The following is a 53,352-nucleotide window of genomic DNA, read 5'->3' as shown; positions in this document are numbered from 1 at the left end:
GGGTGGGGACGGAAACCATTTGACCCGTGATTTTTACTCACGGTAAGACGATTATTTATCGATGGTGTCAGTTTATCTATCCAAATAAGCTTCGACCCATGAACACAGCCACCCTCACCGTCAACCAGCGCACCTACAACACCCCTGGCACACCGACCGTCATCGTCTGCATCGACGGTTGTGAGCAGGAGTACATCAACCAGGCCGTGCAGGCGGGGCATGCGCCCTTCTTCGCCCGGCTGTCACAAGGGGGCACCGTGCTGTCGGGCGACTGCGTGATGCCCTCCTTCACGAACCCGAACAACCTGTCGATCGTCACCGGCGCGCCGCCCAGCGTGCACGGCATCTGCGGCAACTACTTCTTCGATCCCGAGCAGAACGCCGAGGTGCTGATGAACGATGCGCGCTACCTTCGCGCGCCGACCATCCTGGCGCAGCTCGCGAAGGCCGGGGGGAAGGTGGCGGTCGTCACGGCCAAGGACAAGCTTCGCAGCCTGCTCGGCCACGGGCTCCAGGGCATCTGCTTCTCCGCGGAGAAGGCCGACCAGGCCACCCTCGTGGACAACGGCATCGAGGACGTGCTGGCCAAGGTCGGCCTGCCCCTGCCGTCGGTGTACAGCGCGGACCTCTCGGAGTTCGTGTTCGCGGCGGGGGTGATGCTGCTGCGCACCGAGCGGCCGGACCTCATGTACCTGTCGACCACCGACTACGTGCAGCACAAGTTCGCGCCGGGCACCGAAGGCGCGAACAGCTTCTACGCCATGATGGACCGCTACCTGCAGGAGCTGGACCGGCTCGGGGCGGTGATCGGCATCACCGCGGACCATGGCATGAACGCGAAGAGCGATGCGCTGGGCAAGCCCAACATCGTGTTCCTGCAGGACCTGCTGGACCGCACCGCCGGCCTGGGCAAGGCCCGCGTGCTGCTGCCGATCACCGACCCGTACGTGGTGCATCACGGCGCCCTGGGTTCGTATGCCACGGTCTATGTGTCGAACCCGGCGGACATCCCCGCGATCCAGCAACAGCTGCGGCGGATCCCCGAGGTGGAAGACGTGCTGGACCGGGCGAGCGCCGCCGCCCGCTTCGAGCTGCCGCCCGACCGCATCGGGGATCTGGTGGTGCTGAGCCACCGGCTGTCGGTGCTGGGCACCTCGAGCAGCCAGCACGACCTGTCGGGGCTCACGGTGCCGCTGCGCTCCCACGGCGGGCTGTCCGAGCAACGCGTTCCCCTTCTCTTCAACCGCGTGCTCACGGGCGTGCCGCAACGGCGGCTGCGGAATTTTGACGTCATTGACCTGGCGCTGAACCACACAGCCTAGGCCACTGGCCATCGGTGCGTTCGAAAACTTCAACAAAGGAGACATCCCCCATGATCAGCTGGCAGCAAAAAGGAATCCTGGTTTGCCTTGGACTCTGCGCGGCGGGATCCGCCACCGCCCAGGCCTTCCCGAACAAACCGGTCCGCATCGTGGTGGGGTTCGCCGCCGGAGGGTCCACCGACAAGCTCGCCCGTGTGCTGGCCCAGCGCATGACCGAACTGCTGGGCCAGTCGGTGATCGTGGACAACCGGCCCGGCGCGGCCGGCAACCTCGCGGCCGAGATGGTGGCCACGGCGCCGCCGGACGGCTACACCGTCTTCATGGCGACGCTCAGCAGCCAGGCGATCAACCCCCATCTCTACAAGCTCAAGTTCGATCCGATCAAATCGTTCGAGCCCATCGCGCTGGTGGCCAAGTACCCCTTGCTGCTCGTCGTGCCGCCCCAGCTGCGCGTGAACTCCGTGCCCGAACTCATCGCCCATGCGAAGGCCAACCCGGGCACGTTCTACGCCTCGTCGGGCAACGGCTCGCCGGCCCACCTCGCAGGGGAGATCTTCAAGAGCGCCACCGGCACCGACGTGCAGCACATCCCCTACAAGGGCGGCGGCCCTGCCATGGTCGCGCTGATGTCGAACGAGGCGCAGTTCGGCTTCGAGACCATGCCCAGCGCCATCGGCCACGCGCGCGGCGGCAAGCTCAAGGGCCTGGCCGTGACCTCCGACCGGCGCTCCACCGCCGCCCCCGAGCTGCCGACGATGCAGGAGGCGGGCGTGAAGGACTTCTCGGTGACCTCATGGGCCGGCCTGCTCGCGCCCGCCGGCACACCGAAGCCGGTGCTCGAGCGCCTGACCCAGGCGGCGCAGAACGCGATCGGCGGCCCCACCGTCAACGCGGCCCTGGCCAGCGATGGCGCCGAACCCGGCACGGGCGGCGGCGCCGAATTCAAGCGCTTCATGGACGACGAGCTCCAGGCCTGGGGCAAGGTGGTGCGGGCATCGGGGGCGAAGGTCGACTGAGCTTGCGATCGGCTGCCGACATGAAACACCTGTTGAATCTTCTGGCAGCGATCGCCCTGCTCGTCTGCTCCACCCAGCTTGTGCGCACCGGCATCCTGCGCGTGTTCGGTGCCAACCTGAGGCAGGTCCTGGCGCGCAGCATCGGCAACCGCTTCACCGCGGCCCTCTCGGGCCTGGGCGTCACGGCCCTGGTGCAGTCGAGCACGGCGACCGCGCTCATCGTGTCGTCCTTCGTCGGGCAGGGGCTGCTGAGCCTGCCGGTGGCCCTCGCGGTGATGCTGGGTGCCGACATCGGCACCAGCCTGATGACGGTGGTGTTCTCTTTCGACCTGTCCTGGCTGTCGCCGCTGCTCATTCTCGGTGGGGTGGTGATGTTCATCTCCCGCCAGCAAACGGCCGTCGGCCGCGTGGGCCGGGTGCTGATCGGCCTGGGGCTGATGCTGCTGGCGCTGCGCCTGGTGTCGCAGTCCACCGAGGTGCTGACCCAGTCGCCCGTGGTGAAGGCGCTGCTGGTCTCCGTCAACAGCGATCTGCTGCTGGAGATCACGGTGGGCGCCGCGCTGGCCCTCATGGCCTATTCCAGCCTGGCCATCGTGCTGCTGACCGCCACCCTCGCGGCGTCCGGTGTCGTGCCCACGGACATGGCCCTGGGCATGGTGCTGGGCGCCAACCTGGGCAGCGGTCTGCTGGCCGTGGTGACCACGGCGCGTTCAGCCATCGAGGTGCGCCAGGTGCCGCTGGGCAACCTGATGTTCAAGGCACTGGGCGTGCTGCTGGCGGCGCCGCTGGCGCCGGAATGGCTGCACGGCATGCAGCCCTATGTGGCGGACCCGGCGACGCTGGTGGTGCTGTTCCACCTGAGCTTCAACATCGCCGTCGCCCTCCTGTTCATCGGCGTCACCCAGATCGTGGCGCGCTGGGTCGAGCGCCTGCTGCCCAAGCCCGACAAGAACCGGGTGGCCGGGCGGCCGCACCACCTGGACCCGTCGGCGCTGGCCACGCCCTCGCTGGCGATCTCCTGCGCGGCGCGCGAGGCCATGCACCAGGCCGACGTGGTCGAGACCATGATGGTCGGCATGCTGGCCGTGATCAAGAACAACGACCTGCGCCTGGCCGAGGAGTTGCGCAAGCTCGATGACTCGGTCGACGAGCTGTACTCGGCCATCAAGTACTACCTGACCAAGATCTCCCGCGAGGCGCTGGCCGAAGAAGAAAGCCGGCGCTGGGCCGACATCATCAGCTTCACCATCAACATGGAGCAGATCGGCGACACCGTCGAGCGCGTGCTGCTGGACATCGAGGACAAGAAAATCAAGATGGGGCGCAATTTCTCGGACGCCGGCATGGCCGAGATCTGCGAGCTGCACGCCCGGCTCATCGACAACCTGCGCCTGGGCATGAGCGTGTTCCTCAACGGCAACGTGCGCGACGCGCAAAAGCTGCTGGAAGAAAAGGCGCGCTTCCGGGACCTGGAGCGCGCCTACGCCACCAGCCACCTCGTGCGCCTGACCGACAACACCGTGCAAAGCATCGAGACCAGCTCGCTGCACATCGACCTGATCAGCGATCTCAAGCGCATCAATTCGCACATCTGCTCGATCGCCTACCCCATCCTGGATTGCGCGGGCGCGCTCGCGCCGAACCGCCTGCGAGCCAGCCAGGGTCTGGCGGAACACGGCCTCCGAACCGAGGCGATACCCCTGCGGGTTCTATAATCGCCGGCCGGTTCGACCCTTCCATCGGGTCGAACCGCACGGTTCGAAGGTGCCCCGCCGCCAGCCATGGCGATGGGGTTAAACGGGAAACAGGTGACGGCGTCTTTCACGGCGCAACAAGCCTGTGCTGCCCCCGCAACGGTCAGCGGATTCGGGAACGCTCACGCGATGCCACGGCATCGGCAGCCACTGCGCCTCCAGGCGTGGGAAGGCGAGAAGTTCCTGTCGCGAGCATGCCCACAACGCCTGCACGACGACGCTCCGCGAGCCCGGATACCGGCCTTCGCATCGCCTTCGGACGCTGCGGGAGTGCGTGGTCCGGGCCAAGCCGAGCTGCGTCCGCCAGCGCCGGCGCCGCCCCACCATCACGTCCCCTCCCCACGCGTTTTTCTGTCGTTGGGCCTGCGGGGACGCGGGCCGTTGGAGGAGAGTTCTCATGCGTCATTCATTGCCCGCGCGTCAGCGCCAGGGCCGGGCCTTTCGCGGCCACCGTTCATCCGTTTGCACCGTGGCCCTGATGGGCGCGCTGTCCTCGGCCGCCCTGGCGGCGCAGGACGCGGGGACGCTGGCACCGGTCGAGGTGCGCACCGAAGGCCTGCGCGCCAGCGAGGCGGTCACGGCCACCAAGAGCGCCACCCCCATCGAGCGCCTGCCGCGCTCGGTGAGCGCCGTCACCGACACCGAGATGAAGGCGCGCGACGCGCAGTCCGTCATGGAAGCGCTGGAGCACGCGCCGGGTCTGTACGGCGGTGGTTATTCGAGCGGCGCGCTCACGCGCGAGTACCCCATGGTGCGCGGCTTCCTGGTCTACCAGTACCTCGATGGCCTCAAGCTGCACGACAGCAACTGGGCCGAGGAGCCTTACGGGCTCGAACGCGTCGAGCTGCTGCGCGGCCCCGCGTCGGCGCTCTACGGCCAGGGCAGCCCCGGCGGCCTGATCGACCTGCGCACCAAGCGCCCCACGGCCGAGACCGTGCGCGAGGTGGGCCTGCGCGTGGGCAGCCACGGGCTGCGCCAGGGCCAGTTCGACCTGGGCGGCGCGCTGAACGCCGACGCCACCTGGCAGTACCGCCTCACGGGCCTGGTGCGCAAGGGCGATGGCGAGATCGACCACACCCAGTCCGACCGCCGCTACTTCGCGGGCGCTCTCACCTGGAAGCCCGACGCCGCCACGCGGCTCACGCTGATGGCCAACCGCCAGGAAGACCCGAGCCTCACCGTGCACCAGCCGCTGCCGCGCGTGGGCACCATCGTGCCGGGCGCCAACGGGCGCTTCATCTCGCGCGGCCTGTTCCTCGGTGAACCGGCGCGCCACGACTCGGACAAGGACGCCTGGCGCGTGGGCTATGCGTTCTCGCACCGCTTCAACGAGGTCTGGTCCATCGAGCAGAACGCCGCCTACAAGAAGGTGGACATCCATGTGGACGAGATGCAGGCCACGGGTGTGGCGGCGGGCGCCACCGGCTGGACGCGGCGGCTGTTCGCGGCCGACTACACCATCGTGACCAAGCAGGTCGATACGCGCGTGGTGGCGCGGTTCGATGCCGCCGGCACGAAGCACCGCGTGATGCTGGGCCTGGACGCGGCGCGCGTGCCCAACTACCAGGGCACCGGCACCCGCGCGGCCCCGGCCTTCGCGCTGGACCTCTACAACCCGGTGTACGGCCAGGCCCTGCCGGCCAACCCCATCACGTCCAAGCGCGAGCAGCGCCTGCGCCAGACCGCGCTCTACGTGCAGGACCAGATCGACTGGGGGCGGCTGTCGGTGCTGGTCGGGCTGCGCCGCGACAAGGCCACGCTGGACCAGAAGACCGCCGTGCTCAACACCGTCACCGGGCGCTTCAGCGATCCTTCGTACACCCCCAAGCGCGACCTGGCCACCACCGGCCAGCTGGGCGCCAGCTACGACCTGGGCGGTGGCTGGTCGCCGTTCGTGAACTACGCGGAGTCGTTCTCGCCCGTCACCGGCACCAGCGCGGCAGGCCGCCCGTTCGAGCCGCACACCGGCAAGCAGATCGAGGCCGGGGTCAAGTGGGTGCCGCCGGGCCGCGCCCTCGTGGCCACGGCCTCGGTCTACGAACTCAAGCAGCGCAACGTGCTCACCAACGACCTGGCCAACCCGGGCTTCGCCACGCAGACGGGCGGGGTGCGCTCGCGCGGGGGCGAGATCGAGCTCAAGGCCGGGCTCGCGCGCGGCCTGGACGCCATGCTCTCGTACTCGGCGACCGACGCGGTCGTCACCGCGACCAACACCGTCAACGGGGTGGGCAAGCACCCGGTGGGCGTGCCCGAACAACAGGCCTCGGCCTGGCTGTCGTACCGCGTCGGCGCGGGCGCGCTCCAGGGCCTGAGGTTCTCGGTCGGCCTGCGCCACGTGGGCGAGTCGGCGGGCGACGCGCTCAACACCTTCGAGGTGCCGTCCGCCACGCTGTTCGACCTGGGCGTGCAGTGGAGCCTGGTGAACCTCTCGCCCTCGCTCAAGGGTTGGGAGACCTCGCTGGTGGTGAAGAACCTGGCCGACCGCCGCTACGTGGCGAACTGCGACAACGCCACGAACTGCTACTACGGCACGGGCCGCCGCGTGGCCCTGACCGCCTCGAAGTCGTTCTGAGCGGCCATGATGGCCTCGCCCTGGGACGGTGCCGAGCTCGACGCCGCGTTCGGCGGCCCCATGGCGCCGTTCCGGGGCCGGCTCGGCATCGGGCCACCGCCGGACGGACAGCACACCGTCGGCGTGCAGGCGCTGATGACGCCGGCGCACCTGGCCCAGGTGCGCCGGTTTTTCGATGCCGCGCACGGCGCGACCGACGCGCGCGTGGTGGCGTCGATCTGGTCGAAATGGCACTTCGCCATCGTGATGCCGGCCTGGTTCATCGGCCGCGTGCTGATGGGCCGGCGCCTGCCCACCGCGCTCGATGGCGTGAGCTTCGACCTGGACGCGCAAGGCCGCACGCTCTGCCTGCGCCTGCCCGCGCCGGGCGAACCCGACGGCGAGGCCGGCGACCCCGACACGTCCTGGCACGAATTCCTGCACCAGCACCTCGTGCCCTTTGTCGAACAGATGGCCGAGCGCACCGGCGTCACGCGCCGCGTGCTGTGGAGCAACGCGGGTAACCTGTTCGAGGCCTTCATCCGCCGACTGGATGAGACCCACCCCGGCTTGCGCGGCCTGGCGCCCGCGCGCGAGTGGCTGGAGATGCCCACCCCCCTGCACCGCCCGGTGATCTACCTGCCGCGCGCCGAGGGCGTGCACCGCATGCGGCGCATCTGCTGCATGCGTTACCTGGTGCCGGACCGCGTGTTCTGCACCACCTGTCCGAGTCCCCTGCTCAACGCGTCCAACAGCGCGTGCCGACCCCCATGACCACCCCATCGAAACGCAGCCTGTGGCGCTCCCTGAAGGACGGCATCCGCCTGGCGCGGCCGTACTTCGGTTCATCGGAGCGGGCCATGGCCCGCGCCCTGTTCATCGGCGTGATCGCGCTCCAGCTGGCCATGGTCGGCATCGACGTCGCCATCAACCACTGGCGCGGCGCCTTCTTCGAGGCGCTGCAGCAGCGCAACGGCGGCGAGTTCATGCGGCAGATGTGGATCTACTGCGGGATCGGCGTCGGCTTCGTGCTGGTGAACACCTTCCAGACCTACGTGACGCAATGGCTGTCGATCCGCTGGCGCCGCTGGATGAGCGACGGGCTGGCCGCGCGCTGGCTGGACGGGCCGGTGCACTACCGCCTGCAGGTCATGGGCGACGGGCCGGACAACCCGGACCAGCGCATCGCCGAGGACGTGCGCTCGTTCGTGCGCCTGGCGATCTCGCTCACCGTCGGCCTGATCGGCGCGCTGGTCTCGCTGGCGTCCTTCGTGTTCATCCTGTGGGAGCTGTCGGCGAAGGCGCCACTCACCTCGCTCGGTCTGTCGTGGGACCTGCCGGGCTACCTGGTGTGGGCCGCGCTCGCCTACGCGATCGTCGGCACGGTGATCACGCACCTCGTCGGCCGCCCGCTGATTCCGCTGGAGGTGGAGCAGGAGCGGCGCGAGGCGGACTACCGCTACGCGCTGGTGCACGTGCGTGACGACGGCGAGGCCATTGCCCTGGCCCGCGGCGAAGCGTGGGAACGCGCCGGGCTGGCGCGCCGGTTCGAGGCGCTGATGCGCAACACCTTTGCGCTGATGCGCCGGCAGCGCTCGCTCTCGTTCTTCACCATGAGCTACCGCCACGCCTCGCTGGTCTTCCCCTACATGATCATGAGCCCGCTGTACTTCGCCGGCAAGATGACGCTGGGCGTGCTGATGCAGGCGGGCTCGGCCTTCGCGCACGTGCGCACCGCGCTGTCGTACCTGATCACCTCGTACACCACGATCGCGGAAGCCGCCGCGGTGATCCAGCGGCTCACCAAGTTCGAGGCGGCGATCGAGCAGCGCCGCCAGGCGCGCACGGCCTTGCCGATCGCGCCCACCGCCGCGGAGGGTCTGTCAGTGCGGGGGTTGAGCGTGGGCGCGCCCGGCCACGGAGCGCCCATCGCCCAGGTCGATGCGCTGCAGGTGCGGGCCGGTGAACAGCTGCTGATCGTGGGCGCGCCGGGCGCGGGCAAGACCAGCGTGATGCGCGCCGTGATGGGCGCCTGGCCGCTGGCCTCGGGCGAGGCGGCCAGCGGCTTCCTACGGCCCTGGGTGGTGCAGCAGCAGAGCTACCTGCCCCTGGGCGGCAGCCTGCGCGAGGGCCTGCTGTACCCGATGGACGCGGCCGAGGTGCCGCTCGCGTCGGCGGCGGCCGCGCTGGAGGCGGTCGGGCTGCAGCGGCTCGTCGAGCCGCTGTCGACCGACGCGCCGTGGAACGAAGCGCTCTCCGCCGGCGAACGCCAGCGCCTGGGCATCGCGCGGGCCCTGCTCGTGCGCCCCGATGTGCTGTGGCTGGACGAGGCCTTCAGCTCGCTGCCGGCCGATGAAGGACGGCGGCTCTACGGGCTGCTGCGGCGCGAGCTGCCGGCCATGGCCATCGTGGCCCTGGCCCACGAGGCACCGGCGTGGCTGAGCCCGACCCGGGTCATTGCGCTCGCCGGCGCGCCAGTTCGATGAAGGCCTGCAGGTAGTCGGTCTGCAGATCGGCCTCGCGCGCGCCGAGAAAGATCTGCTTGGCGATGCCGCGCGGCCCCAGGCGCACGGGCACCACGTCGACCTTGGCCGCGTACTCCTCCACCAGCCAGCGCGGCAGGGCCGCGACGCCCCGGCCGCTGGCCACCATCTGCAGCATGATGTCCGTGGTCTCGATGGTCTTGTGGCGCCGCGGCGTGATGCCGGCGGGCTGCAGGAACTGGTTGTAGATGTCCAGGCGGTCGGTCTCCACCGGGTAGGTGATCAGCACCTCCTGCGTGAGCTGCCGGGGCTTCACGTAGGGCAGCCCGGCCAGCGCATGGCCCCGCGCGACCACCAGCACCTGTTCGTAATCGAACACCGGCTCGTAGCGCAGCCCGGGCTTGTAGAGCGGGTCGGGCGTGACCAGCAGGTCGATCTCGTGGCCGAACAGCGCGCCGATGCCGCCGAACTGGAATTTCTGCTTCACGTCCACGTCCACGTCGGGCCAGGCCGCGAGGTAGGGCGAGACGACTTTCAACAGCCACTGGTAACACGGGTGGCATTCCATGCCGATGCGCAGGCTGCCGCGTTCGCCTTTCGCGAACTGGCGCAGCTGGTCTTCCGCCTGGTCCAGCTGCGGCAGCACGCGCCCGGCCACGGCCAGCAGGTACTGCCCGGCCTGCGTGAGGCGCAGGCTGCGGCCTTCGCGCAGCCAGATGTCGGTGCCCAGCTGCTGCTCCAGCTTCTTCATGCTGTGACTCAGCGCCGATTGCGTGACGCACAGCACCTCGGCCGCCGCCGTCAGCGAGCCCTGTTTCTCGACTTCCTGTACCACGGCGAGATGGATGCGTTCCAGCATGATGAATGAGTGAAATTCATGAATACGTGAGATAAGACCATTTTACTTCATCGATCCATTTGCCTACCATCCGCCGCTCTTTCCTTTCAATTTCCACCTCAGAGCGGCCCATGACCACCCTCCACAACCTCGGCTTTCCCCGCATCGGCGCCCGGCGCGAACTCAAGTTCGCGCTCGAGTCCTACTGGAAGGGCGAGTCCTCGCGCGATGCCCTGAAGGCGCTCGGCGCGCAATTGCGCCAGCGCCACTGGGCCGACCAGGCCGGCCTGGACTTCGTGCCCGTGGGCGACTTCTCGTTCTACGACCAGGTGCTGGACATGAGCTTCACGCTGGGCAACCTGCCCCAGCGCGTGAGCGGTTTCCATGGTGATGCGCTGGACAACCTGTTCCGCGTGGCCCGGGGCCGCTCGGCCCAGGCCGTGGAAGAGCACGGTGCCTGCTGCGGCGGCGTGGCCGCGGGCGAGATGACCAAGTGGTTCGACACCAACTACCACTACATCGTCCCCGAGTTCACGGCCACCACCGACTTCCAGCTCGACGCCTCGCGCCTGCTCGCGCAGCTCGCCGAAGCCCAGGCCCAGGGCGTGAAGGCCAAGCCGGTCATCGTGGGCCCGGTGACCTACCTGGCGCTGGGCAAGGCCAAGGACGGCAGCGACAAACTCGCGCTGCTGCCGCGCCTGCTGCCGGTCTACACGCAGCTGCTGGACGCGCTGGCCGCGCAGGGCGTGGAGTGGGTGCAGATCGACGAACCGCTGCTCGTCACCGAACTCGACGCCGAGTGGCAGCACGCGTTCAACACCGCCTACCACCACCTGAAAATCTGCCGCACCAAGCTGCTGCTGGCCACCTACTTCGGCCCCCTGCTGGAGAACAAGTACCTGGCCGCGCACCTGCCGGTGGCCGGGCTGCACATCGACACCCTGGACGCGCGCGACGACGTGCTGCCCCTGATCCACCTGATGCCCGCGCACAAGGTGCTGTCGCTGGGCGTCGTCAGCGGGCGCAACATCTGGAAGACCGACCTCACGGAACTGCTGGACTGGCTGGAGCCGCTCGCGCAGCGCCTGGGTGAGCGGCTGTGGATCGCGCCCTCGTGCTCCCTGCTGCACGTGCCGGTGGACCTGGGCAGCGAACAGAAGCTGGACGCCGAGGTGAAGTCCTGGCTGGCCTTCGCGCTGCAGAAGCTCGATGAACTGAAATTGCTGGGGCGCGCGCTGAACGAAGGCCGCGACGCCGTGCGCGACGAACTCGCCGCCAACCGCGCCGCGCTGGCGGCGCGCCGGGCGTCGGCGCGCGTGCACAAGCCGGCGGTGCAGGCCGAGGTCGCGGCGATCGACGCGCGCCTCGGCCAGCGCCAGAGCCCCTATGCCGAGCGCGCACCGCGGCAGGCCGCGCTGCTGAAGCTGCCGGCCTACCCCACCACCACCATCGGCTCGTTCCCGCAGACGGCGGAGATCCGCCACGCGCGCAGCGAGTTCAAGGCCGGGCGCCTCGACGCGGCGGGCTACCGCGCGGCCATGCAGGCCGAGATCGCGCGCAGCGTGCGCGAGCAGGAAGCGCTGGGCCTGGACGTGCTGGTGCACGGCGAGGCCGAGCGCAACGACATGGTGGAGTACTTCGGTGAGCAGCTCGACGGCTATGCGTTCAGCCAGTTCGGCTGGGTGCAGTCCTACGGTTCGCGCTGCGTGAAACCGCCCATCCTGTTCGGCGACATCGCCCGGCCCCGCCCGATGACGGTGGAATGGATCACCTACGCGCAGTCGCTCACGGACAAACCCATGAAGGGCATGCTCACCGGGCCGGTCACGATCCTGAACTGGTCCTTCGTGCGCGACGACCAGCCGCGCTCGGTCTCCTGCCAGCAGCTCGCACTGGCGATCCGCCAGGAGGTGCTGGACCTGGAACAGGCCGGCGTGCGGGTGATCCAGATCGACGAGGCCGCGCTGCGCGAAGGCCTGCCGCTGCGCCGCTCGTCATGGCAGGACTACCTGGGCTGGGCGGTGGAATCGTTCCGCCTCACCGCCAACGGCGTGCGCGACGAGACGCAGATCCACACCCACATGTGTTATTCGGAGTTCAACGACATCCTCGCCTCGATCGCCGACATGGACGCCGACGTGATCACCATCGAGACCTCGCGCTCGGACATGGAGCTGCTCGACGCGTTCGACCACTTCAACTACCCGAATCAGATCGGCCCGGGCGTCTACGACATCCACTCGCCCAACATCCCCACGCAGGACCACATCGTGCAGCTGATGAAGAAGGCGGCGCGGCGCATCCCCGCCGAGCGCCTGTGGGTGAACCCGGACTGCGGGCTCAAGACCCGCCAGTGGCCCGAGGTCATCCCGGCGCTGGGCAACATGGTGGCCGCGGCGCGGGCCTTGCGCGCATCGGCCTGAGGCCAGCCACCCCGGCCGGGATCAGGCCAGGCCGCCGGCCGCGCCGGGCAGGTCGCGCCGGGGCCGGGGGTGGCGCTTGCCATTGAGCAGCTGGCTGATCCAGGTGTGGCGCACGAAGAGCTGGTAGCTGCCCAGGCAGACCAGCGTGGTGGCCGTGATGTTGATGGCGATCTTGAGCAGGGCGGGCAGTGGCAGCTGGTACAGCAGCGCGCCGAACAGGATGGTGAACGGGAAGTGCACCAGGTAGACCCAGTAGGCGCTCTCCGCGAGGTAACCCAGCACCCTGTGGCGCGACTGCAGGAAGCGCAAGGCCAGGCCGATCGACGCGAAGGCCCAGAGCCAGGCCGCGCAATGGAAGCTGTAGGCGCCCAGCAGCATGGGGCCGTGGCGCTGCGTCACCAGGCCGGACAGCAGGTAGAACCCCAGGCCGAGCGCCGCGAAGAGCCCCCAGCGGCGCTGGAACTGCGCGAACAGCACCGCCTGCTGCCCATGCAGCATCAGCCCGAAGCCGAAGTACACGCCGTAATGCACCCACTCGTTCCACGGCGGCAGGAAGGAGCCCGAGTTCACGATGAAGCCACGCGGGTAGCCGGCGGTGGCGGCCAGCAGCGGCAGCGCCAGCAGCGCGAAGCCCCAGGGCCGGCGCGCCACCCAGGCCAGCACCGCGCCAGCGGGCGCGAACCAGCGCCGGGGCAGGCGCATCAGCCCGGCGGTGATCACGCAGAACCACAGCAGCAGCCACAGGAACCACATGTGCATGGTGCTGATGCCGCGGTCGGGCACGTTCGCGGCCACGGCCAGGTCGAACCCCCATTGGTTGAGCGCCAGCCGGTTCAGGAACAGCAGCGCCGCCAGGCTGGTGAGCACCCACAGGATGGGCCAGAAGATCGCGAACGGCAGGGCCAGGCGCGCGAGCCGGTTGCGCAGCAGGCCGCCCGGGCCGCGCGATTCGGCCAGCAGCGCCGCGAAAAAACCCGCCAGGATGAAGAAGGCGGGCATGCGGAACACGTGGATGAAGCTCACCAGGGCATCGGCGAAGGCCGTGCGCTGCTCGTCGAGCCAGACGTTGGGCATGGGGTGCGTCGTGTAGACCGCCGCCACATGCAACACGATGCCCAGCCACATGAGGATGGCGCGCAGGTTGTCCAGCGCGTGGAGGCGGACCCCAACGGGCGCGGGCGCAGCGTGTTCACTCATGAGAGCGCGACATTAGCAGTTCGTGGGCGTTCGCGCCACCACCCGCGAGACCCCGCCAGCCGGCGGGGAGCGGCCGCTCAGCCCGGGCGGATGTGGTTGCGCTGGATGACCTCGGCCATGGCGGCCGTGTCGCTCTTGATGCGGCGCGCCAGGCCTTCGGGGCCAGTGCCGGCGACCTGCCAGCCCTGGCCGAAGATCTTCTGGCGGATGTCCTCGCGGCGCACGATCTCGGTCAGCAGGGTGGCCAGGCGGTTCACGTGCGCCTTGGGCAGGCTGTTGGGCGCGGCCACGGCGTTCCAGATCTCGAGCTGGAAGTCGCGCACGCCGGCCTCGCTCAGGCTGGGCACGCCGGGCACCAGGCTGCTGCGGCCGGTCGACGTGACGCCGATGGCCTTGAGCTTGCCCGCCGTCACCTGCGGCATGGCCAGGCCCGGGGGCAGCAGCGACATCTGCACCTGGCCCCCCAGCATGGCGGTGATGACCTGCGGGTTGCCCGGGTACGGCACGTGCACCGGCGCGATGCCGGCGCGGCTCTTGAGCAGCTCCATGCCCAGGTGGGCCACGGTGCCCACGCCGGGCGTGCCGTAGTTCCACTTGTCGCCGGAGGCGCGCGCGGCGGCGATGTAGGCCGCGCCGCTCTCGGCCACGCTGGCGGGCACGCTGAGCACCAGGGGCGCGACGGCGATCAGCGAGACGGGGGCCAGCTCGGTGATCGGGTCGTAGGTGGTGTCGGGGTTGAGGATCTTGGCGATCGTCATGTTGCCGTTGATCATCAGGCCGATGGTGTGGTCGTCGGTGGCGCGGGCCACCGCCGCGGCGGCGATGTTGCCGCCGGCACCGGGCCGGTTCTCGATCACCACCGGCTGGCCCAGGGCCTGCTGCAGCGGCTCGGCCAGGAGGCGCGCGGTGAGGTCGGGCGAGGAACCGCCGGGGAAGCCCACGATGATCTTCAGCGGCCGGCTGGGCCAGGCGGCCTGGGCGTGCGCGCTGGGCAGCACGGTGGAAGCGGCCACGGCGGCGGCGGTGGCCAGGGCATGGCGGCGGGTGACGGGGGTGTTCTGGAAGTTCATGTCTGCCTCTGGTTTCGGGATGGGTGCACAAGGATTCTCACTGCTCCGGAGCGCGGCCCGCAAAGAAAGAAGTGCACCCTCCAGAGGCATCAAGGGTCCGGCTGCGCCGGCCCGAGATGCCGTCCCCCCTCGAAGCGCCGAAGGCGCGCCACGGAGGGGGGAAGCCGCGCAGCGGCGCAGGGGGGTGTCTCATCATCTCATCGGCTCGGGCGGTCCGTCGTAGAGCCACGTATTGTCCAGCAATCGTTCGCCCAGCATGCTCATGGCGGAGTCCCGCGCCCAACGCAGCATGCCCTGGGCGTGGAAGACCACGCCGTTGCGCTGCGAGAGCTTCTGCACGCGCGCGTTGCGCTGCCAGCGGGTCCGGGCGTAGCGCGACAGCCGCAGCGCCCAGTCGCTGCCGGCCTCGCGGTCCTGCACCAGGCGCCCGAGCGTCCAGGCGTCCTCGATGGCCATGGCCGCGCCCTGCGCGAAATAGGGCCGCATGGGGTGGGCCGCGTCGCCCAGCAGGGCCACGCGGCCGCGCGCCTGTTCGTGCGGGCCGCGCAAGGCGGGCCGGTCGTTCAGCGGCCACAGCGTCCAGTCGGGCACGGCCGCGACCATGGCCATCAGCTCGCCGCAGGCCGGGCCCAGGGCGCGCCGCAGGTCGCTGGCGTGGGCCTCGTGTGTCCAGCCCTGGGGGTCGTCGCCGGGCGGCAGCTGGCCTTGCACCACCGCCACGAGGTTGAACCAGTCGCCCTGCTTCACCGGGTAGTGCACCACGTGCAGGCGCGGCGCCAGCCAGGCCGTGACCAGGTTGGCGCGCAGGGGCGTGGGCAGGTCCACCGAGCGCACCATGCCTCGGTAGGCCAGGTGGCCGGTGGCGCGCACGGGCGGCCCGCCGAGCAGGCCGGCGCGCACCCGGCTCCACAGGCCATCGCAGCCGATCAGCGCCTCGCCCGACAGCGTCTCGCCCTCCTCCAGCGCCACCTGCACGCCCTCGCCGTCTTCCGTCCAGCTCGCCAGCCGCGCGCCCAGGCGCAGCTGCACCTCGGGCCGGCGCTGCACCGCGCTCAGCAGCAGGCCGTGCAGGTCGGCGCGGTGCAGGGTGGCGTAGTGTTGCCCGTGGCGCGCCAGCGCCAGGGCGCCCAGGCGCAGGTGGCCGAGCTGGTTGGCCCGGTGGGCGTCGCGCACGCGCAGCGCCTCCGGGAACGCGGCGCAGGACTGCAGGGCGTCCATCAGGCCCCACTCGGCCAGCACGCGCACCGCGTTCGGCCCGAGCTGCAGGCCCGCCCCCACCTCGCCGAAGGCCTCGGCCTGCTCCAGCACCACCGAGCGCACGCCCGCGCGGGCCAGCGCCAGGGCGCAAGCCAGTCCACCAATGCCACCGCCCGCCACGATCACTTGTTGGTTCATGCGCGCGATTGTGCCGCCCCGGCCGGGCTGCGTGAGGTAGCGCACCAACAAGGCTGGGGGAACGCGATAGGCTGGCACTTCGATCACCCGGAAAGGACCTCCGATGACCGCCTCGCTCCAGCCCGCCACCGCCCTGGCCCGGGCGGCCAGCCAGCCCTACCCCAACGACAGCAGCGAGTACCGCGCCGCGCGCACGGCGCTGCTGGCCGAAGAGATCGAATTGCGGCGCCACATCGAGCGCGTGGCCGCGCAGCGGCGCGCGCTGCCGCCGGGCGGCGTGGCGGCCGATTACGAGTTCCGCGACGAGAACGGCAAGACGGTGGGCTGGAAGGCGCTGTTCGGCGCGCACGACACGCTGGTGACCTACTTCTGGATGTACGGGCCGCAACGCGAGCGGCCCTGCCCGATGTGCACCGCGTTCATCGGCTCGCTCGACATTCCCGCGCGCGACCTCTCGCAGCGCGTGGCGCTGGCGGTGATCGGCCGCTCGCCGGTGGAGCGGCAACTGGCCTTCGCGCGCGAGCGGGGCTGGAAGAACCTGAAGTTCTACGCGACGGTGGGCGACCGCTTCGCGCGCGACTACCGGGGCCTGGCACCCAATGGCGAGGAGTGGCCCGCGCTCGATGTCTGGGTGCGGCGCGACGGCCAGGTGCGGCACTTCTGGGGCTCCGAGCTCGGCGGCACGGCCGACCCGGGCCAGGACCCGCGCGGCGCGCCCGACCCCACGCCGCTGTGGAACATCCTGGACCTCACGCCGGGCGGGCGCGGCACGGACTGGTACCCCAGACTGGACTATGGCAACGGCGCCTGAACGCGCGCGTGCCGAGGGGCGAAGGGATCAGGCTTTCAGCCGGTCTTCGATGAACGCGACGACGCGCTCGAGGCGCTGCACGACCAACAGCTCGCCCGGCATGTCCGCGAACTGCGCCCGCGGCCCGAAGGCGATGACGGGTTTGTGGAACGCCAGGCACAGGCGCACCTCATCGCGGGTGCCGTGCGCACCCGGCAAGGCCACGACGACGTCGCTGCTCAGCACGTTCACGTGGTTGCGCGTGTGCAGCTCGGGTGGATCGGATGCGGCGCGGCGCGGGAGCGGCGTGACGATCCGGATGTCGACATGCGCGTTGGGGTAGCCCTCCAGCGGCCGAAAACCGTGCTCGGGGTCGGCCAGGGTGGGCAGCACCCCGATGGCGCAACCGCGCCGGCCGGGGTGTTCGTGAAACGCCTTGCCCACGCTCGCCATCACGCCCTGGCCACCGCCTGTGAGCAGGTGGTGGCCGGCCTCGGCGATCCACGCGCCCAGTGGTCTGGCGAGCCGGTTCCAGGGTCGGGAGCCCGAACCCATGACGCCGATGACGGCCATGGCACCCGGGGACGTTCAGAACGCCTGGACGTTCCACTCGTAGTCGAGCGCCACGGCGCTCACTGCGGCCAGGCGCTCCTCGGGCGACTGGGACAGCGACGCCAGCAAGCGCGCATTGAAGGCGTCGAGCGTCGCTTTGGCCTGGTCCGCCTGCGCGGGGTCCACCGCCTGGTCTTCGAACTTCTGCACATAGGAGTGGGCCGCGACGCCCACCACGAAATACAGCGCGGCGTTGTCCGGATCCGTCTTCATGAGGGCGAACGCGCCTTTGTAGAACGCCTTGAACTGGTCGGTTCCCGCCAGGCCCTGCGCAAACGTCTGCGCGATGTGTTGAAAAGTCATGCCGGAGGTTCTCCTTTAAGCGGGGACAGGGGACACGGGGGAGGATGCGATGCCACCATGGGCCTCGGACCACGCCCCCGGGGTTCGAAGAAATGCGGCCCATTCCGCGAGGGCCGATGGGTCGAACCCATCGCGCCCGCGCGCGGCATCCAGCACGTCCTGCCAGGTGCACAGGGCATGGACCCGCATCTGGTGCGCGTGCAGCATCGCGGTGGCATCGAAGGTGCCGTAGTCGAAGACCACGAAGACGTCGCGGACCACGGCACCCCGCGCGCGCAGTGCCTGGCAGAAGGTGAGCTTGGACAGGCCCGCGGCCATCAGGTCGTCCACCAGCAGCACCGCCGAGCCGGGCGCCACCACCCCTTCCACCTGCGCCTGGCCCACGGCCCGCTTGCGAACGTATTGCAGGGGCAGGTTCAAGGCATCCGCCATCCAGGCCGCGAAAGCGATGCCGCTGGACTCTCCTCCCGCCACGGCGGCCAGGCCCTCCAGGGCGCCGGCGGCGCGAAGCCGGGCCAGGGCCTGCTCCAGCAGCACCTGCCGCGTCCGCGGAAACGAAATCAGTCGCCGGCAATCCATGTACACCGGGCTGGCCCAGCCCGATGGCAAGCGGAAAGGCTCATCGGTTCGGCAGCTGACGCAGCCCGCCTCGATCAGCAGCTCGGCCACCGCGTGGGCGGAGGATGGGTTGGGCATCATGGCGACTCCGTCAATGGGTCCACCCGCTCCAGCAGGCGCCGCAAGCGCTGCGCGCCCGTGCGGCCCTTGTAGGCGCTCTTCCAGAGGCGGCCGATCATGTCCTCGTACAGGCGCACGGCTTCGGGTGAGGCGGTCACGGTGGCAATGCCGTTGCGCACGTTGGGCAACTCGCCCAGCCGGAAAGGGCTCACCGCCAGCACGGTGCGCTGGTTCCCGGAGAACAGCTGGAAGGTCGACGAGGGCATGGCATCGTCGATCAGGCCGATCTGCACATTCAGCGGCTCGCTCTCCATCAGATCGGCAATGCGCACCACTTCGTTGCGCGCGGCCCGCACGCGCTGCATCCGGACCTCGTGCGGGAGATCGACCCGCCCGACCAGCCCCGTCAGCACGAAGCGCTCCAGCTCGCGCATGCCGATCAGGCTCACGATGCTCATGCGGCGCTGCTCGAAGAACCGCCGACGCTCGGCCAGGATGGTCAGCATGTCCTCCACTTCGCCCTGGCGCGCTTTGCCCTGGGACTTCGGCGAGGCCTCGAGCAGCATTTCCCGCAGGTGCGTGAGGTACTCGTCGGAGGTCAGCAGCAAGGAAATGGGTTCGAAGTGGGCCAGGATGCGGTCGGATGTCTGCTCGAGCTGGCGCATGCGTTCGAACAGGCCCAGGGCGTTCGAGTAGTACTCGACCTCCACCCCCAGCAAGGAGGCCAGCGACGTGTTCAGCAGCTGGGCCAGCCTTTCCAGGGTCTCGATCTTGACGATCTCGCCCTTCTCCATGCGGTACACCACCGCGCGCGACACGCCGAGCTGCTCGGCCACATCCTCGGCCTGCAGCGACGCGCCGATGCGGTAGGCCTTGAGCCGGTTGCCCAGGTCCGCATAGTCAATCGAGGAAGCTGGCGGCAAGACGGGTGTGCTCATCTCTTTTTCACTCGGTCGAATCAAAAAAGAGAATATAGGGCACCTGCTGGAAAAGACATACCGGCATCGGGCGGGTGAGCCAGTCCCGCCGCGCACCGTTCGGCGGCGCACCCGCATGCCAGGGGGAAGAACGGACGAATTCATGGGCAGGCTCCGGGCCGTGGGTGCTCGATGGGAAAAGGGGATCGTGCTCATGGCGCCAGGCGCACCTGCCAGGGCACGGTGCTCCCGCCCAGGAAAGGGTGGATCGCCGCGCCGCCGGGCAGCGCCACGTTGTCGGGCACCGCTTGCGGCGCGCGCAGCAGGGTGAGGGTGTCCTCGTTGGGAGAGAGGCCGTAGAACCGGGGCCCGTTGAGGCTTGCAAAGGCCTCCAGGCGATCGAGCGCGCCGGCCTGATCGAAGACCGTGGCGTAGGCCGCCAGGGCGGTGGGCGCATTGAAGATCCCGGCGCAGCCGCAGGCGGATTCCTTGAACGCGCGCGCGTGGGGCGCCGAGTCGGTGCCCAGGAAAAAGCGCGCGTCGCCCGAGGTCGCCACCTGGATCAGGGCCAGCCGGTGGCGCTCCCGCTTCAGGATCGGCAGGCAGTAGAAGTGCGGCCGGATGCCCTGGGTGAAGATGGCATTGCGGTTGAACAGGAGGTGCTGCGGCGTGATGGTCGCGCCCAGGCGCCCGCTGTGATCGGACCGCACCACCTGCGCCGCCTCTTCGGTGGTGATGTGCTCCAGCACCACCTTCAGCGCGGGGAAGTCGCGCAGCAGCGGCTGCAGCGTGCGCTCGAGAAACACCGCCTCGCGATCGAACACGTCCACCGCCGGGTCCGTGCTCTCACCGTGCAGCAGCAGCGGCATGCCGATGGCCTGCATGCACTCCAGCGCCGGCGCCACCTTGGCCATGTCCGTCACGCCAAATTCCGAATGCGTGGTGGCGCCCGACGGGTACAGCTTGACGGCGCTGAACACGCCCTCTTCGTGGCCGCGGCGCAATTCGTCGGGCGGCGTGTGGTCGCAGAGGTAGGCGGTCATCAGGGGCGTGAAGCGATCGCCCGCAGGCACCGCGGCCAGGATGCGCGCCCGGTAGGCGCGGGCCGCCTCCACCGTGGTCACCGGCGGCTGAAGGTTGGGCATCACCATCGCCCGGCCGAACGACCCTGAGGTGTAGGGCAGCACGGTGGCCAGCACGTCGCCATCGCGAAGATGCAGGTGCCAGTCGTCGGGGCGTCGGATCGTGATCAGGTCGGTCATGGTCGGCCTCTTCAGGCGATGCGGCTGGCCGCGACGGAGAGCGCCTGCACGCCCAGCATGAAATCGTCGAGATCCATGGACTCGTGCGGGTTGTGCGAGCCGTTCTGGTTGCGGATGAACAGCATCGCGCTGGGAATGCCCGCGTTGGCGAACAGCGCGGCGTCGTGCCCGGCGCCGCTGGGCAGGACTTCGTAGGCCGCCCCCTGGTCCGCGCAAGCCTGCGACAACAGGGCGCACAGGCGCTCGTCCATGGTGGCGGGCTCGCTCAACAGGCGGCGGTCGAAGCGGAAGCTCACGCCCCGCTCACGGGCGATCGCGCTCACCTCGGCCTGCACCAGCTGGTAGAAGGCTTCGAGCGTGTCCGTGCTTTTGCTGCGCGCCTCCAGGCTGAAGCCCACCTGGCCGGGAATGCGCGAAATGGAGTGTTCCGCCGGGTCCGTCTGCAGGATGCCCACCGTCACCACCAGGTCGGTGCCGCGTTCCAGCAAGGCCCGCCAATGGGCGTCCAGCCGCATGACCAGGTCGGAGACGGCGAAGACGGCATCATGGCGGAGCCAGCGCGGCACCACGCCGGAGTGCTGGGCATCGCCCAGGCACTCGATGCGGTTGTGCCGGACGTTGCCACGGATGCCCGACACCACGGCCAGCGGCAGCTGGCGCGCCACCATCACCGGCCCCTGCTCGATGTGGAGTTCGATATAGGCCTTGACCGCCGCCTTGTCGATGAGCACGTCCTGCGCGCGGACCGCCTCGATGTCGGCGCCGCTGTGCTTCATGCAATCGGCCAGGCACTCGCCGGTGCTGCGCTGGCGCAGCGCCAGGTCCTCGGCGCCCAGCTTGCCGAACAGGGCGCCGGAGCCCATGTAGGCCTTGCCGAACCAGGCGCTTTCCTCGCCCCGGAAGGCGATGGTCTGGATGGGCACCGCGGGACTGACGCCCTGGCGCCGCAGGGCCACCTGGCACAGCAGGCCCGCCACGACCCCGGCCAGACCGTCGAAGTTGCCGCCTTGCGGCACCGAGTCGATGTGCGAACCGATCCAGACCGAAGGCCGGTCCACCGGCGCGTCCGGCAGCGAGAACACCACGTTGGCGGCCCGGTCCGAGGTGGCCACCAGCCCCTCCGAGCGCGCGAAGTCCCGCAGGTAGTCCGCCGTGGCGGTTTCGCCCGGGCCGTAGCTTTCCCGCGTCACGCCCACCCCGTCGAACGAGAGTTCACGGACATCGGCAAAGAGTTTTTCGGCCAGGGGCCGAAGTTCAACAAGGTTCATGGCAGTCGCCGGCGGTGGGCATCAACCCGATTGCTGGGCAAAGCGCAACCAGCGGTCGGAGAGCTGCCGATCCAGCCGGACCTGGCCGGTCAACTCGCGGACGTGGGTCACGCCGGTCTCGTCGCAGAAGGCGTGAAGCCCGTCGATGATCTTCTGCATCGCACCGGGATCGATGAACGACGCGGTGCCGACCTGGACGGCACTGGCACCGGCCAGCATGAACTCGACCGCGTCCTCGGCGTTGGAGATGCCGCCGCAACCGATGACCGGGATGCGCACGCTGCGGTAGCACTGGTGCACCATGCGCAAGGCAATCGGCTTGATGGCGGGCCCGGACAAGCCGCCCATCACATTGCCCAGCTTGGGCTTGCGGGTGCGGACGTCGATGGACATGCCCAGCACCGTGTTGCCCATCACCAGGGCGTCCGCCCCGGCCTCCTCGGCGGCTTTCGCCACGGCGGCAATGTGCGATGCGTTGGGCGTGAGCTTGACCCAGAACGGGTGCTGGGTTCGCCGCCGGATGGCGCTCACCACCTTGTAGGTGGTTTCGGGCGTCATCGCGAAGGCCATGCCATCGGCCTCCAGGTTGGGGCACGAGATGTTCGCCTCGATCACGGCGACCTCCGGCAGCGACATCTCCTCGATGGCCTGCGCGAACTCGTCCACCGTGTCGGCCGAGATGGACACGACGACCGGCGTGTCGAACCGCGTGTAGGGCGGCAGCACCTCGCGCCGGTAGTGTTCCAGGCCTTTGCTCGGGATGCCGATGGAGTTCATCATCCCGCCGTGGGTTTCGGTCACCCGTGGCGTGGGGTTGCCCGCGCGGGGTTTCGGCGAGACGCTCTTGATCACCAGCGCGCCCAGGCGGTTGAAGTCCAGCGCTTCGGCGTATTCGATCGCGAAGCAGCCGGAGGCGGGCATGACGGGGTTGCGCAGCGCGACGTCGCCCACTTTGACATTGAGATCAGCCAAACTCCACCTCCCCCACCACCTGATCGATCGAGAACACCGGGCCTTCGCGGCAGACGCGCAGGAACCGCTTGTCGCCGCCGTGATCGAACAGCCGCACACAGGAGAGGCAGACCCCCATGCCACAGGCCATCCGCTGTTCCATGGCGACTTCACCGCGCGTCTGCGGATAGTCCTTCAGCACCTGCTGCAGCAACATGAGCAGGCGGTGCGATCCACAGGTGTAGACCACGTCGTGGTGCTGCGCGTCCATCAGCCGGCGCACCAGGGCCTCGACCGCCTCGACCGACGAGCTGCCATCGCTGTCATGGACCACGTGCACATCGGCCTGCGCACCGCGCAGGAATTCGTCGCGCATCAGGTCCTGGGGTGCGCGTGCCGACATCACCGCCGTGATGGCGATGCCCGAGCGCGCCGCCAGTTGCAGCAAGGGCGCCATGGTGGCCAGGCCGACGCCCCGCGCCACCACCAGGATGCGCCGGACACTGGCGTCCAGCACGAAGGTGTTGCCCAGCGGGCCGACGATGTCCATCTGCCCCCCCACGGCCAGCGTCGCCAGGGCCTTCGTGCCCAGGCCGGTCACGTTGTAGAGGAATTCGATCGTGCCGGGTGCGGGGCCGACGCCATAGACGCTCATCGGCCGCAGCAGGAAGGGCTTCATGTCGTCGGTCGACGGGCACTTGAGCTGGTAGAACTGCCCGGGCCGGGTGATGGCGGCGAGATCCACCTCGGTGGTGAGCCGGAGGTACTTGTAGCGGTCGTTGACCCAGCGGTGCTCCACCACCTCGCAGCGGTGCGAGGCCACCGCCTCGGCATTGCGCTGGAAGCAGGCGCGCTCGGTCATGGTGGCGCAGGCCCGTGGTGCGGCCGGGAGACGCTGGAGCGCTTCGGTCATTCCAGCTCCTTGCCCTTGAGTTCGGGAATGAGGAACACCGTGGCCACCATGTCCAGCAGGTAGATGGCGGCCAGCAAGGCGATGGCGATCTGGAACGAATAGGCACTGACCAGCGCCCCCACGACCACGGGCCCGAACCCACCCACGCCGCGGCCGATGTTGAACAGCACGTTCTGCGCCGTGGCACGGGCCTCCGTCGGGTAGGCCTCCGACATCAGCGCACCGTAACCACCCAGCATGCCGTTGACGAACATGCCCAGCACGGCACCCGCCCACAACATCTGGATGGGGTCGGTCAGTTGCGAATAGAACAGCACCATGGCCACGGCGCCCGCCTGGAACAACAGGAAGCTGGGCTTGCGGCCGATGCGATCGGCCAGCTGGCCGAAGATGAAGATGCCAGCCATCATCCCGAGGATGGTCACCGAGGTCCACAGGGCCGATTTGGTGAGGTTGAATCCGAGCTGCTTGGCCAGAAAGCTGGGCATCCAGATCATGATTCCGTAGTAGCCGAAGTTCTGCACCGAGCACAGCACCACGATGCCCGCGCTGATCTTCGTGGTCGCCTTGTCCTTCACCAGCAGCCTGAAGGCCTGCCCCTTCGACGCCGGCCTGGCGGCCTGGCGCACGAACACCTCGGGTTCATGCAGCTTGTTGCGGATCACCCAGGCCACCAGGGCGGGCAGCACCCCCACCAGGAACATGCCACGCCAGCCGATGACGGGCAGGAGCAAGGGCGTCAGCAAGGCGGCGCCGAGCACGCCACATTGCCAGCCCAGCGCCACGTACGAGGACACCCGCGCGCGGTGTTTGGCGGGCCAGGCCTCGGCCGCCAGCGCCATGCCGATGCCGAACTCCCCGCCCAGGCCGATGCCCGCGATCGTGCGGTAGATCAGCAAGTCCCAGTAGCCCTGCGCGAACGCGCACAGGCCGGTGAAGACGGCGAACAGCACGATGGTCCAGGTGAGCACCCGGATGCGCCCGTACCGATCGCTCAGCGCCCCGAAGACGATGCCGCCAAAGACCGCGCCCACCAGGGTCCAGGTCACCAGGGACCCGGCCTGGCTGGGCGTCAGTTGCAGCTCGGCCGAGATCGCGCTGAGCATGAAGCCCAGGATCAGCAGGTCGAATCCATCCATCGCATAGCCCACCGCCGAGCCCGCCAGGGCTTTCCAGCTGTAGCCATCCACCGCATCTTTCTTGCTCATTTGAGTCTCCACCCCGCAGGGCTTTCGTTGCACGGGACATCGCCGCAAGGCTTCGGCGAGGTTCGACATCTCTTCTATGTTTTGATACTAGTATCTTTTTTGATACTTGTCTCGTTCATGAGATAAGTGTTTTCCCGGATGCGACGGCCGGTGATGCGGCGTCAAGGCGCGCGCAGAGGCCCGCGCCTCATGGCCGAGGGCGCGGTGCGATGGTGGGGAAATGGGAGGCGCTCAGCACCGGTTCTGCAGGCGCAGCCGGTGGGCCGGAACGGTTCGCCGTTCAGGCCTTTTTCGTGGCGCGCCGACGCACGGGCCGCTGCACGACGTGCCGGCGCGTGCCCTCGACGTTCAGAGGATGCGGTTGAACCAGAGCACCGACAGGCCTGCCGACAGCAGCGCGAGCAGCGAGGCGGCCAGGGCCAGCAGACCGGAGATTTCGGTTTCCTTCTTCTCCACCGTCAGCCGCGAGCTCAGGGTCTCGTAGACCTTCTTGAGGTTCTCGGCGGTGCCGGCGTAGTAGTACTCGGCCTGCGTGGCGCGCGCCACTTCCTTGAGGCTTTCCTCGTCGAGCCGCACGCGCATGGACCAGCCTTCGAAGCCGATGATCTCGCCGTCCACCGTGCCCACGCCCACGGTGTAGACGCGCACCCCGCGCTCGGCCGCCATCTTCGCGGCCTCGGCGGTGTCCACGCCGGTGGTGCGCTGGCCGTCGGTGAGCAGGATGATCGCGGCCGAGGTGTAGGAGCCCGGCGCCACAGGCGTGAAGGTCTTCTCGTCGGGCTTGGGCTGGTCGAGCGAGCGGCCCTTGGGCGCGAACGGATCGGTGTTGCGGCTGTAGGTCATGTCGCCGAGGTTGATGCGCTGCTCGGGGAACAGCTCGGAGAGCGAGACCACGATGGCGCTGCCGATGGCGGTGGCGCGCTGCAGCTGGAACTTGTCGATCGCGGTGACCAGGTCTTCGCGGCTGAGCGTGACGGGCTGCACCACCTGCGCCGAGCCCGCGAAAGCGACGATGCCGACCTTCACATGGCGCGGCAGTTCGGCCAGGAAGGCCTTGGCCGCGTTCTGCGAGGCCACCAGGCGGTTGGGCTTGACGTCTTCGGCGCGCATGCTGCCCGAGACGTCCATCGCCAGGATGATGGTCTGCTGGGTCGAGGGCAGCACGATGGTGGCCATGGGCCGCGCCGAGGCCAGCAGCATGATGCCGATGGCCAGCAGCAGCAGCACCGGGGGCACGTGGCGGCGCCAGCCCGGGCCTTTGCCCATGGCCTCGCGCACGATGGACAGGCTGGCATAACGCAGCGCGGTCTGCTTGCGCCTTCGCAGCAGCCACACGTAGAGCAGCACCAGCAGCGGCAGCGCGAGCAGCAACCACAGCAACTGCGGCCAGAGAAAGGTGACGGGCCAGTTGTTCATGATGGACGGGCTCCTTCGCGTGGGACGCCGCTGAAGCTGCGGCGGTCCCGGGTAGGCAACTGGGTGGGCACAGGGCGTGCGCCGGTGCCGTTGCGCGTCTCGCGCAGGCGGCGCTTGCGCAGGTCGATGAAACGCAGCACGGCCTCGGCCAGGTCGTCGTCGGTGGACAGCTCCAGGGTGTCGACGCCGGCGCGGCCCAGGCTTTCGCGCAGCTGCGCCTCGCGCTGCGCGGCGATGCGCGCGAAGCGCTGGCGAAAGCCCGAGTCGTGCGTGTCGACCAGGAGCTGTTCGCCGGTCTCGGCATCGCGGATCGGAATCAGGCCGAGGTCGGGCAAGTCGAGTTCGAGCGGGTCGAGCAGGCGCACGGCGACCACGTCGTGGCGGCGCGCGAGTTCGCCCAGGGGTTTCTCCCAGCCGGGCTCGCTGATGAAGTCGGACACCACGAACACGGTGCCGCGCTGGCGCACGGTGTGCACAGCGGCCTTGAGGAGGTCGGCGAGCTGAGTCACGCCGTTCTTCGCGTTGGCGTGCACCGGCGGCTGCAGCACCATCTGCATGAGCCGCAGCACCTGGGTGCGGCCGCCGCGCGCGGGCAGCACCGCGTCCACCACGGGCTGGCCGCGCGAGCCGTAGAGCACGGCGCCCACGCGGTTGCCGTGGCGCCCGATCAGGCGCGCGAGCACGGCGGTGAAGTCCAGCAGCACCTGGCTCTTGCGCTGCTCGCCCGAGCCGAAGTCCACCGAGGGGCTGAGATCGAGCAGGAACCAGGCGGCCATCTCGCGGTCTTCGGTGAATACGCGCACGTGCGGCGTCTGCAGGCGCGCGGTCACGTTCCAGTCGATGTGGCGCACGTCGTCGTGGTGCTGGTACTCGCGCAGGTCGGCGAGGTCGAGGCCGGAGCCGCGCATGAGGGTGCGGTAGTCGCCCTGCAGCAGGCCGTCGAGCCGGCGCAGCACGGTCCATTCGAGCCGGCGCAGCAGCGCCTCGGCCCGGCGCGCGACCGGCGTGGCGGCGGCCGCGGCGTTCGCCGGCGCTCCGCCTTTCCTGCCGAACAGCCGCCCAAGCATGTCAAGCCACCTTTTTCTCGTGTTCCAACGGCCGGGCCGGCGCGGGAATGTGTTTCATGATGCGGCCGATCAGGGTTTCGCTGGTCAGGCCTTCGGACAGGCCCTCGTAGGACAGCACCACGCGGTGGCGCAGCACGTCGGGCACGAGGTCGGTCATGTCTTCGGGCAGGGCGTAGCTGCGCCCGCGCAGCATGGCCAGGGCGCGCGCGCCTTCCACCAGGCCGATGGTGGCGCGCGGGCTGGCGCCGAAGGTGATGAGGTGCGCCATGTCCTTGATGCCGTGTTTCTCGGGCGTGCGCGTGGCCGAGACCAGCTTGACCGCGTACTGCACGAGCGAAGGGTCCACGTACACCTGCCGGCATTGCGCCTGCAGCGCGGCGAGCTGGTCGGTGGTGGCCACCGCGTTGACGTTGACGGCCGGGCCGGTGACGCGCTCGACGATGACGAACTCCTCTTCGTCGCTCGGGTAGTCCACCATCACCTTCATCATGAAGCGGTCGACCTGCGCCTCGGGCAGCGGGTAGGTGCCTTCGGTCTCGATCGGGTTCTGCGTGGCCATCACCAGGAAGGGGTTGGGCACCTTGTGCGTTTCGCCGGCGATGGTCACCTGGCGTTCCTGCATCACCTCCAGCAGCGCGCTCTGCACCTTGGCCGGCGCGCGGTTGATCTCGTCGGCCAGCAGCAGGTTGGCGAACACGGGGCCCAGCGAGGTGCTGAAGTCGCCGGTCTTCTGGTTGTAGATGCGCGTGCCCACGAGGTCGGCGGGCACCAGGTCGGGTGTGAACTGGATGCGCTTGAAGCGGCCCTGCACGACGCTGGCCAGCGTCTTCACGGTGAGGGTCTTGGCCAGGCCGGGCACGCCTTCGACCAGCAGGTGGCCCTGGGCCAGCATGGCGACCATGACACGTTCGAGGAACCGGTCCTGCCCGACCACCACGCGCTTGACCTCGTACAGGATCTGCTCCATGAGCTGGGCGGTGTCGGGGGCGGTGCTTTGGTCCATGGAACGCTCCTGTGAAGAAAGGAAGAACTAGAACGGGGGCAGACCGGCGGCGCTGGCGGCGCTCTCGATCGGCACTGCAAAACCGATGCCAAGGAAGGTGCGGTGGCTGGTCGGGTTGAGGATGCCGGTGACGATGCCGACGACCTCGCCGTCCATGGTGACCAGCGGGCCGCCCGAGTTGCCGGGGTTGGCCGCGGCGTCGAACTGGATCAGGTTGCCGATCTCCTGCTCGCCCTCGGGCGACTTGAAGGCGCGGTCGAAACCGGAGATGACGCCCGACGAGGTGGAGGGGCCGATGCCGAAGGGAAAGCCCACCGCGACCACCTCGTCGCCGGGCACGAGGTCGCCGGTGGATCGCATGGTGGCGGCGATCAGGTCGTCCGGGATGGTGTGGGCCTGCAGCACGGCCAGGTCGTTCTGGGCCTGCACGCCGGTGATGCTGGCGCCGGATTCGGTGCCGTCGGCGAACACCAGCTTGATGGTCTGCGCGTGCTGCACCACATGCAGGTTGGTCAGGATGATGCCCTTGTCCACGATCACCACGCCCGTGCCCACCCCCATTTCCTGCTCCTCGCCCTTCTTGTCCTTGCCGTAGGACATGACGCGCACCACGGCGGGGCGGATCTTCTCCGCCGCGCGCGCGGCCTTGGACGGGATGTTCTGGGTGGTGAGGGTGCGCAGCACGGCCGCGTCGATGTCCTTCTGCGTCAGCGCCTTGGGCCCGTTCGCGCTGCCCTGCCAGGCGCTGGCGGCCAGCAGGGCCGCGAGCAAGGCCAGGGCCGACCACATGACGCGCGGGCTGGCCGCCCAGCGGGCGGCGGCGGCCCGCCAGCGGCGCCGGCGCGGGATGGGTGCCACCGGGGCGTCGGCCTGTGCAGCGGCCGGCCCGGCGCCTTGAGCGCCCGCCTTCGGCACCCCGGGGCGGGTGGACGGGCTGTACAAGGCAGGCTTTCGCATGGCGACTCCCGAAGGGCAGAACGAAAACACATCATGCCGCGTTGCGGCATCGGGCTCAAGCGCTCAACAATTGCCTGAGGACGTAGGGGAGGATTCCGCCGTCGCGGTAATAGTTCACCTCCACCGGCGTGTCGATGCGCAGAATGACGTTCACCTCGCGGCGCTCGCCGTTGGCGCGGGTGATGACCAGCCGGGCCTCGCTCTGCGGCAGCAGGTCGGGGTGCGGGACCACGTCGATGGTTTCGTCACCGGCCAGGCCCAGGCTTTCCCAGGAGTCACCGGCCTTGAATTGCAATGGCAACACACCCATGCCGACCAGGTTGGAGCGGTGGATGCGCTCGAAGCTGCGCGCCACCACGGCCTTGATGCCCAGCAGCTGGGTGCCCTTGGCGGCCCAGTCGCGGCTGGAGCCGGTGCCGTACTCCTCGCCCGCGAACACCACGGTGGGCACGCCGGCGGCCTGGTAGCGCATGGCGGCGTCGAAGATGCTCATCTTCTGGCCCTGGCCCACGCCGTCGAGCTGGTAGATCGTCCAGCCGCCCTCCTCGCGCGATCCGCCGGGCAAGGGGGCCAGCATCAGGTTCTTGATGCGCACGTTGGCGAAGGTGCCGCGCATCATCACCTCGTGGTGGCCCCGGCGCGCGCCATAGCTGTTGAAATCGGCCTTGAGCACGCCATGCGCCAGCAGCCACTGGCCAGCGGGCGAGTTCTCGGCGATGTTGCCGGCCGGCGAGATGTGGTCGGTGGTGATGGAATCGCCGAACAGCGCCATGACGCGCGCGCCACGCACCGCCGGCGGCTCGGCGGACGCCGTGGCCGCGAGCTGGAAGGTTTCGAAGAACGGCGGCTCGGCGATGTAGGTGCTCTTGGGCCAGGTGTAGGCGTTGCCCGAGACGCCCTTGATGTGCTCCCACAGCTTGCCGGGCTCGCTGGCCACGCGCGCGTAGTTCTCGCGGTAGGCCTTGCCGTTCATGGCGAACTTCATGAGCTGGTAGATCTCGTCGCTGCTGGGCCAGATGTCGCCCAGGAACACCGGCTTGCCGCCCTTGCCCTTGCCCACCGGCTCGGTCATGAGGTCTTTCATGACGTTGCCGGCGATGGCGTAGGCCACCACCAGCGGCGGGCTGGCGAGGAAGTTGGCCTTGAGGTTGGGGTGGATGCGGGCCTCGAAGTTGCGGTTGCCCGAGAGCACCGCGGCGCAGATGAGGTCGTTCTGCGTGATGACGGCGTTGAGCTCGGGCGCGAGGTCGCCCGCGTTGCCGATGCAGGTGGTGCAGCCATAGCCGGCGAGCGCGAAGCCGAGCTTTTCCAGGTAGGGCAGCAGGCCGGTCTGGGTGAGGTATTCGGTGACGATGCGCGAGCCGGGGGCCAGCGAGGTCTTGATGTGCGGCTGCACCTTGAGGCCGGCTTCCACCGCCTTCTTGGCCAGCAGGCCGGCGGCCAGCAGCACGCCGGGGTTGCTGGTGTTGGTGCAGCTGGTGATGGCGGCGATCAGCACGTCGCCGTTGCCGATGGTGAGGTCGCCACGCGGTTCCTTGACCGGCGCGCTGGCACGCACCGGCCGGTTGGCCACCATCTCCACCTCGAAGCGCGGCGCGCCTTCGGGCGTGGGCTTGGCCGAGGGCACGGCCACGGGCGCCATCTCGTTGTCGATCGCGTGGTAGCGCGTGTGCAGCAGCTCGGCCGGACGGTTGAAGCCGTTCTGCTCGTTGGGCTTGCTGAACAGGTCGCAGAACTGGCGCGCCACCTGGCCGAGTTCGATGCGGTCCTGCGGGCGCTTGGGGCCGGCCAGGCTCGGCGTGACCAGGCCGAGGTCCAGTTTGACGACCTTGGAGTAGTCGATCTCGCCGCTGGCCGGCACGCCGAACAGGCCCTGGGCCCGGAAGTAGGCCTCGAAGGCCTCGATCTCGGCGGCGCTGCGGCCGGTGCCGCGGAAATAGGCCAGCGTCTTCTCGTCCACCGGGAAGAAGCCCATGGTGGCGCCGTACTCGGGCGCCATGTTGGCGATGGTGGCGCGGTCGGGCAGCGCGAGCGAGGCCGTGCCTTCGCCGAAGAACTCGACGAACTTGCCCACCACCTTGTGCTGGCGCAGGATCTCGGTGACGGTGAGCACCAGGTCGGTGGCGGTCACGCCTTCGCGCAGGCGGCCGGTGAGCTCGAAGCCCACCACGTCGGGCGTGAGGAAGTACACCGGCTGGCCCAGCATGGCGGCCTCGGCCTCGATGCCGCCCACGCCCCAGGCCACCACGCCGATGCCGTTGATCATGGTGGTGTGGCTGTCGGTGCCCACCAGGGTGTCGGGGTAGTACATGCCGCCCTTCATGTGCACGCCGCGCGCCAGGTACTCCAGGTTCACCTGGTGCACGATGCCGAAGCCCGGAGGCACCACGCCGAAGGTGTCGAAGGCCTGCATGCCCCACTTCATGAACTGGTAGCGCTCGTTGTTGCGCTGGAATTCCAGCTTCATGTTGAGGTCGAGCGCCTGCTTGGTGCCGTAGTGGTCGACCATCACCGAGTGGTCCACCACCAGGTCCACCGGCACCAGCGGCTCGATCTTCTTCGGGTCCTGGCCCAGGCGCTGGGCCACGCTGCGCATGGCGGCCAGGTCGGCCAGCAGGGGCACGCCGGTGAAGTCCTGCAGCACCACGCGCGCCACGGTGAAGGGGATTTCGTCGGTGCGCGCGGTGTTGGGCTGCCATTGCGCGAGCTGCGCCACGTGGTCGGGCGTCACGCGCTCGCCATCGCAATGGCGCAGCACGCTCTCCAGCACGATGCGCAGCGACACCGGCAGGCGCTTCACAGAGGGGTACTGTCTGGCCAGCGCCGGCAGGGAATAGAAGCGGCCGCTCTTGCCCGAGGCGGTCTTGAAGGTCTTGACGGTGGAGGCGAAGGGATGGGCGAAATGGCTGGTCGTGGGCATGTGGGGCTCCTGACGGAATCGGTGAAACACCGGTCCATTCTGTCAGGAGCCCGCTAATCCGTGCTGACGGCCATGAATTGCGTCACAAACGGCCGGTGAGCAGCAGCACGATCACGATGATGAGCACCACCCCGAGCACCCCGCTGGGCCCATACCCCCAGCCGCGGCTGTGAGGCCAGGTGGGAAAGACGCCGAGCAGGATCAGGATGAGGATGATCAGGAGGATGGTTCCAAGCGTCATGGTTGTTTTCCTTGTTCAAAAAGACCGATGGGCGCCCGCGGCGGCCGGTCCGTCGCGGGCGCCCATCCAGCGTAGGCGCTCGGTGCGCGCACATCTGTGCGCTGGCGCACACGCCTCATGCCAGGGCGGCCGGCCGCTGGCGACGCAGCGCCATCCATTGCAGCTCGGCCAGCACCAGCACCGCCACCGCCTGCACCACCAGGTAGGCCTGGCCCAGCGGCGTGGGCGAGACCAGGCCGCCGAACAGCAGCGCGAGGCAGGCCGCCATCCAGGCGAAGTTGCCGAGCACCAGCACGCCCAGCAGCGCGCGCGACGGCGTGGCCTGCAGGGCCAGCGTGCCGGCCAGGGCGACGTAGAGCAGCAGCAGGATGCCCGAGGCGCTGAGCAGCGCGCCGGGCAGGCCCAGCAGGGCGGACAGCGAGCCGGTCAGGGCCAGGTGCAGCACGGCGGTGCCGGAGCCGGACAGGGCATCGGCCCAGAGCACGCGGCGCAGGCCGACCGGGGAGGTGAGGGAAGCGATGAGGGACATGGTGCACTCCTTGATGAGGTGAGGACGGATGGAATTCAGGGCATCCGGGGTGCATGGTCGGCCGGCGGGTGCTCGGCGTCCATGACGTGGCAGGTCATGGCCGGGCGGCGCCCGGGTGCCCTACCATGCCGCCCATGAACGCCCTGTCCACCCCCTCCCCGTTCGGCGAACGCCTGCGCCACTGGCGCCAGCGGCGCCGCCTGAGCCAGCTCGACCTGGCGCACGTGGCCGATGTGTCCACCCGGCACCTGAGCTACGTGGAGACCGGCCGCGCCAGCCCCAGCCGCGACATGGTGCTGCGCCTGGTCGACCGCCTCGAGGTGCCGCTGCGCGAACGCAACGCGCTGCTGGAAGCCGCCGGGTACGCCCCGATGTACCGCGAGCGCCCGCTGGACGCGCCCGACATGGCCTCGGCGCGCGCGGCGGTCAAGCGCATCCTGGACTGCCACGAACCCTGGCCCGCGCTGGCGATGGACCGGCACTGGAACCTGGTGATGGCCAACCGCCTGGTGCCGCTGCTGATGGTGGGGGCCTCGCCCCGGCTGCTGGAGGGCCCCGTCAACGTGCTGCGCCTGAGCCTGCACCCCGAGGGGCTGGCGCCGCGCATCGCCAACCTGCGGCAATGGCGCGAGCACCTGTTCGAGCGCCTGCGCCAGCAGATCCACGCCACCGGCGATGAGGCGCTGGCCGCGCTGCTGGCCGAACTCAAGGGCTACCCGGCATCGTTCGGCAACGACGCCGGCACGCTGCCGGGCGAACACCATGGCGTGCTGATGCCTTTCCAGTTCAACACCGGCCATGGCGTGCTGAACCTCGTGAGCACGACCACGGTGTTCGGCTCGCCGGTGGACATCACCCTGCAGGAGCTGGCGCTGGAGACCTTCTTTCCAGGCGATGAAGCGTCTGCAGAGTTGCTCAGGCAACTCGCCGCGCAGGCGTAAAAAAAGCCGCTGCAACCGCAGCGGCTTTTTTGATCCAGGGCGCCGAGGGTCCGGCTCCACCGGCCCTCCAGCGCCGCCCCCGGGGGGTGACGCCGAAGGCGGCGCGGGGGGTCCCTTTTACGCCGTCACACCCTTCGCGGCCTCGGCGTACTCCTCGATCTGGTCGAAGTTCATGTACTGGTAGATCGCCGCGCCGTCCTTGTTCACCACGCCCATGGCTTCGTGGTACTCGGCCACGGTGGGGATGTGGCCCAGCTTGGAGGCGATGGCCGCGAGTTCGGCCGAGGCCAGGTACACGTTGGTGTTCTTGCCCAGGCGGTTCGGGAAGTTGCGGGTGGAGGTGGACACCACGGTCGCGCCTTCGCGCACCTGCGCCTGGTTGCCCATGCACAGCGAGCAGCCGGGCATTTCGGTGCGGGCACCGGCGGTGCCGAACGCCGAGTAGTGGCCTTCCTTGATCAGCTCGCTCTCGTCCATCTTGGTCGGCGGCGCGACCCACAGCTTGACGGGGATGTCGCGCTGGCCGCCCAGCAGCTTGGCCGCGGCACGGAAGTGGCCGATGTTGGTCATGCACGAACCGATGAAGGCTTCATCGATCTTGGTGCCGGCCACGTCGGACAGGGTCTTGGCGTCATCGGGGTCGTTCGGGCAGCAGAGGATGGGTTCCTTGATGTCGGCCAGGTCGATCTCGATCACGGCGGCGTACTCGGCGTCCTTGTCGGCTTCGAGCAGGCTGGGGTTGGCCAGCCAGGCTTCCACCTTCTCGATGCGGCGCTTCAGGCTGCGGGCATCGGCGTAGCCCTGGGCGATCATGTTCTTCATCAGCACCACGTTGCTGGTGAGGTATTCCTTCACCGGCTCGGGGTTGAGCTTGATGGTGCAACCGGCGGCCGAGCGCTCGGCCGAAGCGTCGCTCAGCTCGAAGGCCTGTTCGACCTTCAGATCCGGCAGGCCTTCGATTTCCAGGATGCGGCCCGAGAAGATGTTGATCTTGCCGGCCTTGGCCACGGTCAGCAGACCGGCCTTGATCGCGTACAGCGGGATCGCGTGCACCAGGTCGCGCAGGGTCACGCCGGGCTGCATCTGGCCCTTGAAGCGCACCAGCACGGATTCGGGCATGTCCAGCGGCATCACGCCGGTGGCGGCGCCGAAGGCCACCAGGCCGGAGCCGGCGGGGAAGCTGATGCCGATCGGGAAACGGGTGTGCGAGTCACCGCCGGTGCCCACGGTGTCGGGCAGCAGCAGGCGGTTGAGCCAGCTGTGGATCACGCCGTCGCCCGGGCGCAGGGCCACGCCGCCGCGGTTGCTGATGAAGGCGGGCAGCTCGCGGTGGGTCTTCACGTCCACCGGCTTGGGGTAGGCGGCGGTGTGGCAGAAGGACTGCATCACCATGTCGGCGCTGAAGCCCAGGCAGGCCAGGTCCTTCAGTTCGTCGCGCGTCATCGGGCCGGTGGTGTCCTGCGAACCGACGGTGGTCATCTTGGGTTCGCAGTAGGTGCCGGGGCGCACGCCGAAGCCTTCGGGCAGGCCGACCGCGCGCCCCACCATCTTCTGGGCCAGGGTGAAGCCGGCCTTGGTTTCGGCGGGTGCCTGCGGCAGGCGGAACACCGTGCTGGCGGGCAGGCCCAGGAACTCACGCGCCTTGGCGGTGAGCGAGCGGCCGATGATCAGGTTGATGCGGCCGCCGGCGCGCACTTCGTCGAACAGCACGTCGCTGCGCAGCTGGAATTCGACCAGCGTGGCGCCACCCTTGGTGATCTTGCCGTCGTAGGGGTGGATGTCGATCACGTCGCCCATTTCGAGCTTGCTCACGTCCACTTCGATCGGCAGCGCGCCCGAGTCTTCCTGGGTGTTGAAGAAGATGGGGGCGATCTTGCCGCCCAGCGTGACGCCACCGAAGCGCTTGTTGGGCACGAAGGGGATGTCCTGGCCGGTGGCCCAGATCACGCTGTTGGTGGCCGACTTGCGGCTGGAGCCGGTGCCCACCACATCGCCCACGTAGGCCACGAGGTGGCCCTTCTTCTTCAGGTCGTCGATGAACTGCATCGGGCCGCGCTTGCCGTCTTCCTCGGGCTTGAAGGCCGCGCCTTCGCGCGTGTTCTTCAGCATGGCGAGGTAATGCAGCGGGATGTCCGGGCGGCTCCAGGCGTCGGGCGCGGGCGAGAGGTCGTCGGTGTTGGTTTCGCCGGGCACCTTGAACACGGTCACGGTGATGGTCTTGTCGACTTCGGGGCGGCTGGTGAACCACTCGGCGTCGGCCCAGCTCTGCATCACCTGGCGGGCCTTGAGGTTGCCGGCCTTGACCTTCTCGGCCACGTCGTTGAAGAAGTCGAACATCAGCAGCGTCTTCTTCAGGCCCTCGGCCGCCACGCTGGCCACTTCCTCGTCGTCCAGCAGTTCGATCAGCGGGTGCACGTTGTAGCCGCCCACCATGGTGCCCAGCAGCTCGGTGGCCTTGGACTTGGAGATCAGGCTCACCTTCACGTCGCCATGCGCCACGGCGGCCAGGAAGCTGGCCTTGACCTTGGCCGCGTCGTCCACGCCGGGCGGCACGCGGTGCGTGATGAGGTCCAGCAGGAAGGCGTCCTCACCGGCCGGCGGTGCCTTGATCAGCTCGATCAGGTCGGCGACCTGCTTGGCGTCCAGCGGCAGCGGAGGAATGCCCAGCGCGGCGCGTTCGGCGGCGTGGGCGCGGTAGTCGGTGAGGAAGGTGGACATGGGGTTCTCCAGTGGGGATGTGAAATTCGTGGGGCAGAAAACAGGTGGGGACGGTTGCCAAGCAAGCTCAATGCCGCAGGGCGGCGGGTTCGGCGAAGTGGGCTTGCACCGTGTCGGGCAATGGCAGGCCGGTCTGGTGCGCGCGCTCCAGCACTTGCCAGAAGTAGCGGTAGCTCGCCCGGTCGTGCAGGCGGCCTTCGAACTGCACCGGCGCCCAGTCGGCGGCCAGGGCGCGCTCGATGAGGGCGGCGGCGGTGTGGACCTCGCTCGCCTGGGGCGCGAACGCGGCCAGGATGGGGCGGATCTGATCAGGGTGGATGCTCCACATGCGCGTGTAACCGAGCTCGCGGGCGGCCTGGCGGGCGGCCTGCTGCAGGGCATCCAGGTGCTTGAACTCGGTCACCACGCAGTGCGAGGGCACCTTGCCGTGCGCATGGCAGGCCGAGGCGATCTCCAGCTTGGCGCGCAGCACCAGCGGGTGCGAGAACTGGCCGGCGGCGCTCATGCCGTCGGCCGGGATGGCGCCGCCGTGCGCCGAGACGAAGTCCATCAGGCCGAAGCTGATGCTCTGCACCCGGGGGTGGGCGGCGATGTCGAACGCGCGGTGCACCGCCGCGGGGGACTCGACGAGCACGTGCAGGGGCAAGGCCCGGGCGCCAGCGGCGTCGAGCGCGTCCGCTGCGCGCTGCACGTCGGCGACCGATTCGACCTTGGGCACCATGAGGTGCGCGAGGCGATGGCCGGCGCGCGCCGCGATGGTGGCCACGTCGGCGTCGAACGCCGGGTGGTCCACCGGGTGCACGCGCACCGCCACGCGCGCCTCGGGCGCCGCGGCCAGGGCCAGTTCGGTCACCAGCGCGGCGTGCTCGGCCTCACCGCCCACGGGCGCGCCGTCCTCGCAATCCAGCGTGACGTCGAAGACGCAGGTGCCGAACTCCTCGGCCATCTCGGCCTGCAGCGCCAGGCTCTTGCGCATCCGGGCTTCCACCCCGCTGTAGTGGTCGCAGACGGGCAGCGCGAACGCGCCGGCCTGGGCACCGAGCAGAATGTGGCGAGGATGGATCGGAGCCAAGGCGCGGTTACCAGCCGATTACAGGAGGTGCTTGACGCCGTCCTGCTCACCCTTGAGCTCGTCCAGCGTCTTGTTGATGCGCTCTTGCGAGAAGGCGTCGATTTCCAGGCCTTCGATGATCTTGTACTTGCCGCCTTCGGTGGTGACCGGGAAGCCGAAGATCACGTCCTTGGGGATGCCGTATTCGCCATTGGAGGGCACGCCCATGGTGACCCACTTGCCGTTGGAGCCCAGGGCCCAGTCGCGCATGTGGTCGATGGCGGCGTTGGCGGCCGAAGCGGCCGACGACAGGCCGCGCGCCTCGATGATGGCGGCGCCGCGCTTGCCCACGGTGGGCAGGAAGGTGTCGGCGTTCCAGACCTGGTCGTTGATCGCGTCCTTCACGCTCTTGCCGCCGATGGTGGCGAAGCGGTAGTCGGCGTACATGGTGGGCGAGTGGTTGCCCCAGACGGTGAGCTTCTCGATCTCGCCGACCTTGCCACCGGTCTTGGCGGCGATCTGGCTGGCGGCGCGGTTGTGGTCCAGGCGCAGCATGGCGGTGAAGTTCTCGCGCGGCAGGCTGGGCGCGCTTTTCATGGCGATGTAGGCGTTGGTGTTGGCGGGGTTGCCGACCACCAGCACCTTGACGTCGCGGCTGGCGACCTTGTCCAGCGCCTTGCCCTGGGCGGTGAAGATCTGGGCGTTGGCGGCCAGCAGGTCGGCGCGCTCCATGCCGGGGCCGCGCGGACGGGCACCCACCAGCAGGGCGTAGTCGGTGTCCTTGAAGGCGGTCATGGGGTCGCTGTGGGCTTCCATGCCGGCCAGCAGCGGGAACGCGCAGTCTTCCAGCTCCATCATCACGCCCTTGAGCGCCTTCTGGGCCTTCTCGTCCGGAATTTCCAGCAGCTGCAGGATCACGGGCTGGTCCTTGCCCAGCATCTCGCCGGAGGCGATGCGAAACAGCAGGGCGTAACCGATCTGGCCAGCGGCGCCGGTGACGGCAACGCGAACGGGCTTCTTGTTCATGGTGAAAACTCCGGAAAAGGACGTTGGGGAAGAGAGAAATGACGAGGCGGGCGAACCCCCTGGACAGCCCGTGAGTGTACCCTCGCAAACCCTGATACGTCAATTTGTCTTATGTCTTATATAAGATATGATTGAAGCCATGAGCGCCCTCCCGATGGCGCCCGCAAACGCATGGCCACCTCACCCCAGAATCCCACCGACGCGGCACCTGCAGAGGCCGGCGCCCCCGTGTTCGAGAACACCGCGCCGGCCTTCAGCCCGCTGTACCAGCAGATCAAGACCCTGATCCTGCGCAGCCTGCAGGCGGGCGAGTGGAAGCCGGGCGACATGATCCCGAGCGAATTCGACCTGGCCGCGCGCTTTCGCGTGAGCCAGGGCACCGTGCGCAAGGCGATCGACGAACTCGCCACCGACAACCTGCTGGTGCGCCGCCAGGGCAAGGGCACCTTCGTGGCCACCCACGCCGAGCAACACATCCAGTACCGCTTCCTGCGCCTGCTGCCCGACACCGGCACCCTGGAAGACCAGGGGCCAGCCGAGCGCCGTATCGTCGAATGCCGCCGCCTGCGCGCGCCGGCCGAGGTGGCGCGCCAGCTGGCCCTGCGCACGGGCGACGCCGTGCTGCAGGTCAAGCGCGTGCTGGCGTTCGCCGGCATCCCCGCCATCGTGGAAGAACTCTGGCTGCCGGGCGGCCCCTTCAAAGGCCTGACGATCGAGGCGCTGTCGGAAGACAAGGGCCCGATGTACGCCCTGTTCGAAACGCAGTTCGGCGTGCGCATGGTGCGCGCGGTGGAAAAGATCAAGGCGGTCAGCGCCGACGAAGACACCGCCACCCTGCTGGACGTCGCGCCCGGGCACCCGCTGCTGAGCGTGGAACGCCTGGCTTACACCTACAACGACGAACCCATGGAGTTGCGCCGCGGCTACTACCGCACCGACGCACGCCATTACCACAACGAGCTGAGCTGATGGCGCACCCAGCCGGAGCCCCGGATATCGGGGAGCGTCCGAGTGCCGGACTGCGGTTTGGTGCATTGCAATAGAATTTGACGCGCCTTGGCAATAGTTACCAACGAGTTACCAAACCGCGACGACCCCTCCCTCCCCGGAAGAAAGCCCCACCATGACCGAGTTGACCAAGAAGCGGCCCGAGTTCCGCAACATCAACGCCTTCAAGGATCTCACCACCTACCGCCTGCCTCCGGCCGGCTGGGTGTCGATCCTGCACCGCGCCAGCGGCGGCCTGATGTTCATCCTGCTCCCCCTGATCGTCTGGCTGTTCGACACCTCCGTGTCGTCCGAGCTGTCCTTCGAACGTTTCAGCTCGGCGTTTTCCGCCGGCATCGGCTTCGTGCCGGGCTGGTTCTTCAAGCTCGTGGTGCTGTCCATCATCTGGGCCTACCTGCACCACCTGATCGCCGGCGTCCGCCACCTGTACATGGACGCCTGCCATGCGGTGAGCAAGGAATTCGGCCGCTCTTCCGCCATCGTCACGCTGGTGCTGAGCATCGGCCTCACGCTGGTGCTGGGCGCCAAGCTGTTCGGCCTGTACTGATAGCGACGAGGAAACTGAACATGTCCGTCAACTACGGTTCCAAGCGCGTCGTCACCGGCGCCCACTACGGCCTGCGCGACTGGCTCGCCCAGCGCATCACCGCCGCCCTCATGGCGATCTTCACGCTGATCGTGCTGCTGCAGGTGCTGTTCATCAGCGGCCCCATCGGCTACGAGAGCTGGGCCGGCATCTTCGCCCAACAGTGGATGAAGGCGCTGACCTTCGCCGTCTTCCTGGCCCTGGCCTACCACGTGTGGGTCGGCATGCGCGACATCTGGATGGACTACGTCAAGCCCGCCGGCATCCGCCTCGTGCTGCACGTCTTCACCATCGTCTGGCTCCTGTCCTGCCTGGGCTGGGCCGTTCAAGTTCTCTGGAGGCTCTGAAGCCATGACCGCATCCGCATCCCTTCCCAAGCGTCAGTTCGACGTGGTCATCGTCGGCGCCGGCGGCTCCGGCATGCGCGCCTCGCTGCAGCTCGCGCGCGCCGGCCTCAAGGTGGCCGTGCTCTCCAAGGTGTTCCCCACGCGCTCGCACACCGTGGCGGCCCAGGGCGGCATCGGCGCCTCGCTCGGCAACATGAACGAGGACAACTGGCACTACCACTTCTACGACACCATCAAGGGCTCCGACTGGCTGGGCGACCAGGACGCCATCGAGTTCATGTGCCGTGAAGCCCCCAAGGTCGTCTACGAGCTCGAACACTTCGGCATGCCGTTCGACCGCAACCCCGACGGCACGATCTACCAGCGCCCGTTCGGCGGCCACACCGCCAACTACGGTGAGAAGCCGGTGCAGCGCGCCTGCGCCGCGGCCGACCGCACCGGCCACGCCATGCTGCACACCCTGTACCAGCAGAACGTGCAGGCCCGCACCACCTTCTTCGTCGAATGGATGGCGCTGGACCTGATCCGCGATGCCAGCGGCGACGTGGTCGGCGTGACCGCGCTGGAAATGGAAACCGGCGAGACCTACATCCTCGAAGCCAAGACCACGCTGCTGGCCACCGGCGGCGCCGGTCGCATCTTCGCGGCTTCCACCAACGCGTTCATCAACACCGGTGACGGCCTGGGCATGGCGGCGCGCGCCGGCATCCCGCTGCAGGACATGGAGTTCTGGCAGTTCCACCCCACCGGCGTGGCCGGCGCGGGCGTGCTGCTGACCGAAGGCTGCCGCGGCGAAGGCGCCATCCTGCGCAACGTCAACGGCGATCGTTTCATGGAGCGTTACGCGCCCACGCTGAAAGACCTGGCACCGCGCGACTTCGTCTCGCGCTGCATGGACCAGGAAATCAAGGAAGGACGCGGCTGCGGTCCGAACAAGGACTACATCCACCTCGACATGACGCACATCGGCGTCAACGACATCATGAAGCGCCTGCCCTCGGTCTACGAGATCGGGCACAACTTCGCCAACGTCGACATCACCAAGGACCCCATCCCCGTGGTGCCCACCATCCACTACCAGATGGGCGGCATCCCGACCAACATCCACGGTCAGGTGGTGACTCCGGACGGCCAGGGCAACCAGAAGGTGGTCAACGGCCTCTACGCCGTGGGCGAATGCTCCTGCGTGAGCGTGCACGGCGCCAACCGCCTGGGCACCAACTCGCTGCTCGACCTGCTCGTGTTCGGCAAGGCGGCTGGTGACCACATCGTCCAGTACAACAACAAGAACAAGATCCACAAGCCCCTGCCTGCCGACGCGGCGGACAAGACGCTGGCCCGCCTGGCCCGCCTGGACAACGCCACCGACGGCGAGTATTCGCAGGACGTGGCCAACGACCTGCGCACCGCCATGCAGCAGCACGCCGGCGTCTTCCGCACCCAGGCCAGCATGGACGAAGGCGTGGTCAAGATCAACGCGATGCGCGCTCGCGTCGCCGCCATCACGCTCAAGGACAAGTCCAAGGTGTTCAACACCGCGCGCATCGAAGCGCTGGAAGTGGAGAACCTGATCGAATGCGCCCAGGCCACCATGACCTCGGCCGCCGCGGGCCGCGAGTGCCGCGGCGCCCACACGGTGAACGACTACGAGCGCCCGGCCGACGACGCGCAGTTCCCCCTGGGCCGCAACGACGCGGAGTGGATGAAGCACACGCTGTGGCACAGCGCCGACAACAGCCTGACTTACAAGCCTGTCAACCTCAAGCCCCTGACCGTGGAGTCGGTGCCCCCGAAGGTCCGCACCTTCTGAGCCCCTTCACCCAGCACCCACGACGCACGGAGAACAAACCATGGCAAAACGCACCTTCAAGATCTACCGCTACGACCCGGACAAGGACGCCAAGCCCTACATGCAGAGCATCGAAGTCGAACTCGATGGCCATGAGCGCATGCTGCTCGATGCCCTGATGAAGCTCAAGGCGGTGGATCCCTCCATCTCGTTCCGCCGCTCGTGCCGTGAAGGCGTGTGCGGCTCGGACGCCATGAACATCAACGGCAAGAACGGTCTGGCCTGCCTGACCAACATGAACACGCTCAAGGGCGACATCGTGCTCAAGCCGCTGCCCGGCCTGCCGGTGGTGCGCGACCTGATCGTGGACATGACGCTGTTCTTCAAGCAGTACAACAGCATCAAGCCCTACCTGATCAACGAAACCGTGGCGCCCGAGAAGGAACGCCTGCAGAGCCCCGAAGAGCGCGAAGAGCTCAACGGCCTGTACGAGTGCATCCTGTGCGCCAGCTGCTCCACCAGCTGCCCGAGCTTCTGGTGGAACCCGGACAAGTTCGTCGGCCCCGCAGGCCTGCTGCAGGCCTACCGCTTCATCGCCGACAGCCGCGACCAGGCCACCAGCGAGCGCCTGGACAACCTGGAAGACCCGTACCGCCTGTTCCGCTGCCACACCATCATGAACTGCGTGGACGTCTGCCCCAAGGGCCTGAACCCCACGAAGGCCATCGGCAAGATCAAGGAAATGATGGTGCTGCGCTCTGTCTGAGCGCCCACCCCCGAACCCCATGACCGACACCCCCCTGCAGGATGCCTTGCTGGACGAGCGCGCGCTGAGCAAGCTGCGCTGGCGGTGTCGTCGTGGCCTGCTCGAGAACGATCTGTTCATCGAGCGATTCTTCGCCAGGCACGAATCTGGCTTAACCGTGCGCCAAGCCGATGCACTCGGGCTCTTGATGGACTTGTCCGACAACGACCTGCTGGATCTGCTGCTCGGTCGAAAGCCCCTCCAAGGCGATCTCGAACGCGCGGACGTGACGCAAGTGCTTGCACTGCTGCGCGGCCTGCGACCTCTCTCATCATCCGAGGAACCTGCATGAAACTCGTAGACAACAAAGCCACCCTGTCGTTCTCCAACGGCAGCCCCAGCGTCGACCTGCCGGTCTACGCCGGCAACATCGGTCCGGACGTGATCGACATCCGAAAGCTCTACGCGCAGACCGGCATGTTCACCTACGACCCGGGCTTCCTGTCCACGGCCTCGTGCCAGTCGGCCATCACCTACATCGATGGCGACAAGGGCGAGCTGCTGTACCGAGGCTACCCCATCGAACAGCTGGCCACGCAGTGCGACTACCTCGACACCTGCTACCTGCTGCTCAACGGCGAGCTGCCGAACGAATCGCAGCGGGGCGACTTCCACAAGCTCGTGACCAACCACACCATGGTCAACGAGCAGATGCAGTTCTTCCTGCGCGGCTTCCGCCGTGACGCCCACCCCATGGCCGTGCTCACCGGCCTGGTCGGCGGCCTGTCGGCCTTCTATCACGACAGCACGGACATCAACAACCCGAAGCACCGTGAGATCGCCGCGATCCGCCTGATCGCCAAGATGCCCACGCTGGTGGCCATGGCCTACAAGTACGGCATCGGCCAGCCCTACATGTACCCGAAGAACGACCTGAGCTACTCGGGCAACTTCCTGCGCATGATGTTCGGCACGCCCTGCGAGGAGTACCAGGTCAACCCGGTGCTCGAGCGCGCGCTGGACCGCATCTTCATCCTGCACGCCGACCACGAGCAGAACGCCTCCACCTCCACCGTGCGCCTGTGCGGCTCGTCCGGCACCAACCCGTTCGCCGCCATCGCGGCCGGCGTGGCCTGTCTGTGGGGCCCAGCCCACGGTGGCGCCAACGAGGCCTGCCTGAACATGCTGGAAGACATCCAGCGCAACGGCGGCGTCTCCAAGGTCGGCGAGTTCATGGAGAAGGTCAAGGACAAGAACTCCGGCGTCAAGCTCATGGGCTTCGGTCACCGCGTGTACAAGAACTACGACCCGCGCGCCAAGCTGATGCAGGAAACCTGCAACGAAGTGCTGCAGGAACTGGGCCTGGAAAACGACCCCCTGTTCAAGCTGGCCAAGGAACTCGAGAAGATCGCGCTGGAAGACGAGTACTTCGTCTCGCGCAAGCTCTACCCGAACGTGGACTTCTACTCCGGCATCGTGCAGCGCGCCATCGGCATCCCGGTCAACCTGTTCACCGGCATCTTCGCGCTGGCGCGCACCGTCGGCTGGATCGCCCAGCTCAACGAAATGATCAGCGACCCCGAGTACAAGATCGGCCGTCCGCGCCAGCTGTTCACCGGCTCGGTGCGCCGCGACGTCAAGCCGCTGGCCAACCGCTGATCGGCGTCCGCCCCCCTGAAAGCCCGCCGCCCGGCGGGCTTTTTTTCGCCTCCGGCCTGCGCAGAGCAGCAAGCCAGCCATCGTCCTTGACGATGTCATGGACTCACTATCTGAGGGAAAATCCTTTCTCAGCCTCTCCAAACGAGAAGCCAACCCCCCATGCTCTCGGAACGCAATTTCGCCCGCCAGATCGACCTCACCTCGCTGCAACTCTTCGTGGCCGTGTGCGAGCTGGGCAGCATCGGCCGCGCGGCGGAGCGGGAGTTCATCGCCGCCTCGGCGATCAGCAAGCGCCTGTCGGACCTGGAAAGCGCGCTGGGCACCACACTGCTGCACCGCCATGCGCGGGGCGTGCGGCTCACGCCCGCGGGCGAAGGCCTGCTGCACCACGCGCGCACCGTGCTGTTCGGCCTGGAGAAGATGCAGATCGAACTGGCCGAGTACGCCGATGGCGTGCGCGGGCATGTGCGCGTGCACGCCAGCATCTCGGCCATCGTGCAGTTCCTGCCCGAAGACCTGGGCGCCTTCGCGCGCCAACACCCCCAGATCAAGATCGATCTGGAGGAGCACCTCAGCCCCGAGGTGTTGCGCGCGGTGAAGGAAGGCGCCACCGACCTCGGCCTGTGCAACGGCGCCATGGGCACCGTCGGCCTGCAAAGCCTGCCCTACCGGCGCGACAGTCTGGCGCTGGTGGTGCCGCGCGGGCACCCGCTGGCCAGCGGCGGACCCGTGCCCTTCGAAGCCACCCTGCCCTTCGACCATGTGGGCCTGCACGCCAACAGCTCCATCCACCTGGCCACGCACCAGGCCGCCACCCAGGCCGGCACCACCGTGCGCGTGCGCATCCGCGTGACCGGGCTGGACGCCATGTGCCGCATGATCGCCAACGGCCTGGGCGTGGGCGTGATGCCCGAGCGCGCCTTCCAGTTGCTGAGCACCGGCGATGCGCTGCAGGCCGTGCCCTTGACCGATCCCTGGGCCCAGCGCCAGCTGGTGCTGGTGGCCCGCGATTTCTCCAGCCTGCCCGCCAGCGCACGCCTGCTGGTGGATCACCTCAGTGCCGCCGATGTCCGTCAGGCGGCCTAAAATCCTTCCTCCACGACAAGACCCACGCCATGCCACGCACGCTCTACGACAAGATCTGGGACGAACACGTTGTCCACACCGAAGAGGACGGCACGTCCGTGCTCTACATCGACCGGCACCTGGTGCACGAAGTCACCAGCCCCCAGGCCTATGAAGGCCTGCGCCAGGCTGGCCGCAAGGTCTGGCGCGTGAGTTCGGTGGTGGCCACCGCCGACCACAACACGCCCACCAACGGCTGGGAACTCGGCTACGACGGCATCACCGATCCGATCAGCAAGGAACAGATCACCACGCTGGACAGCAACATCGCCGAATTCGGCGCGGCCGCCTTCTTCCCCTTCATGTCCAAGCGCCAGGGCATCGTGCACGTGATCGGCCCGGAAAACGGCGCGACCCTGCCGGGCATGACCGTGGTCTGCGGCGACAGCCACACCTCCACCCACGGGGCGTTCGGCGCCCTGGCCCACGGCATCGGCACCAGCGAGGTCGAGCACGTGCTGGCCACGCAGACCCTGCTGGCCAAGAAAGCCAAGAACATGCTGGTGCGCGTGGACGGCCAGCTCGCCAAGGGCTGCACCGCCAAGGACATCGTGCTGGCCATCATCGGCAAGATCGGCACGGCCGGCGGCACGGGCTACACCATCGAGTTCGGCGGCGCGGCGATCCGCGCGCTGAGCATGGAAGGCCGCATGACGGTGTGCAACATGGCCATCGAAGGCGGCGCGCGCGCCGGCCTCGTGGCGGTGGACGACAAGACCATCGAATACGTCAAGGGCCGCCCGCTCTCGCCCACCGGCGTGGAATGGGACCAGGCCGTGGCCTACTGGAAGACCCTGCAGTCCGACACCGACGCGACGTTCGACGCCGTGGTCGAACTCGACGCCTCGCAGATCGTGCCGCAGGTCACCTGGGGCACCTCGCCCGAGATGGTGCTCGGCATCGACGGCTCGGTGCCCGACCCCGACCGCGAAAAGGACGCCAACAAGCGCGGCGCCATCGAACGCGCGCTGACCTACATGGACCTGTCGCCCGGCAAGCCGCTCAACGACATCTTCGTCGACAAGGTCTTCATCGGTTCCTGCACCAACAGCCGCATCGAAGACATGCGCGAAGCCGCCGCCGTGGTGAAGAAGCTCGGCCAGAAGGTGGCCAAGAACGTCAAGCTGGCGCTGGTCGTGCCGGGCTCCGGCCTGGTGAAGGCCCAGGCCGAGCGCGAAGGCCTGCACGAGATCTTCAAGGCGGCGGGCTTCGAGTGGCGCGAGCCCGGTTGCTCGATGTGCCTGGCCATGAACGCCGACCGGCTGGAGCCGGGCGAGCGCTGCGCCTCCACCAGCAACCGCAACTTCGAAGGCCGCCAGGGCGCTGGTGGCCGCACCCACCTGGTGTCCCCCGCCATGGCCGCCGCGGCCGCGGTGCACGGCCACTTCGTGGACGTGCGCACCTTCGCTTGACCCTTCCTCCTTCCCCCGCAACCACCCTCAGGAGATTCACATGAAACGCATTGCATGGATCGCAGCCGCCTTCGCCCTCTCGCTGACGCTGGCCGCGTGCAACACCTGGACCGGCGTCAAGCAGGACGCCAAGCAAGCCGGCCAGGCGGCCGGCAAGGGCATTGAAAAAGCCGGCGAGAAGGTCCAGGACATCGCCAAATAACAGGCACACATCACCATGCAGAAATTCACCCTCCACAAGGGCCTCGTGGCCCCGATGGACCGCGAGAACGTCGACACCGACGCCATCATCCCCAAGCAGTTCCTGAAGTCGATCCGCAAGACCGGCTTCGGCGAGAACCTGTTCGACGAGTGGCGCTACCTCGACAAGGGCGAACCGGGCCAGGACCCGGCCAGCCGCAAGCCCAACCCCGACTTCGTGCTCAACCAGCCGCGCTACGCCGGTGCGTCCGTGCTGCTGGCGCGCAAGAACTTCGGCTGCGGCTCCAGCCGCGAGCACGCGCCCTGGGCCATCGACCAGTACGGTTTTCGCGCCATCATCGCGCCCAGCTACGCCGACATCTTCTTCAACAACTGCTTCAAGAACGGCCTGCTGCCCATCCAGTTGCCCGAGGCGCAGGTGGCCCAGCTGTTCGATGAAGTCGCGGCCTTCCCCGGCTACCAGCTCACCATCGACCTGGAGCGCCAGGTGATCGTCAAGCCGCAGGGCGAGGAAATCCCCTTCGACGTGCAGGCGTTCCGCAAGTACTGCCTGCTCAACGGGCTGGACGACATCGGCCTCACGCTGCGCTACAAGGACAAGATCGCGGCCTTCGAAGCCGAGCGCCTGGCGACCAAGCCCTGGCTCGCGCACACGATGGCGGCCTGAGCATTTCTCTCGACTCCAACTTCACATCACATGAAAATCGCAGTTCTTCCGGGTGACGGCATCGGCACCGAAATCGTGGCCGAAGCGGTCAGGGTCCTTCAGGCACTCGAGCTGCCGATCGAAATGGAGTCCGCCCTGGTGGGTGGCGCGGCCTACGAGGCCCACGGCCACCCGCTGCCCGAGTCCACCCTGAAACTGGCGATGGACGCCGACGCGGTGCTCTTCGGTGCCGTGGGCGACTGGAAGTACGACAAGCTGGACCGCCCGCTGCGCCCGGAACAAGCCATCCTGGGCCTGCGCAAGCACCTGGGCCTGTTTGCCAACTTCCGCCCGGCCATCTGCTATCCCGAGCTGGTGGGCGCCTCCAGCCTCAAGCCCGAACTGATCTCCGGCCTGGACATCCTCATCATCCGCGAGCTGACCGGCGACATCTACTTCGGCCAGCCCCGTGGCCGGCGCACCGCCACCGACGGGCACTTCCCCGGCGCGGAGGAAGCCTTCGACACCATGCGCTACAGCAAGCCCGAGATCGAGCGCATCGCCCACGTGGCCTTCCAGGCCGCACGCAAGCGCAACAAGAAGGTGACCAGCGTCGACAAGGCCAACGTGCTCGAAACCTTTCAGTTCTGGAAGGACGTGGTGACCGAGGTGCACGCCCAGTACCCCGACGTGGAGCTGGAGCACATGTACGTGGACAACGCCGCCATGCAGCTGGTGCGCGCGCCCAAGAAGTTCGACGTGGTCGTCACCGGCAACATGTTCGGTGACATCCTGTCCGACGAGGCGTCCATGCTCACCGGATCCATCGGCATGCTGCCCTCGGCCTCGCTCAACACGAAGAACCAGGGCCTGTACGAACCCAGCCACGGCAGCGCGCCGGACATCGCCGGCAAGAACCTGGCCAATCCTCTGGCTACAATACTGTCCGCTGCCATGATGCTCAGATTCACGTTCAACCAGACCGAAGCCGCCGACCGCATTGAAACTGCGGTCAGCAGCGTGCTCGCGTCCGGCCTGCGCACCACGGACATCTGGTCGGAGGGCACGACCAAGGTGAGCACCCGCGGCATGGGCGATGCCGTCGTGGCCGCCATCACCAAAACCATTACCAAGGGCTGATACAGCTCCGGTTCGTCACGCCCCTCCCCGGCCAGACGAGCCGGGGCAAAACGGTTTTTTAACTGAAGGGCGTTGACATGAAACTCGTAGGACTCGTTGGCTGGCGCGGCATGGTCGGTTCCGTGCTGATGGACCGCATGGTCGCGGAGAGCGACTTTGACCTGATCGAACCGCTGTTTTTCTCCACCTCCAACGCGGGCGGCAAAGCCCCTGCGATGGCGAAAAACGAAACCCAGCTGCAGGACGCGCACGACATCGCGGCCCTCAAGCGCTGCGACATCGTCATCACCGCCCAGGGCGGCGACTACACCAGCGAGGTCTACCCCAAGCTGCGCGCGGCGGGCTGGAACGGCCACTGGATCGACGCCGCGTCCACGCTGCGCATGGACAAGAACGCCGTCATCGTCCTGGACCCGGTCAACCTGCCCGTCATCCAGAACGCCCTGGCCCAGGGCGGCAAGGACTGGATCGGTGGCAACTGCACCGTGAGCTGCATGCTCATGGGTGTGGGCGCGCTCTACAAGGCGGGCCTGGTGGAGTGGATGAGCACGCAAACCTACCAGGCGGCTTCCGGCGGTGGTGCCCAGCACATGCGCGAGTTGCTCACGCAGTACGGCACGCTCAACGCCGAGGTCAAGGCCCTGTTGGACGACCCCAAGAGCGCCATCCTGGAGATCGATCGCAAGGTGATCGCCAAGCAGCGCTCGCTCTCGGGCGCCGAGACCGCCAACTTCGGCGTGCCACTGGGCGGCTCGCTCATCCCCTGGATCGACAAGGACCTGGGCAATGGCATGTCCAAGGAAGAGTGGAAGGGCATGGCCGAGACCAACAAGATCCTCGGCATGGGGGAAGGCTTCAATATCCCGGCCATCCCGGTGGACGGCTTCTGCGTGCGCGTGGGCGCCATGCGCTGCCACAGCCAGGCCCTCACCTTCAAGCTCAAGAAGGACGTGCCCGTGGCCGATATCGAAGCCATGATCGCGGCCGACAACGCCTGGGTGAAAGTGGTGCCGAACACGCGCGAAGCGACGATCCAGGACCTGACCCCGGTGGCCGTGACGGGCACCATGACGATCCCGGTGGGCCGTGTTCGCAAGCTGGCCATGGGCCCGGAGTACGTGGGCGCCTTCACCATCGGCGATCAACTGCTCTGGGGCGCGGCAGAACCCCTGCGCCGCATGCTGCGCATCCTGCTCGAGGCCTGACCCACCCGGGGATGGCATCGATGGATGAAGGGTGTGGTTGTTCACGTTGCGCCACTGCAACGCAACAACCCGCCCCGCGACGACAGAGGGTCGACGAAGAAACTCAAGCGGATTCTCAGCTTGTCACTGTAATCCGTTGATGTTAAGGTCAATTCTCGGTTTTTTACGTCGAGGTCAAAGTGCCATCCATCTCCCGCCACACCCCATCCCAACAGACCCGCCCAGTGCCTCCCGGCACGGGTTTACGAGGTCTCGCGCGGTTGCATGCGGTCGCTGCGGCGGCGGTGCTGTGTGCGGGCCTCGTGCACCACAGCGATGCCGAGGCCTTGGCGCTCGGTCGTGTGGTGGTGCAGTCGGCCCTGGGCGAACCGCTACGGGCCGAGATCGACGTGCCGGACATCAATGCGGAAGAAGCCGCCAGCCTGCGGGTGGGCCTGGCTTCCGGCGATACCTTCCGGGCGGCGGGCGTGGACGTCAACGCCGCGCTGGCGACCCTGCAGATCAGCCTGCAACGGCGCGCCGATGGCCGTGCCTACCTGCGCCTGACCAGTTCGCGCCCGGTCACCGAACCCTTTGTGGACCTCATCGTCGAGGCCAACTGGTCGTCCGGCCGCATGGTTCGCGACTACACCCTGCTCTTCGACCCACCGAACCTGCGCGCGGCCGCGCCTCAGCCGGTGCCCGTGGCGCCGGGCGTGTCTGCCCCCCCGGCCGCCTCAGCGCCACGCCCTGCGGCACCCGCGCCCAGCGTCGCCCAGCCTCAGGTGCAGCCACCCCGAGCCGCGACCCCGGCGCCGGCCGCCGCGGCACCCACACCTGCCCCGGCACCCGCACCGGTGGCTCGGCCCACGCCTGCACCGGCCGCTCCCAGCAGCGCGGGTGGAGGCCAGGTCCGCGTCAAAGCCGGTGACACCGCCGGCGGCATCGCGGCCGCCAACAAGCCAGCGGACGTGTCCCTGGACCAGATGCTCGTGGCCATGCTGCGACAGAACCCCAACGCCTTCATCTCGGGCAACGTCAACCGCATGAAGGCCGGCGTTGTGCTTGACCTGCCCAGCGCAGCGGAAGCCAGCGCCATCGCGCCGAGTGAGGCACGCCAGACCATCACGGCCCAGAGCCGCGATTTCAATGAATTCCGCCGCCGCCTCGCAGGCAGCGCGCCCGAGGCGGGTGTCGCCGCCGCCGATCGGCAGGCCGCCGGCCAGGTGCAGACCGAAGTCAAGGAAGCCAAGCCCGCCGCACCGGCCGCCGACAAGCTGACGCTGTCCAAGGAAGCCGCGCCAGGCCAGGCCGCCAACGAAGACAAGATCGCCAAGGAACGCCAGGCCAAGGAAGCGTCCTCGCGCGTGGCCGAGCTCTCGCGCAACATCGAGGAATTGTCCAAGCTGGGCGGCGGCAGCGCCCCTGCGCCCGCACCGGCGGCTCCCGCTGCCGCGCCTGCCCCTGCAGCGCCTGCAGCGGCGGCCCCTGCGGCCGCTCCGGCACCGGCTCCCACGGTGACCGTGCCCGCCGCACCCGCGCCGACCGAGGCAGCTCCCGCGCCCGCCGCGCCTGCGGCAGAAGCCCCGGCGCCGGCCGCACCGCCGGCCGAGGCCCCAGCGGCCGCCGCGCCTTCCACCACCCCAGCTCCGGTGAAGCCTCCGCTGCCGGTGCCCACGCCGCTGCCCGACGAACCTTCGTTCTTCGACCAGTTGCGCGACAACCCGCTGGCCCTGCCTGTGGCGGGCGGCCTGCTGGCCTTGCTGGCCGGCCTGGGCCTCTATCGCATCCGCCAGCGCAAGCACGGTTCGAGCGTCGACAGCTCCTTCCTGGAAAGCCGCCTGCAACCCGATTCGTTCTTCGGCTCCAGCGGTGGTCAGCGCATCGACACCGCGGAATCCGTGGCCTCCGGCTCGTCCATGGTGTACTCGCCCAGCCAGCTGGATGCGGCAGGTGATGTGGATCCGGTCGCCGAAGCCGACGTGTATCTCGCCTACGGTCGCGACCTGCAGGCCGAGGAAATCCTCAAGGAAGCGATGCGCAGCACGCCCACGCGCGTGGCCATCCACAACAAGCTGCTGGAAATCTACGCCAAGCGCCGCGATGCGCGCGCGTTCGAGGTGGTGGCTACGGAGGCCTACAACCTCACGCAAGGCCAGGGCCCGGAATGGGAACACGCCTGCGAACTTGGCAAGGACCTGGATCCCTCCAACCCCCTGTACCAACCCGGCGGCAGCCCGGCCGTGAAGGTCGCGGCCACGGCGGGCATCGCGGGTGCCGGCCTGAACACCATGCCCTTTGGCGCCAGCACGCTGAACGAGCCCGGCAAGCAAGCCCCGCCGTCCGGCCTGGGCGATCTCGACCTCGATCTGGACTTTTCGCTCGACGAACCCTCGGACGCCGCACCGCTGGCCGCCCGGGAGGCGGGCATGTCCAGCATGGACGACCTCAAGATGACCGAGGCGCTGACCAATGCCCCCGCGGACGCGAAGGATGGCCCGCCCTCGTCCATGTCGATGGACTTCGACTTGGACTTCCCGTCCGGCCCCGCCCCGCTGCAGGAGCATGCGCCCGAGCCGGTGCAAGCCATGGACCGCACCCCGGCACCCAGCATCGACTCGCTGTCGTTCGACGACGGCCCGATCCTCGACCTGGACACCCCGCACGCGGCGGACCACCGCCCCCAGACC

46 protein-coding genes and 1 riboswitch are annotated in these 53,352 nt (G+C 68.4%); of the genes, 23 read left to right on the top strand and 23 right to left on the bottom strand.

All coding sequences use genetic code 11. The features are described 5' to 3' along the window. The first annotated feature begins 98 nt into the window (after nucleotides 1-98). The 6 genes from phnA (at nucleotide 99) to AC3WPZ_RS12730 (ending at nucleotide 9,129) form a co-directional block, all read left to right on the top strand. Entirely contained in the window at nucleotides 99-1,322 is a 1,224-nt protein-coding gene (phnA, locus tag AC3WPZ_RS12755) for a phosphonoacetate hydrolase (protein WP_492439902.1), read from the top strand. Nucleotides 1,323-1,372: 50 nt separating this feature from the next. Then, on the top strand, nucleotides 1,373-2,338 hold the full coding sequence (locus AC3WPZ_RS12750; protein ID WP_492439900.1) for a Bug family tripartite tricarboxylate transporter substrate binding protein: 966 nt from the start codon (nucleotides 1,373-1,375) through the stop codon (nucleotides 2,336-2,338). Between the two features lie 20 nt (nucleotides 2,339-2,358). Continuing rightward, the gene (locus AC3WPZ_RS12745; RefSeq protein ID WP_492439898.1) at nucleotides 2,359-4,053 is read left to right on the top strand and encodes a Na/Pi cotransporter family protein; all 1,695 of its coding nucleotides are present in this window, start codon (nucleotides 2,359-2,361) and stop codon (nucleotides 4,051-4,053) included. 30 nt (nucleotides 4,054-4,083) lie between these two features. Beyond that, nucleotides 4,084-4,352, top strand: a riboswitch (cobalamin riboswitch). 137 nt (nucleotides 4,353-4,489) lie between these two features. Then, nucleotides 4,490-6,664 (top strand): TonB-dependent siderophore receptor, encoded by a 2,175-nt coding sequence (locus AC3WPZ_RS12740; protein ID WP_444687157.1) that lies wholly within the window; start codon nucleotides 4,490-4,492, stop codon nucleotides 6,662-6,664. A 6-nt stretch (nucleotides 6,665-6,670) separates the two neighbouring features. Continuing rightward, nucleotides 6,671-7,417, top strand: coding sequence for a siderophore-iron reductase FhuF (gene fhuF, locus AC3WPZ_RS12735; protein ID WP_444687158.1), 747 nt, complete (start codon nucleotides 6,671-6,673; stop codon nucleotides 7,415-7,417). Then, complete coding sequence (locus tag AC3WPZ_RS12730; protein WP_444687159.1) at nucleotides 7,414-9,129, top strand: ABC transporter ATP-binding protein/permease; 1,716 nt, start codon at nucleotides 7,414-7,416, stop codon at nucleotides 9,127-9,129. The genes fhuF and AC3WPZ_RS12730 overlap by 4 nt, the downstream gene beginning before the upstream one ends. On the opposite strand, the gene AC3WPZ_RS12725 is transcribed toward AC3WPZ_RS12730, so the two are convergent. Next, the gene (locus tag AC3WPZ_RS12725; RefSeq protein WP_382321148.1) at nucleotides 9,098-9,985 is read right to left on the bottom strand and encodes a LysR family transcriptional regulator; all 888 of its coding nucleotides are present in this window, start codon (nucleotides 9,983-9,985) and stop codon (nucleotides 9,098-9,100) included. The two genes, AC3WPZ_RS12730 and AC3WPZ_RS12725, sit on opposite strands and share 32 nt — an antisense overlap. Before the next feature lie 110 nt (nucleotides 9,986-10,095). On the opposite strand from AC3WPZ_RS12725, the gene metE reads away from it, so the two are divergent. Then, a complete protein-coding gene (gene metE / locus AC3WPZ_RS12720) occupies nucleotides 10,096-12,387 on the top strand; it encodes a 5-methyltetrahydropteroyltriglutamate--homocysteine S-methyltransferase (protein ID WP_444687160.1) in 2,292 nt (763 codons plus the stop codon). A gap of 21 nt (nucleotides 12,388-12,408) precedes the next feature. On the opposite strand, the gene AC3WPZ_RS12715 is transcribed toward metE, so the two are convergent. From AC3WPZ_RS12715 to AC3WPZ_RS12705, 3 genes are all read right to left on the bottom strand, one after another. After that, nucleotides 12,409-13,584 (bottom strand): acyltransferase family protein, encoded by a 1,176-nt coding sequence (locus tag AC3WPZ_RS12715; RefSeq protein ID WP_382156041.1) that lies wholly within the window; start codon nucleotides 13,582-13,584, stop codon nucleotides 12,409-12,411. Between the two features lie 77 nt (nucleotides 13,585-13,661). Continuing rightward, a complete protein-coding gene (locus tag AC3WPZ_RS12710; protein WP_444687161.1) occupies nucleotides 13,662-14,654 on the bottom strand; it encodes a Bug family tripartite tricarboxylate transporter substrate binding protein in 993 nt (330 codons plus the stop codon). A gap of 192 nt (nucleotides 14,655-14,846) precedes the next feature. Beyond that, the gene (locus tag AC3WPZ_RS12705; protein WP_444687162.1) at nucleotides 14,847-16,049 is read right to left on the bottom strand and encodes an FAD-dependent monooxygenase; all 1,203 of its coding nucleotides are present in this window, start codon (nucleotides 16,047-16,049) and stop codon (nucleotides 14,847-14,849) included. Between the two features lie 103 nt (nucleotides 16,050-16,152). On the opposite strand from AC3WPZ_RS12705, the gene AC3WPZ_RS12700 reads away from it, so the two are divergent. Next, on the top strand, nucleotides 16,153-16,860 hold the full coding sequence (locus AC3WPZ_RS12700; RefSeq protein WP_444687163.1) for a DUF899 family protein: 708 nt from the start codon (nucleotides 16,153-16,155) through the stop codon (nucleotides 16,858-16,860). A 27-nt stretch (nucleotides 16,861-16,887) separates the two neighbouring features. On the opposite strand, the gene AC3WPZ_RS12695 is transcribed toward AC3WPZ_RS12700, so the two are convergent. The 16 genes from AC3WPZ_RS12695 to AC3WPZ_RS12620 all read right to left on the bottom strand — a co-directional run bounded on the left by AC3WPZ_RS12695 (nucleotide 16,888) and on the right by AC3WPZ_RS12620 (nucleotide 33,084). Beyond that, nucleotides 16,888-17,412: an SLOG cluster 4 domain-containing protein gene (locus tag AC3WPZ_RS12695; protein ID WP_382321157.1), complete on the bottom strand. Its 525-nt coding sequence runs from the start codon at nucleotides 17,410-17,412 to the stop codon at nucleotides 16,888-16,890. 15 nt (nucleotides 17,413-17,427) lie between these two features. Next, nucleotides 17,428-17,754, bottom strand: a complete 327-nt coding sequence (locus tag AC3WPZ_RS12690; protein WP_382321159.1) for a hypothetical protein — start codon at nucleotides 17,752-17,754, stop codon at nucleotides 17,428-17,430. 15 nt (nucleotides 17,755-17,769) lie between these two features. After that, complete coding sequence (locus AC3WPZ_RS12685) at nucleotides 17,770-18,453, bottom strand: orotate phosphoribosyltransferase (protein ID WP_382321162.1); 684 nt, start codon at nucleotides 18,451-18,453, stop codon at nucleotides 17,770-17,772. Continuing rightward, complete coding sequence (locus AC3WPZ_RS12680; protein WP_382321165.1) at nucleotides 18,450-19,370, bottom strand: helix-turn-helix domain-containing protein; 921 nt, start codon at nucleotides 19,368-19,370, stop codon at nucleotides 18,450-18,452. Before AC3WPZ_RS12680 ends, AC3WPZ_RS12685 begins: the two co-directional genes overlap by 4 nt. 191 nt (nucleotides 19,371-19,561) lie before the next feature. Further along, nucleotides 19,562-20,611 (bottom strand): dihydroorotase, encoded by a 1,050-nt coding sequence (gene pyrC, locus AC3WPZ_RS12675; RefSeq protein WP_444687165.1) that lies wholly within the window; start codon nucleotides 20,609-20,611, stop codon nucleotides 19,562-19,564. A gap of 11 nt (nucleotides 20,612-20,622) precedes the next feature. Then, nucleotides 20,623-21,879 carry a hydantoinase/carbamoylase family amidase gene (locus AC3WPZ_RS12670; protein ID WP_444687166.1) on the bottom strand — a complete coding sequence of 419 codons (1,257 nt, stop codon included), beginning with the start codon at nucleotides 21,877-21,879 and terminating at the stop codon, nucleotides 20,623-20,625. A 21-nt stretch (nucleotides 21,880-21,900) separates the two neighbouring features. Beyond that, entirely contained in the window at nucleotides 21,901-22,851 is a 951-nt protein-coding gene (locus tag AC3WPZ_RS12665; RefSeq protein ID WP_382321173.1) for a dihydroorotate dehydrogenase, read from the bottom strand. After that, nucleotides 22,844-23,692: a dihydroorotate dehydrogenase electron transfer subunit gene (locus tag AC3WPZ_RS12660; protein WP_444687496.1), complete on the bottom strand. Its 849-nt coding sequence runs from the start codon at nucleotides 23,690-23,692 to the stop codon at nucleotides 22,844-22,846. The genes AC3WPZ_RS12665 and AC3WPZ_RS12660 overlap by 8 nt, the downstream gene beginning before the upstream one ends. A gap of 47 nt (nucleotides 23,693-23,739) precedes the next feature. Beyond that, on the bottom strand, nucleotides 23,740-24,951 hold the full coding sequence (locus tag AC3WPZ_RS12655) for an MFS transporter (protein ID WP_444687167.1): 1,212 nt from the start codon (nucleotides 24,949-24,951) through the stop codon (nucleotides 23,740-23,742). 348 nt (nucleotides 24,952-25,299) lie between these two features. Continuing rightward, the gene (locus tag AC3WPZ_RS12650) at nucleotides 25,300-26,367 is read right to left on the bottom strand and encodes a VWA domain-containing protein (protein ID WP_382156004.1); all 1,068 of its coding nucleotides are present in this window, start codon (nucleotides 26,365-26,367) and stop codon (nucleotides 25,300-25,302) included. Beyond that, nucleotides 26,364-27,434, bottom strand: a complete 1,071-nt coding sequence (locus AC3WPZ_RS12645; protein WP_382321181.1) for a DUF58 domain-containing protein — start codon at nucleotides 27,432-27,434, stop codon at nucleotides 26,364-26,366. Before AC3WPZ_RS12645 ends, AC3WPZ_RS12650 begins: the two co-directional genes overlap by 4 nt. A gap of 1 nt (nucleotide 27,435) precedes the next feature. Beyond that, nucleotides 27,436-28,437 carry an AAA family ATPase gene (locus AC3WPZ_RS12640; RefSeq protein ID WP_444687168.1) on the bottom strand — a complete coding sequence of 334 codons (1,002 nt, stop codon included), beginning with the start codon at nucleotides 28,435-28,437 and terminating at the stop codon, nucleotides 27,436-27,438. 27 nt (nucleotides 28,438-28,464) lie between these two features. Next, nucleotides 28,465-29,394, bottom strand: coding sequence for a S1C family serine protease (locus AC3WPZ_RS12635; RefSeq protein WP_444687169.1), 930 nt, complete (start codon nucleotides 29,392-29,394; stop codon nucleotides 28,465-28,467). A gap of 55 nt (nucleotides 29,395-29,449) precedes the next feature. Then, nucleotides 29,450-32,314 (bottom strand): aconitate hydratase AcnA, encoded by a 2,865-nt coding sequence (acnA, locus tag AC3WPZ_RS12630; RefSeq protein ID WP_382155992.1) that lies wholly within the window; start codon nucleotides 32,312-32,314, stop codon nucleotides 29,450-29,452. Nucleotides 32,315-32,396: 82 nt separating this feature from the next. Further along, nucleotides 32,397-32,555 carry a DUF3309 family protein gene (locus AC3WPZ_RS12625; RefSeq protein ID WP_297403479.1) on the bottom strand — a complete coding sequence of 53 codons (159 nt, stop codon included), beginning with the start codon at nucleotides 32,553-32,555 and terminating at the stop codon, nucleotides 32,397-32,399. A gap of 115 nt (nucleotides 32,556-32,670) precedes the next feature. Next, nucleotides 32,671-33,084: a hypothetical protein gene (locus AC3WPZ_RS12620; RefSeq protein WP_444687170.1), complete on the bottom strand. Its 414-nt coding sequence runs from the start codon at nucleotides 33,082-33,084 to the stop codon at nucleotides 32,671-32,673. A gap of 134 nt (nucleotides 33,085-33,218) precedes the next feature. On the opposite strand from AC3WPZ_RS12620, the gene AC3WPZ_RS12615 reads away from it, so the two are divergent. Beyond that, a complete protein-coding gene (locus AC3WPZ_RS12615; RefSeq protein WP_444687171.1) occupies nucleotides 33,219-34,025 on the top strand; it encodes an MmyB family transcriptional regulator in 807 nt (268 codons plus the stop codon). 117 nt (nucleotides 34,026-34,142) lie between these two features. Here AC3WPZ_RS12615 and acnB read toward each other — a convergent pair whose 3' ends face one another. The 3 genes from acnB to AC3WPZ_RS12600 all read right to left on the bottom strand — a co-directional run bounded on the left by acnB (nucleotide 34,143) and on the right by AC3WPZ_RS12600 (nucleotide 38,820). After that, nucleotides 34,143-36,743 (bottom strand): bifunctional aconitate hydratase 2/2-methylisocitrate dehydratase, encoded by a 2,601-nt coding sequence (gene acnB / locus AC3WPZ_RS12610; protein ID WP_444687172.1) that lies wholly within the window; start codon nucleotides 36,741-36,743, stop codon nucleotides 34,143-34,145. A 67-nt stretch (nucleotides 36,744-36,810) separates the two neighbouring features. After that, the gene (locus AC3WPZ_RS12605; protein WP_382321189.1) at nucleotides 36,811-37,815 is read right to left on the bottom strand and encodes an HpcH/HpaI aldolase/citrate lyase family protein; all 1,005 of its coding nucleotides are present in this window, start codon (nucleotides 37,813-37,815) and stop codon (nucleotides 36,811-36,813) included. Between the two features lie 18 nt (nucleotides 37,816-37,833). Continuing rightward, nucleotides 37,834-38,820, bottom strand: a complete 987-nt coding sequence (locus tag AC3WPZ_RS12600; protein ID WP_297403047.1) for a malate dehydrogenase — start codon at nucleotides 38,818-38,820, stop codon at nucleotides 37,834-37,836. 171 nt (nucleotides 38,821-38,991) lie between these two features. Here AC3WPZ_RS12600 and AC3WPZ_RS12595 point away from each other — a divergent pair, with 171 nt between their 5' ends. The 14 genes from AC3WPZ_RS12595 to AC3WPZ_RS12530 form a co-directional block, all read left to right on the top strand. Next, the gene (locus AC3WPZ_RS12595; protein WP_444687173.1) at nucleotides 38,992-39,789 is read left to right on the top strand and encodes a GntR family transcriptional regulator; all 798 of its coding nucleotides are present in this window, start codon (nucleotides 38,992-38,994) and stop codon (nucleotides 39,787-39,789) included. 154 nt (nucleotides 39,790-39,943) lie between these two features. Further along, on the top strand, nucleotides 39,944-40,375 hold the full coding sequence (sdhC, locus tag AC3WPZ_RS12590; protein ID WP_382321192.1) for a succinate dehydrogenase, cytochrome b556 subunit: 432 nt from the start codon (nucleotides 39,944-39,946) through the stop codon (nucleotides 40,373-40,375). 20 nt (nucleotides 40,376-40,395) lie between these two features. Further along, the gene (gene sdhD / locus AC3WPZ_RS12585) at nucleotides 40,396-40,761 is read left to right on the top strand and encodes a succinate dehydrogenase, hydrophobic membrane anchor protein (RefSeq protein ID WP_291119976.1); all 366 of its coding nucleotides are present in this window, start codon (nucleotides 40,396-40,398) and stop codon (nucleotides 40,759-40,761) included. A 4-nt stretch (nucleotides 40,762-40,765) separates the two neighbouring features. After that, nucleotides 40,766-42,571 carry a succinate dehydrogenase flavoprotein subunit gene (sdhA, locus tag AC3WPZ_RS12580; protein WP_492439891.1) on the top strand — a complete coding sequence of 602 codons (1,806 nt, stop codon included), beginning with the start codon at nucleotides 40,766-40,768 and terminating at the stop codon, nucleotides 42,569-42,571. Between the two features lie 40 nt (nucleotides 42,572-42,611). Continuing rightward, complete coding sequence (locus AC3WPZ_RS12575) at nucleotides 42,612-43,316, top strand: succinate dehydrogenase iron-sulfur subunit (RefSeq protein WP_291119971.1); 705 nt, start codon at nucleotides 42,612-42,614, stop codon at nucleotides 43,314-43,316. Between the two features lie 19 nt (nucleotides 43,317-43,335). Then, complete coding sequence (locus tag AC3WPZ_RS12570) at nucleotides 43,336-43,647, top strand: FAD assembly factor SdhE (protein ID WP_291119968.1); 312 nt, start codon at nucleotides 43,336-43,338, stop codon at nucleotides 43,645-43,647. Further along, the gene (locus tag AC3WPZ_RS12565; protein ID WP_382328418.1) at nucleotides 43,644-44,954 is read left to right on the top strand and encodes a citrate synthase; all 1,311 of its coding nucleotides are present in this window, start codon (nucleotides 43,644-43,646) and stop codon (nucleotides 44,952-44,954) included. Before AC3WPZ_RS12570 ends, AC3WPZ_RS12565 begins: the two co-directional genes overlap by 4 nt. Nucleotides 44,955-45,113: 159 nt before the next feature. Next, a complete protein-coding gene (locus AC3WPZ_RS12560) occupies nucleotides 45,114-46,040 on the top strand; it encodes a LysR family transcriptional regulator (RefSeq protein WP_444687174.1) in 927 nt (308 codons plus the stop codon). A gap of 29 nt (nucleotides 46,041-46,069) precedes the next feature. Further along, on the top strand, nucleotides 46,070-47,491 hold the full coding sequence (gene leuC, locus AC3WPZ_RS12555; protein WP_444687175.1) for a 3-isopropylmalate dehydratase large subunit: 1,422 nt from the start codon (nucleotides 46,070-46,072) through the stop codon (nucleotides 47,489-47,491). Between the two features lie 40 nt (nucleotides 47,492-47,531). After that, nucleotides 47,532-47,693, top strand: coding sequence for an entericidin EcnAB (locus AC3WPZ_RS12550; RefSeq protein ID WP_291114172.1), 162 nt, complete (start codon nucleotides 47,532-47,534; stop codon nucleotides 47,691-47,693). 15 nt (nucleotides 47,694-47,708) lie between these two features. Continuing rightward, entirely contained in the window at nucleotides 47,709-48,359 is a 651-nt protein-coding gene (leuD, locus tag AC3WPZ_RS12545; protein WP_382321201.1) for a 3-isopropylmalate dehydratase small subunit, read from the top strand. Nucleotides 48,360-48,389: 30 nt separating this feature from the next. Then, nucleotides 48,390-49,478 (top strand): 3-isopropylmalate dehydrogenase, encoded by a 1,089-nt coding sequence (leuB, locus tag AC3WPZ_RS12540; protein ID WP_382155946.1) that lies wholly within the window; start codon nucleotides 48,390-48,392, stop codon nucleotides 49,476-49,478. Between the two features lie 77 nt (nucleotides 49,479-49,555). Beyond that, nucleotides 49,556-50,683, top strand: a complete 1,128-nt coding sequence (asd, locus tag AC3WPZ_RS12535) for an aspartate-semialdehyde dehydrogenase (RefSeq protein WP_444687176.1) — start codon at nucleotides 49,556-49,558, stop codon at nucleotides 50,681-50,683. Nucleotides 50,684-50,943: 260 nt separating this feature from the next. After that, nucleotides 50,944-53,352, top strand: a 2,409-nt coding sequence (locus AC3WPZ_RS12530; protein WP_492439889.1) for a type IV pilus assembly protein FimV, incomplete at its 3' end; no start/stop codon positions are given.

The sequence above is a fragment of the Hydrogenophaga sp. FW305-3-2-15-A-LB1 genome (assembly GCF_058787875.1).
The sequence above is the reverse complement of the archived record's forward strand: the minus strand, read 5'-3'. Positions and strand labels throughout refer to the sequence as shown.

Excerpts from the sequence above, each read along its gene's own strand:
- phnA (WP_492439902.1), top strand. The coding sequence starts at position 99 with ATGAACACAGCCACCCTCACCGTCAACCAGCGCACCTACAACACCCCT.
- AC3WPZ_RS12750 (WP_492439900.1), top strand. The coding sequence starts at position 1,373 with ATGATCAGCTGGCAGCAAAAAGGAATCCTGGTTTGCCTTGGACTCTGC.
- AC3WPZ_RS12745 (WP_492439898.1), top strand. The coding sequence starts at position 2,359 with ATGAAACACCTGTTGAATCTTCTGGCAGCGATCGCCCTGCTCGTCTGC.
- AC3WPZ_RS12740 (WP_444687157.1), top strand. The coding sequence starts at position 4,490 with ATGCGTCATTCATTGCCCGCGCGTCAGCGCCAGGGCCGGGCCTTTCGC.
- fhuF (WP_444687158.1), top strand. The coding sequence starts at position 6,671 with ATGATGGCCTCGCCCTGGGACGGTGCCGAGCTCGACGCCGCGTTCGGC.
- AC3WPZ_RS12730 (WP_444687159.1), top strand. The coding sequence starts at position 7,414 with ATGACCACCCCATCGAAACGCAGCCTGTGGCGCTCCCTGAAGGACGGC.
- AC3WPZ_RS12725 (WP_382321148.1), bottom strand. The coding sequence starts at position 9,985 with ATGCTGGAACGCATCCATCTCGCCGTGGTACAGGAAGTCGAGAAACAG.
- metE (WP_444687160.1), top strand. The coding sequence starts at position 10,096 with ATGACCACCCTCCACAACCTCGGCTTTCCCCGCATCGGCGCCCGGCGC.
- AC3WPZ_RS12715 (WP_382156041.1), bottom strand. The coding sequence starts at position 13,584 with ATGAGTGAACACGCTGCGCCCGCGCCCGTTGGGGTCCGCCTCCACGCG.
- AC3WPZ_RS12710 (WP_444687161.1), bottom strand. The coding sequence starts at position 14,654 with ATGAACTTCCAGAACACCCCCGTCACCCGCCGCCATGCCCTGGCCACC.
- AC3WPZ_RS12705 (WP_444687162.1), bottom strand. The coding sequence starts at position 16,049 with ATGAACCAACAAGTGATCGTGGCGGGCGGTGGCATTGGTGGACTGGCT.
- AC3WPZ_RS12700 (WP_444687163.1), top strand. The coding sequence starts at position 16,153 with ATGACCGCCTCGCTCCAGCCCGCCACCGCCCTGGCCCGGGCGGCCAGC.
- AC3WPZ_RS12695 (WP_382321157.1), bottom strand. The coding sequence starts at position 17,412 with ATGGCCGTCATCGGCGTCATGGGTTCGGGCTCCCGACCCTGGAACCGG.
- AC3WPZ_RS12690 (WP_382321159.1), bottom strand. The coding sequence starts at position 17,754 with ATGACTTTTCAACACATCGCGCAGACGTTTGCGCAGGGCCTGGCGGGA.
- AC3WPZ_RS12685 (WP_382321162.1), bottom strand. The coding sequence starts at position 18,453 with ATGATGCCCAACCCATCCTCCGCCCACGCGGTGGCCGAGCTGCTGATC.
- AC3WPZ_RS12680 (WP_382321165.1), bottom strand. The coding sequence starts at position 19,370 with ATGAGCACACCCGTCTTGCCGCCAGCTTCCTCGATTGACTATGCGGAC.
- pyrC (WP_444687165.1), bottom strand. The coding sequence starts at position 20,611 with ATGACCGACCTGATCACGATCCGACGCCCCGACGACTGGCACCTGCAT.
- AC3WPZ_RS12670 (WP_444687166.1), bottom strand. The coding sequence starts at position 21,879 with ATGAACCTTGTTGAACTTCGGCCCCTGGCCGAAAAACTCTTTGCCGAT.
- AC3WPZ_RS12660 (WP_444687496.1), bottom strand. The coding sequence starts at position 23,692 with ATGACCGAGCGCGCCTGCTTCCAGCGCAATGCCGAGGCGGTGGCCTCG.
- AC3WPZ_RS12655 (WP_444687167.1), bottom strand. The coding sequence starts at position 24,951 with ATGAGCAAGAAAGATGCGGTGGATGGCTACAGCTGGAAAGCCCTGGCG.
- AC3WPZ_RS12650 (WP_382156004.1), bottom strand. The coding sequence starts at position 26,367 with ATGAACAACTGGCCCGTCACCTTTCTCTGGCCGCAGTTGCTGTGGTTG.
- AC3WPZ_RS12645 (WP_382321181.1), bottom strand. The coding sequence starts at position 27,434 with ATGCTTGGGCGGCTGTTCGGCAGGAAAGGCGGAGCGCCGGCGAACGCC.
- AC3WPZ_RS12640 (WP_444687168.1), bottom strand. The coding sequence starts at position 28,437 with ATGGACCAAAGCACCGCCCCCGACACCGCCCAGCTCATGGAGCAGATC.
- AC3WPZ_RS12635 (WP_444687169.1), bottom strand. The coding sequence starts at position 29,394 with ATGCGAAAGCCTGCCTTGTACAGCCCGTCCACCCGCCCCGGGGTGCCG.
- acnA (WP_382155992.1), bottom strand. The coding sequence starts at position 32,314 with ATGCCCACGACCAGCCATTTCGCCCATCCCTTCGCCTCCACCGTCAAG.
- AC3WPZ_RS12625 (WP_297403479.1), bottom strand. The coding sequence starts at position 32,555 with ATGACGCTTGGAACCATCCTCCTGATCATCCTCATCCTGATCCTGCTC.
- AC3WPZ_RS12620 (WP_444687170.1), bottom strand. The coding sequence starts at position 33,084 with ATGTCCCTCATCGCTTCCCTCACCTCCCCGGTCGGCCTGCGCCGCGTG.
- AC3WPZ_RS12615 (WP_444687171.1), top strand. The coding sequence starts at position 33,219 with ATGAACGCCCTGTCCACCCCCTCCCCGTTCGGCGAACGCCTGCGCCAC.
- acnB (WP_444687172.1), bottom strand. The coding sequence starts at position 36,743 with ATGTCCACCTTCCTCACCGACTACCGCGCCCACGCCGCCGAACGCGCC.
- AC3WPZ_RS12600 (WP_297403047.1), bottom strand. The coding sequence starts at position 38,820 with ATGAACAAGAAGCCCGTTCGCGTTGCCGTCACCGGCGCCGCTGGCCAG.
- AC3WPZ_RS12595 (WP_444687173.1), top strand. The coding sequence starts at position 38,992 with ATGGCCACCTCACCCCAGAATCCCACCGACGCGGCACCTGCAGAGGCC.
- sdhC (WP_382321192.1), top strand. The coding sequence starts at position 39,944 with ATGACCGAGTTGACCAAGAAGCGGCCCGAGTTCCGCAACATCAACGCC.
- sdhD (WP_291119976.1), top strand. The coding sequence starts at position 40,396 with ATGTCCGTCAACTACGGTTCCAAGCGCGTCGTCACCGGCGCCCACTAC.
- sdhA (WP_492439891.1), top strand. The coding sequence starts at position 40,766 with ATGACCGCATCCGCATCCCTTCCCAAGCGTCAGTTCGACGTGGTCATC.
- AC3WPZ_RS12575 (WP_291119971.1), top strand. The coding sequence starts at position 42,612 with ATGGCAAAACGCACCTTCAAGATCTACCGCTACGACCCGGACAAGGAC.
- AC3WPZ_RS12570 (WP_291119968.1), top strand. The coding sequence starts at position 43,336 with ATGACCGACACCCCCCTGCAGGATGCCTTGCTGGACGAGCGCGCGCTG.
- AC3WPZ_RS12565 (WP_382328418.1), top strand. The coding sequence starts at position 43,644 with ATGAAACTCGTAGACAACAAAGCCACCCTGTCGTTCTCCAACGGCAGC.
- AC3WPZ_RS12560 (WP_444687174.1), top strand. The coding sequence starts at position 45,114 with ATGCTCTCGGAACGCAATTTCGCCCGCCAGATCGACCTCACCTCGCTG.
- leuC (WP_444687175.1), top strand. The coding sequence starts at position 46,070 with ATGCCACGCACGCTCTACGACAAGATCTGGGACGAACACGTTGTCCAC.
- AC3WPZ_RS12550 (WP_291114172.1), top strand. The coding sequence starts at position 47,532 with ATGAAACGCATTGCATGGATCGCAGCCGCCTTCGCCCTCTCGCTGACG.
- leuD (WP_382321201.1), top strand. The coding sequence starts at position 47,709 with ATGCAGAAATTCACCCTCCACAAGGGCCTCGTGGCCCCGATGGACCGC.
- leuB (WP_382155946.1), top strand. The coding sequence starts at position 48,390 with ATGAAAATCGCAGTTCTTCCGGGTGACGGCATCGGCACCGAAATCGTG.
- asd (WP_444687176.1), top strand. The coding sequence starts at position 49,556 with ATGAAACTCGTAGGACTCGTTGGCTGGCGCGGCATGGTCGGTTCCGTG.